Raw genomic sequence first — 46,170 nt, 5'->3', positions numbered from 1 at the left:
GATGGCCCCCGCCCGCCCCACGGCACACTGAGGGCCGCCCCGGCCGAGCCAGGCCACAGCGCCACCGGGCAAAAGGGCCGGCATGGGCAATCGGGCAACCCGGGCAGGCTGTGGCAAAAGGGTGGCTTGATGAAGTAATCACTGACGCAGAAAAACTTTTGGCCCTGATGCCCAATTGGGGGCAAAGCCCCGCCACGGGGGCGAGCACAAAGCAAGGCGGGCCGCACTCGGATAGCTCCAAGTGCGGCCCGCCCTCATGCCGTCACGCCCCCCGTGGATGGCGGGGGACAGCGGCCTGCGGCCCACTGTCAGGCCAGCAGCCTCTTGACGGCCTCGCTGATTGACTTTCCGTCGGCGCGGCCCGCCAGCTGCTTCGAGGCCACTCCCATCACGCGGCCCATGTCCTTGACAGACTGTGCGCCCGTCTGGGCTATGATGTCGCGCACGGCAGCCTCTATCTCTTCGGCCGTGAGAGGCTGCGGCAGGTAGCCCTCGATGACGGCCACCTGCGCCAGCTCGGCGTCGGCCAGGTCCTGGCGGCCCTGCCCGGCGTAGAGCTCGGCAGAGTCGTGGCCCTGCTTGGCCAGCTTCTGCAGTATCTTCATCGCGTCTGCATCCTCGAGGGTGTCGTTGGCTCCCGGGGCGGTCTTGGCCTCGAGAAACACTTTCTTGATGTTGCGCAGGGCCTCGAGGCGCACCTTGTCCTTGGCCTTCATTGCTGCAACGATGTCTTTGCTTACTTGTTCAAATAGTGTCATGATAGTATAGTTTATTTAGCACGGCTTAGGCCACGGGCCCCGGCTCATGCAAACCTAATGGTTCCTTGCACCGGCTCGGCGGGCGTGTCGTCGTCGGGCTTCTGCACGTCGGGCGCCATGTTGCCCGCCTGGTAGTGTATGCTGTCCAGTATCTCGCGCGTGCGCTTGTAGGTAGGCGTCTGCTCTACGGCCGAGATTACGTCGTCGTTGTCAAGGTCTTCCGGCCTGAAGAGGTAAATGTGCGGGCGGCGCTTGTACTTCATGCTGCCGGCCTCGTTGCCATAGTAGCGGTTGCGGCGGTCTTGGCGCTCGGCGGCCTTCTCCTGCTCCTCGGCCATGCGGTTGGCGTCTTCCTGCGTGTGGCGCTTGAGGTGGCCGTTCATTCCCTCCACGTTCTCTATGCCGAATCCCGTGGCCAGTATGGTCACCTTCACCTTCTTGCCCAGCTCGGGGTCGGTGGCCAGCCCCCACTTTATCTCGAAGTCGCCGCCAAACTTGGCCATGAAGTCGTTCACGTCGTTCATTTCCTCCATCATCAGGCCGTCCTTGCCGTCGTTTTCGCCGCAGAACGATATGCTGAGCAGTATTTTCTTCGAGTTGAACACGTCGTTGTCGTTGAGCAGCGGCGAGTTCAGCGCGTCGTCGATGGCCTTCTTCACGCGGCCCTCGCCCTCGCCGTAGCCGGTGCTCATGATAGCCACGCCGCCATCCTTGAGCACGGTCTTCACGTCGTTGAAGTCGAGGTTGATGAGCCCGTGCACTGTGATTATCTCGGCAATGCTGCGCGCCGCCACGCTCAGTGTGTCGTCGGCCTTGCCGAAGGCGTCGAGCACGGTGAGCTCGGGGTATATCTCGCGCAGCCGCTCGTTGTTGATTACGAGCAGCGCGTCGACGTGCTTGGCCATCTCCTCCACGCCGTCGAGGGCCTGGTCAATCTTGCGGGCGCCCTCGAAGCGGAACGGGATGGTGACAATGCCCACGGTGAGTATGCCCATCTCCTTGCTCACGCGGGCTATCACCGGGGCGGCGCCGGTGCCGGTGCCGCCGCCCATGCCGGCGGTGATGAACGCCATCTTGGTGCCGTCGCTGAGCATGGCCTTGATGTCGTCGAGGCTCTCCTCGGCAGCCTGGCGGGCGCGCTCGGGCCTGTTGCCGGCCCCGAGGCCCTCCTTGCCGAGCTGCAGGTGCACCGGCACTGGCGAGTCGTTGAGCGCCTGGTTGTCGGTGTTGCAGAGCACGAAGGTCACGTCGTGTATGCCCTCGCGGTACATGTGGTTGACGGCGTTGCCTCCGCCGCCTCCCACGCCGATGACCTTTATTATGCTGTGCTCCTTCTCGGGAGCTCCGAAGTCAACTATGTTGTTTGGGTAATTGCTGTTGTCTGCCATATCTTTCATTGTTGTTACGGGTTATGGATGGTGGGCGCGGCGCCCCCGGCGGGGCTGCGCCCGGCTCTGGGCCTCACTCTTCGGAGATGATGACGCGGCCTATGTCCTTGATGCGCTTGATGAACTTGTGGAGCGGGCTGTTCTGCTTCTTCTCCTCCTCAAGGCGCCTTTTCTCCTCCTGCTCGCGCTCCTGGGCCAGCCTCTCTTCCTCTTCGCGCTTCAGGCGGGCCTCCTCCTCGGCCTGCCTTTTCTCGGCCTCGGTCTGCACCACGCCCGGCTGTATCTCGTGGGGCTGGCGCGCCTTGGGCGGCTGCTCGCTGGCGCTCTGGGCCGGCTTGGCCGAGGTGAAGATGTCGCCGCCGGGCACCACCTCGCCCCCGGCGCAGTTGATGTCGCCCTTGGCAAGCAGCCCGAGCACGGTGTTCATGGTGCCGTTCTTCACCGTTATGTCGGGGTTGGTGGAGTGTATGGTGTGGGTGACAAACTTGGCCACCCTTATCTTCTCCACGTGGGTGTGGTTCATGAAGGCCCGCTCGATGTTCTTCATGTTCGAGCCGCCTCCGGTGAGGATGATGCCGCCGAGCAGCTTGTCGTAGTATTCCGACGGTATCTGGTACCACACGTTCTCTATTATCTCCTCGAGACGGCCCTCGACAATCTCCACAAACTTGCGGCTCTCTACGCTGCGGTCGGCGTCTATGGGCAGCTTGAGCGAGTTGTCGATGTCGGTGTTGTCGGTGTATGCGCTGCCATACTTCAGCTTCATCTTCTCGGCGTCGGCCTCCTCCATCTGCAGCGAGGCTATGTCCTTGGTGATGTTCGCCGAGCCCAGCGGTATGACGGCCAGGTGCCTGAGTATGTTTTTGCTGAACACGGCCACGGTGGTGGTGTCGGCCCCCATGTCGACCAGCACGCACCCCGAGCGGCGCTCGGCCTCGGTGAGCACGCTGTCGGCCAGCGCGAGCGGCGCGAGGTACATCTCGGCCACGTTGATGCCGGCTGTCTCGAAGCACTTGTTGAGGTTCTTGTAGAACGCCTTGCGCTCGAGGATGTTGAGGAAGTTGCCCTCGAGCCGCGAGCACTGTATGCCCACCGGGTCGAGCTGCAGCTGCGTGTCTACGCGGTACTCCTGCACGGCGGCGTCGAGTATCTCCTGGTCGGGGTATTTCATGTTGCGGTTGGCGTCCATCAGTTCGATAACCATGTCTTGTGTGACCTTGGTGCCTGCCGGCAGGTCGCGGGCTATCACGTTGCGCACGCTGCGTATGGACTGGCCGCCCACGCCCACATACACCTGGGTTATCTCGGTCTTGAGCTGCGCCGTGAGCTTGCTCACTATGTTGGTCAGGCATAGCGCGGTCTTGTCGATGTTGTAGACGACGCCCTTGCGGATGAACGACGAGGAGTCTTCCCTGACCACGGCCAGCACGTTGATGCTGCCGTCAAGGTTCTTCTTCCCGGCTATTCCGGTCATCTTCGAAGAGCCGAGCTCTATTGCCACTATAAAATCCTTTGCTGCCATCATTATTTCTTTTTCTTGTTGTCGGTTTTGGTGTCGTTGTCACTCGGCGGGTGCCTGCACCGGCGCCGGGGCCTGCCGCTTCTTGCAGATAATCTGGTTGTCGAACTCGAGGCTTATGTACGAATACGTGTCCCAGCCCACCCGGCTGAGCCCGTACTTGTAAAACTTGCGCAGCCTGTCGAGTTTACGCTGCACGCCCACGGGCCTTCCGAGGTACACTATGTTGTCGCCCACGCGCGGCACCATCTCTATCGAGCCGTCGGCGAGCACGTTGAGCTGCACCACCTGGCTCTGCCAGAACTTGTCGGAGGCTATGGTGTTGCCTATCCTGGTGAGCACGCGCTTGGCGTATGCGCGGCTTATGGGGCCCGTGGCCACGACGATGTCGCTCACGTAGCGCGTGTTGGCCATGATGCCCCCGTGGTTGTCGACGTAGTAGTCGTCGCCCGACGCCGACTTGACGCGCACCACGGGCGTGCGCTGGCTGAGGTCTATACACACAAAGCCGCCGTCGGTCTTGTACACCTCGGCCCCGGCCACGAACGGGCTGCGGCGCAGCGTCTCCTCGATGAGTCGCGTGTCGACCGCCGCCATGGGCCTGCCCAGCGGGTAGATACCCTTGCCCTGCAGCATGCGCTTTATCTCGTCGGCGTCGAGGAAGCCGTCGACCGAGCTGTCGGCAATGTTGATTTTCACCTGCGTGCACACCGTGGCCTTGCCTTGCGGCTTGTTGAATGCGGTGACGGCCAGCAGCAGGTATGCGGCGAGGGCGGCGCTCAGGGCGCCCAGGGCTGTTTTCTTCCAGTTTAGCTTCATCATCATTGGCATGTCGCCGTAGCCGCCGTGGGGCGGCTCAGTCTTTTGTCCTTTCTTGCAGTATCTTGGTTATCTGGGGCATGTAGCTGTCGATGTCGCCCGCCCCGAGCACCACGAGCACGTCGAAGTCGTGGGACCTGACATAGTCGGGCACCTCGTCCTTGCTTATCATCTCCTTGCCCACGCCCTCGGCCAGGTTGTCGTAGATGAGCTTCGAGGTCACCCCGGGGATGGGTTGCTCGCGCGCCGGGTAGATGTCGCAGAGCACCACGTTGTCCAGCAGGCTCAGGCTGCGGGCGAAGTCGGCGTAGAAGTCGCGTGTGCGCGAGTAGAGGTGGGGCTGGAATATGGCTGTGATGTGCCTGTCGGCGTACAACTCGCGCAGGCTGGCCACGCTCTGCTGTATCTCCTTCGGGTGGTGTGCGTAGTCGCTGAGCAGCACGAGCCTGGGCGTGCGTATCTTGAAGTCGAAGCGGCGGTCGACGCCCCCGTAGGTGGCCATGCCGTAGAGCAGCTCGTCGGCGGTGCACCCGGCCAGCTGTGCCATGGCCATGGCGGCCACCCCGTTGTCGATGTTGATGGGCACGGGCTGGCCCAGCCTAACGCCCGCCACGCGGCCTGCGGGCGACACGAAGTCGAACGTTATCTCGCCGCCCTCGATGCTTATGTTCTCGGCATGGAAGTCGCCGGCGTCGCGCCCGTAGGTGTACAGCTCCACTCCCTGCTGCAGGCGGGGCTGCATCTCGAGCCCTGTGTGCATGATGAGTGCCCCGCCCGGCTGTATGAGCGAGGTGTACTTGCTGAAGCTCTCGAGGTAGGCCTGCTTGGTGCCGTATATGTCGAGGTGGTCGGGGTCGGTGGCCGTGACCACGCTTATCCACGGGCTGAGCCAGTGGAAGGAGCGGTCGTACTCGTCGGCCTCGATGACCACGTAGTCGCTCTTGCTGAGTATGTAGTTGGTGCCGTAGTTCTTGGCTATGCCGCCGAGGAAGGCGTTGCAGTCAAGGTGGCCCTGGTGCATGATGTGGGCGCACATGGCCGACGTGGTGGTTTTGCCGTGCGTGCCTGCCACGCACAGGCCCTTGTGCGAGCGCGTGAGCTCGCCGAGCACCTGCGCTCGCTTCTCTATGCAGAAGCCCCCGTCGCGGAAGAAGCGCAGCTCGGCGTGGTCGGCGGGTATGGCCGGGGTGTACACCACGAGGCAGGCCTTGCTGTTCTTGCACACGTGGGGTATCTCGTCGGTGTTCTCCTCGTAGTGCAGCAGCATCCCCTCGCGCTCGAGCTGCCTTGTGAGCGGCGTGGGCGTCTTGTCGTATCCGGCCACCACCAGCCCGCGGGCCATGAAGTAGCGTGCCAGGGCGCTCATGCCTATGCCGCCGGCGCCTATGAAGTAAACTGCCTTTATGTCTTTCTGTTCCATTTGTGTTAGTTTGTTCTGTTGGTTCGTTGGGCCGCGTCACCTTCCCTGCCGGGCCAGGCGCACCACCTCGCGGGCTATGGTGTCGGCGGCGTCGGGCATTGCCAGCCGCCTGATGTTGGCCGCGAGCAGGGCCATGCGCTCGTTGTCGGCCACGGTCTCCAGCGCCGTCGCGATGACGGTGGCGGGGGCCTGGGCGTCGCTCACGCATATTGCGGCGTCCTTGGCCACGAGGGCCATGGCGTTCTTCGTCTGGTGGTCTTCGGCCACGTTGGGCGACGGCACGAGTATGGCGGGCTTGCCCACGAGGCACAGCTCGGATATGCTGCCCGCCCCGGCGCGGCTGATGACGAGGTCGGCCGCGCGGTATGCCGCGCCCATGTCGGCTATGAAGTCGGTCACGTAGAGGTTGGCGGGCTTGCCGCGCCGGGCCAGCTCGGCCGCTATGTGCTCCGAGTAGTACTTGCCCGTCTGCCAAATGAACTGCACGCCCGACGCCTTTATCTCGCCGAGGTGGCCGAGCACGCTCTCGTTCATCGTGCGGGCGCCGAGGCTGCCGCCCACTATGAGTATGGTCTTGCGGCCGGCGCTGAGGCCGAACGAGGCCAGCGCCTCCTCGCGCGTGGCCTTGACCTGCGTGAGCGACTGGCGCACGGGGTTGCCGGTCTTCAATATCTTGTCGGAGGGGAAGAAGCGGTCCATGCCGTCGTAGGCCACGCAGATGCGCTGGGCCTTGCGGGCCAGCAGCTTGTTGGTGACGCCGGCATACGAGTTTTGCTCCTGCAGCAGGCACGGCACGCCCATCTTGGCGGCCTCGTTGAGCGTGGGCCCGCTGGCGTATCCTCCCACGCCGACGGCCGCCATGGGCCTGAACTCGCGTATGATGCGCCGGGCCATGCGCTGGCTTTTCCATATCTTGAACAGCACCTTGACGTTGTGCAGCATGTTCTTGCGGTCGAAGCCGCATATTGGCAGGCCCTTTATCTCGTAGCCCGCCGCCGGCACGCGCTGCATCTCCATGCGGCCCAGCGCCCCCACGAAGAGTATCTTTGCCCCGGGGTGCTGCGCCTTGATGGCGTTGGCTATTGACACTGCGGGGAAGATGTGGCCCCCGGTGCCGCCGCCGCTTATTATTATCCTCAGTTCATCGTCCATGTCCGAATGAGTGTTGTATTTTCTGCAAAAGTACTAATTTTATCTTGTTTGCGCTAATTTTACCCGCATATTTTTAAGGCTCCGGCGGAAAACGCGGCCCTGCGGCGCAGCGCCTCCGAGCGCGCTGTATCACAGTCAGTTGGCAATACGGGCCGTTTGGCTGTGCCGCGGGGGCCGTTTGGGCATCCCGGACGGGCCGTCCGGCATGGCGGCGGGGGCCGTCTGGGCGCTGGGCCTGGCCCCGGGCGCGGGTCAGGCTGCCTCGGCCTCAGCGCCGGGCTGGCTGTCGCCGCGCCTCGAGCTGCCGGCTTTCTTTGCCGAGCGGCTCACGCTCAGTATGGCGCCGATGTATGCGCAGCTTATGATGGTCGACGTGCCTCCCTTGCTTATCAGCGGCAGGGGCTGGCCCGTGACGGGCACGTAGCCCACCACGACGAGCATGTTGAACGTGGCCTGCACCACGAGCATCAGCGCGAGCCCCATGGCCAGGAATGCCGGGAAGTTGTTTTCGCAGCGGCTGGCTATGCGCGCCGTGCGGAAGAGCAGCACTATGTAGAGGAACACCACGACGATGGCGCCGCCTATGCCGGTCTCCTCGATGATTATGGCGAAGATGAAGTCGGAGAAGGCCTGGGGCAGGAAGTCGCGCTCCACCGAGTTGCCCGGGCCGCGCCCTATGACGTTGCTCGACACGATGGCTATGTTGGCGTGGGCCACCTGGCCGTCGCGGTCGAGGTCGTAGTCGGCGGGCGGTATGTAGGTGTCGTCGAGAAAGTCGTCGATGCGGGCCTTCCACGTGTCGGCACGGTGGAAGAGCTTCTCGACCACCGTCTCGTCTTTCTTCTGCCCCTCGGCGCCGAAGCCGTCGGCCCCGAGCACCTCGGTCTTGGCCAGCCTGGGGTCTTCGCGGCCCTTGTCGTGGCCCACGGCCATGACGAGCGTCAGCGCCAGCACGGCGCCCACGGCCACCACGCCCAGCAGCTTGCCCACCTGCGCCATGGGCACGCGGCCCACTATCATCATGAGCAGCACCACCACGCAGAGCAGCACGGCCGTCGACAGGTTTTCGAGCATGATGAGGAAGGCCAGCGGCAGCGATATGCAGAGTATGTACTTGAACGCCTTCTTGTCGGCCCCGCGCTCGCCCTGCATGGCGCTCAGTATCTGGGCCTCGGCCAGTATCATGGTGCCCTTGGCTATCTCCGACGGCTGGAAGGTGAAGCCCAGTATGGGTATGACGCGCTGCGCGCCGTTGACGGTCTCGCCGGCCATGAGCACCCACACCAGCGTGAGGAACGACACCAGCAGCAGGAACGGGGTCATGAGCTTGAAGTAGCGGCACGGTATGTTGACCGTGAGCACGGCCACGGCCACTCCGGTGAGTATGGTGCCCGAGTGCTTGACTATGGGCATGATGAAGTTGTTGTTCTTGTAGGTGAACCAGCTCGATGCGCTGAACACCTCGACCACACTTATCATGCACAGGAAGAAGAAGACCATCCAGATGACCTTGTCTCCCTTGAATATGTTGGATAGCTTTTTGTTCATTGTCGTTACGGTTGGTTTGCCCGCCGACGCGGCGGCCCGGGCTGCGGGCCGGGCACCCGGGGCGGGCCTTGGGCTATAGCTTCCTTACCATGTCCTTGAACTGCTCGCCGCGGTCTTCCATGTTCTTGAACAGGTCGAAGCTGGCGCAGCAGGGGCTGAGCAGCACCGTCTCGCCGGGTTGGGCCAGCTCGTAGCAGGCGTCGACGCACTCGCGCATGGAGTGGGTGTCGCGCACGGGCAGGCCCAGGGGGTCGAAGAAGGCGTGCAGCTTGGCGTTGTCGGCGCCGAGGTACACCAGCGCCGAGCACTTCTCGGCCACCAGGTCGCGTATGGCGCTGTAGTCGTTGCCCTTGTCCTTGCCGCCGAGTATGAGCACCACCTTGGTCTTCATGCTCTCCAGGGCATACCAGCAGGCGTCGACGTTAGTGGCCTTCGAGTCGTTGACATAGAGCACGCCGCGCACCGTGGCCACCTTCTCGAGGCGATGCTCCACGCCGGGGAAGTCGCTGAGGCTCTTGCGTATCACATCCTTGCGTATGCCGCTGATGTTAGAGGCGATGCCCGCGGCCAGGCTGTTGTATATGTTGTGGCGGCCAGTGAGGCTGAGCGACTCCTGCTCCATGTTGAATGGCGTGGGCCACTCTATCTTGTACTGGCCCTCCTCGATGTAGCCTATGCTGCCGCGCTCCTTGAGCTCGGAGAACGGGCACTGCACGGCCTTGATGTCATACTTGTCGAGCTCGCGACGGATGATGGGGTCGTCGTTCCAGTAGATGAACGCGTCGTCGCCCGTCTGGTTGCGTATGATGCGCATCTTCGCGTCGACATAGTTCTGCATGCAGTTGCCGTAGCGGTCGAGGTGGTCGGGGGTTATGTTGAGCAATATGGCTATGTTGGCCCTGAAGTCGTACATGTTGTCGAGCTGGAACGAGCTCAGCTCGATGATGTAATACTCGTGAGGGTCTTCGGCCACCTGCAGGGCGAGCGAGTGTCCGATGTTGCCGGCCAGCCCGGCGTCGTAGCCCGCCTGCCTGAAGATGTGGTAGATGAGCGACGTGGTGGTGGTCTTGCCGTTGCTGCCGGTGATGCATATCATCTTCGAGCGGGTGTAGCGCCCGGCAAACTCAATCTCGCTGATGATGTGGATGCCGCGCTCCACGGCCTTGAGCACCATCGGGGCGTCCGACGGTATGCCCGGGCTCTTTATTATCTCGTCGGCCCGCAGCACCTTCTCCTCGGTGTGGCGGCCCTCCTCCCAGGCTATGCCGTGGCTGTCGAGCATCTGCTTGTACTTGTCCTTGATGGCCGACATGTCGGACACAAAGACGTCGAAGCCTTCTTTCTTTGCCAGCACGGCGGCACCCGCGCCGCTCTCGCCGGCCCCTAATATCACTATTCTTTTCATCCTTCCGTATCGTTTTTATGAGGAGTTGCAGGAGTGATGGCAATCGGAATGCGGGAGTACCGGAGCACGCCTTTAGGAGACAGGTGTGCAGGAGTGCAGGAGTACAGGCATTTGCATTCGACTATCACCGCTCAGCTCTCTCTTTACTTTTTATTATTAACGTTTAATTCTTTAGCTTGGAGTGCAGACATCAGCCTTTTCCCCCAGCCTTCCGCCCACACCGCGCAGCCCGTTCTTAACTCTTAATCCTTAATTCTTATTCCTTAATTTTTAATTCTTAACCCTCCCCCGCTATCTTACCTTGAGCGTGATTATGGTGAGCGCCGCCAGGATGATGGTCACTATCCAGAAGCGGATGGTAATCTTCGACTCGTGGACCACGCTCTTTGGCCCGCGCCACAGGTAGCGGCAGTCGGCGTCGAGCTGCCTGTCCTCGGTGCGGAAGGTGTCGTGTATGGGGGCGCGCTTGAATATGCGCTGCTTCACCCCGCGCCTCTTCCCCATCTTGTAGTACCACACCTGCATCATCACGCTGAGGCTCTCGACGAAGAAGATGCCGCAGAGTATGGGCAGCATGAGCTCCTTGTGGATGATGATGGCGCCCACGGCGATGATGCCCCCTATGGTCAGCGAGCCCGTGTCGCCCATGAATATCTGGGCCGGGTAGGCGTTGTACCACAGGAAGCCGATGAGCGCGCCCACGAAGGCGCACATGAACACCACCAGCTCCTGGCTGCCGGGGATGTACATTATGTTGAGGTAGGCGGCATATTCGATGTGGCTCGACACATAGGCCAGTATGCCCAGGGCCACGCCGATGATGGCCGAGTTGCCGGCGCACATGCCGTCCATACCGTCGTTGAGGTTGGCCCCGTTGGACACGGCCGTCACCACGAGTATGGTCATCACCACAAAGAGCACCCAGCCGGCGGCCGTCTTGTACTTGCCGCAAAACGACATCAGCCTCGAGTAGTCAAGGTTGTGCCCTTTGACAAAGGGTATGGTGGTCTTGAGCGACTTGGTCTCCTGGCTGCGGTGCTTGACCACCAGCTCCTCGGTCTGCTGCTTCTCTATGGCCACGTTCTCGCGCATCACGGCGTCGGGGCTGAAGTAGAGCACCAGCCCCACTATGAGGCCGAGGCCCACCTGGCCCACAATCTTGAACTTGCCGCGCAGCCCCTCCTTGTTGTGGCGGAATATCTTGATGTAGTCGTCGAGCCCGCCGAGCAGCCCGAGCCACACAGTGGTGACTATCATCAGTATGATGTAGATGTTGCGCATGCGCCCGAGCAGCAGCACGGGCACGAGTATCGCCACAATGATTATCACGCCGCCCATCGACGGCACGCCCACTTTCTGCAGCCCGAAGGGGTCGATGGACGCGTCGCGCTGCGTCTCGGCAATCTGCTTGCGGCGCAGGTACTTGATGAACTTCTCGCCGAACCACGCCGAGATTATCAGCGACAGCACCAGGGCCATGAGCGAGCGGAACGATATGTACGACCACACGTGGGCCCCGGGTATGCCGAACTGGTCGAGGAATCGGAACAGATAGTATAACATGTCTTGCTTTATTACGTTTTCATTACTTTGAGGCGCGGCGCGGAACGTGCCGTCCGGGCCCGCGGAACAGGCCGTTTGGCAATGCGGCGGGGGCCATCCGGCGCGGCCGCGGGGGCCGTCTTGCCATTCCGCGCCAGCCCGGCGCAAACGCCTCCGGCTACCGCTGCCCCCGGCCCCGGCGTCAGGCCAGGCCCATCACCTTCCTCAGTTCTTCCTTGTCGTCGAAGTGGTGCTTCACCCCCCTTATCTCCTGGTAGTCCTCGTGGCCCTTACCTGCCACGAGCACCACGTCGCCCTTGCGGGCCATCATGCAGGCCGTGCGTATGGCCTCGCGGCGGTCGGCTATGCTCACCACCTTCTTCATCTGCCTGGCGTCGAGCCCGGCGAGCATGTCGGCGATGATGTCCTGCGGGTCTTCGAAGCGGGGGTTGTCGCTGGTTATTATCACCGTGTCGCTCTGCCTTACGGCCTCCTGGGCCATCAGCGGGCGCTTGCCCTTGTCGCGGTTGCCGCCCGCGCCGCACACGGTGATCACGCGCCCCTTGCCGCCGAGCACCTCGTGTATGGCCGCGAGCACGTTCTCGAGGGCGTCGGGCGTGTGGGCGTAGTCGACGATGGCCGTGAAGCCTTCGGGCGACCTGATGGGCTCGAGGCGCCCGCTGACGCTGTGCAGCGTGCTCATCACCACGAGCACGTCGTCGGGCTGCTTGCCCAGCATGACCGCCGCGCCGTAAACGGCGAGCAGGTTGCTCACGTTGAACTTGCCTATGAACTGCACGCCGACCTCTCGCCCGTCCACCTCGAGGTACATGCCCTCAAAGTGGCACTCCACGATGCGGGCCCTGAAGTCGGCCATCGAGCGCGTGGAGTAGGTCTTGACCGTGGCCTTGGTGTTCTGCACCATCACCATCCCGTTCCTGTCGTCGGCGTTGGTTATGGCGAAAGCCCCCTTTGGCAGCGAGTCGAAGAAGGCCTTCTTGGCGTTGCGGTAGTTCTCGAACGTCTTGTGGTAGTCAAGGTGGTCGCGCGTCAGGTTGGTGAATATGCCCCCGGCAAAGGCCAGCCCCCCGATGCGCTTCTGCGCTATGGCGTGGCTGGAGCACTCCATGAAGGCATACTCGCAGCCCTCGGCCACCATGCGGGCCAGCAGCGAGTTGAGCTCTATGGGGTCGGGGGTGGTGTGGTCGGCGGGCAGCCTCTCGCCGTCGATGTAGTTGCACACCGTAGATATGAGGCCGCACCTGTGGCCCATCTTGCGGAACATCTCGTAGAGCAGCGTGGCTATGGTGGTCTTGCCGTTGGTGCCAGTGACGCCCACAAGCCTGAGCCTGCGCGACGGGTCGCCGTAGAAGAGCGTGGCCACCGGGCCCACGGCGTCCTCGGTAGACGGCACCACGGCGTAGGCCACGCCCGGCGCCGCCTCGGCGGGCAGCTCCTCGCAGAGCACGGCGGCGGCCCCCTGGGCCACGGCCTTGGGTATGAAGGCGTGGCCGTCGGCCTGCGTGCCGCGCATGGCCACGAACAGGTCGCCGGGCTTCACGCGCCGCGAGTCAATCTGCACTCCCGTTATCTCGGCCCCCGCGTCGCCTACTATGCGCGCCGGGCCGGCATTCTTGAGCAAGTCGCTAAGTGTCATATTGCATTTATGTTTTGGTTCGTATGTATGCCTTTGGCGCCGTCGGCCGGCGCCGCGCGGGCCCGGCGGGCCTATTCCAGATAGAGCACGCACTCCCGCCCGCGGCGCAGCGTGGTGCCCGGCTCGCAGCTCTGGCGCTTCACCCGGCCCCGCCCGTGCAGCCTCACCCTGAGCCCCTGGCTCTCGAGCAGGTAGACGGCGTCGCTCGCGCCCATGCCCCTGACGTCGGGCACGGTGCCCTTGGGCGTGTTCACCCGCGCCAGGTCGACGGCCTTGGGGCCCGTGGTGGCCCTGCCCCACACCGGGGTGCCGGCGCTGCCGGTGCCGCCCCAGTCGCGGTTGGACGCCACGCCGAGGTCGCGCAGCACGTAGTCGGCAGCCACGACGTTGCCCGACTTCACCTCGGGCACCATCGCCGCCGACGGGTCGCGGGCGTCGTCGATGCTCAGCTTTATGTGGCGCGCCATCACGCCCTCGGCTATGTGGTGGAACACCAGGCCGCTCATACCGCCGCCCGATGCGGGCAGCCCCGACTTGCGTATGCACACTATGCAGCTGTAGCGGGGCTCGTCGGCGGGGAAGTAGCCTGCAAAGCTCAGCCAGTAGTCAACGGTGCCGCTGTGGTATCCGGCCGCCCCCTTCGACACCTGGGCCGTGCCCGTCTTGCCGGCCACGCGGAAAAGCCTCGACCCGGCCTTCTTGCCAAGGCCCTGGCTCACCACGTGCTCGAGCACCGTCTGCAGCGTGCGCACCGTCTGCGGCTTGCATATACGCTCCTTCTGCACCACGGGCGGGAACTCCATGATGGTCTCGCCGTTCTTCACCACCTTCTTCACAAACCGCGGCCTCATCATCTTGCCGTCGTTGGCTATGGCGTTGTAGAACGCCACGGTGTTTATCGGGGCCACCTGTGTCTCGTAGCCTATGCTCATCCACGGCAGCGCCGTCTTGCTCCAATTGAGCCATTGGCCGCGCTTGTTCTTCTTGGGCATGCGTATGATTGGCTTGGCGTAGCCCACGAGCGGTATGTGCAGGTCGTCGGCTATGCCCGTGCGGTAGAGCCCCTCGACGTACTTCTCGGGGTGGTCGTAGTAGAAACGGTCTATCACGTAGCTCACCCCGATGTTGCTGCTCACCTCGAGCGCCCTGGCCACGTTGATGTCCTGGTAGCCCCCGCGGCGCCAGTTGTGGTCTTTCATGAAGCGCCCGTGCATGTCCATCACGCCGCTGCCGGTGTGTATGACGTAGCTCGTGTCGACCACGCCGTCGTCGAGCGCCACCATTATCGAGGCCGGCTTGAACACCGAGCCCGGCTCGCACCTGTAGCTGATGGCGTTGTTCATTATCTCGCGGTACTCGCCGTCGGCGCACCGTGTCATGTTGACCATGGCCTTGACGTCGCCCGTCTGCACCTCCATGAGTATGGCCACGCCCATGTCGCCGTTCACCTTGCGCAGCTCGTCGATGAGCGACCGCTCGGCGATGTCCTGCATGGTGACGTCGATGGTGGTGATGATGTCGGCCCCGTTCACGGGCGGCGTCACCGGCACGCTCATGTAGTTCTTGAGCACCTTGCGCCGGTGGGTGATGCCGTCGGTGCCCCTCAGTATGGAGTCATACGACAGCTCGAGGCCGCACCTGGCCGTGTCCTTGGCGCCGAACATGTCGCCCACGGTGCGGCTGGCCAGCGAGCCGAAGGGCCTGCGGCGCGAGTTGAACTCCTCGGTGTGGAAGCCCCCCTTGTTCTTGTCGAGCCTGAAGACGGGCAGTTTCTTCACCTCGGTGTACGTGCCGTAGTCGATGCGCTGCTTCCACACGGGCCAGTGGCGCGCCCCCTTCTCGAATCCCTTGGTGAGGTCGCGCTTGAACTCCTTGGCCGACTTGGCCGGGAAGATGCGGTTGAGGCCCTCGCAGATTAGGTCGACGCTGTCGGTCCACATCGTGTCTATGCGCTGCCCGCCGGGCCTGAAGTCCATGAATATCCTGAACTCGGGTATGCTGCTTGCCATGAGCTGCCCGTCGCAGCTCAGTATGTTGCCGCGCGTAGGCTTCACGCTGAGGCTGTCGCGCACGAGCCTGGCGGCCACTTCGCTCCAGTATTGCTTCTCGGCGGTCATGATGTATCCGGCCTTGCCGATGATGGCAACGCCTATCAGTGTGAACGCCACGGCTATGGCGAAGTAGCGCGGCATGACCTTATCGCTGTTAAACTTGCTCATTCCTCCTCGTCGGGTACGGTTATTATGTAGGGCGGCTGCTCTGCCGGGTGCAGCAGGCTGTCGGCATTGTTCTTCAGTATCTCCAGTATGTGGCTCTCGCGGCACCGCTCTGTGAGCGTGCTCGAGCTCGACAGGGCCTTGTACTTGGCGTCCTTGAGCTCGGCCTCAAGCCTGTTGATGGTCACCAGGTCCTGCTGGCACTGGTACCTGAAGGCCACATATATTATTGTGAAGACGACCACTATCACCACGAGCCATATCTGGCTCCTCACCAGCTGTGCGTTGAGTATGTCGCCTCCGAGTATCTTGCGCAGCGTGAGCGTGGCCGAGGGGCGCGGGTCTTCCTCGCGCGCGCTCTCCCTGATGGCCGCCGCCAACTGTTCGTCGGGGCTCTCCCACTGCTGCCCGGCCCCGGCCTCTGCCTGTGCGGCGCTGCCGCCGGCTGCCTGGCCCTGCTGTTCCTTATCCTTGTCTGCCATTGTCAATAGGACTGTCTTTTGGTTTTCTTTACTGTGTCGGGGGCCCGTAGGCTCCCCTGCCGGCGCCGGCCTCACCGCCGCCCCACCTTCTCGGCCACGCGGAGCTTGGCGCTGCGGCTGCGCGGGTTGGCCTGCTGCTCGGCGTCGGAGGGCACGGTGACCTTGCCCCCGAGCTGCCTCAGCGGCGCCTCGGTGCGCCCGTAGAAGTCGTGCTCCACCCTGCCGGCCACGTTGCCCGAGCGCATCACGTTCTTCACCATGCGGTCTTCGAGCGAGTGGTAGGTGATGACGGCCAGCCGCCCGCCCGGGGCGAGCAGCTCCACGGCGGCCCCGAGCATCTCGGCCAGGGCGTCCATCTCGTGGTTCACCTCTATGCGCAGGGCCTGGAACAGCCGCGCGGCGTCTTTCTTGGCCCGCTGCTGGGGCAGCAGCCCGCCGACGGCGCCCATAAGGTCGGACGTGGTGAGCAGCGGGGCCGACTGCCGCGCCCTCACTATGGCGGCGGCCAGACGGCGCGCGTTTCTCAGCTCGCCGTAGAGGTAGAGCACGTCGGAGAGGCGCTCCTCGCTGTAACTGTTGAGCACGTCGGCTGCCGTGGCCCCGGCGCGCTTGTTCATGCGCATGTCGAGCGGAGCGTCGAAGCGGAACGAGAAGCCGCGCGCGGCGTCGTCGAGGTGGTGGCTCGACACTCCGAGGTCGGCCAGCAGCCCGTCGATGTGGTCTTCGCCGTAGTAGCGCATCCAGTTCTTCAGGTAGCGGAAGTTGCTCCGCACAAAGGTGAAGCCCTCGCCGCCGAAGGCCTGGCGCTCGGCGTCGGCGTCCTGGTCGAACCCGTAAAGGCGCGCCCCGCCGCTGAGCCGGGCCATTATCTCGCGGCTGTGCCCCCCGCCGCCGAAGGTCACGTCGACATAGACGCCGCCGGGCCTTATGCCCAGCCCGTCGACACTCTCGCGGAGCAAAACCGGTATGTGGTAACAATCCATAACTCGTAACGTCGGTAATACATCGGTGCGGCGCGGCGGCCGCAGGCCGGCCGCGCCATGGGCAGCGCCCGTCAGCCGGCATCGGCGGAGCCGCCGCCGGGGCCCATGGCCCGCTGAAGCGCCTCGCCAAAGGCGGCCGGGTCGACAAAGCCTGTGCCGCCGGGGCCCGACGGCCATATCTCGATGGTGTCGCCCATGCCTATGAAGCGCACGTCCTGCCCTATGCCGGCCTGGCGGAGGCACCGCCGCGATATGAGGAAACGCCCGCTGGCATCGAGGGCCACGGGCTCCACCTCGCTCACAAACTGGCGGAAGAGCTGCTGCTCGTCGCGGTCCCAGCGGCTCAGGCGGCGGCGCAGACTGTCCATCTGCTCGCCCCAGACGCTCTCGGGATAGAGCACCAGGCAGGCCTGGAACACGTCTTTGCGCATCACCATGCCCTGCTCGCCTGCGCCCTGCAGCACCTTGCGGAATGCCGCGGGCAGGAACACGCGCCCCTTGGCGTCGAGCTTGGCCTCTATGTTTCCCAGAAATCGCATACTGACGGACATGCTGCTTTCGTTTCGGCAAAGATACACATTTTCCTCCACACAGCCCCACTTTCCCCCACTTTTTTGCGGCTCGCCCCACATTTTCTTGACCTTGCCCAACCGGCGGCATTGCCCTGCCGGCGGGGCCCCGCAGCGGCCGCCCTGCCGCGGGGCGGTAAATTATGTTTACCCCGGCATGCAGCGCCACGCCCCGCCCCGCCCGCGCCTTGCCAAACGGCCCCCGCCGCAACGCCCAACGGCCTCCGCCGCAAGCCCGTATGGCACAGACGGCAAGCCCGCGGGGCACGTTTTGCAAACCCGGCCCGGGCAGGGGCCGGAACGGGGATGGCGGCCATGGGAGGCGGCGGCCGAACAATGTTTACAAACAGGGGGCGGGGCGGCCCTACTGTGCGGCCGGTGATGTTGGCAAATGTTAAATGGCGCGCGGCGGCGGGCGCCCACCGTTGGCCGACAGCAAAAAAATGGCTACCTTTGCACACCGGCCCGCACCATGCCGGCAGGCAGGCCGCCCCACAGCGGGCAGCCGCCGTGCCGGCATGCCGCGACGGCCGCAACCCAACCAAGACCGACAGACATGACAACAGACTGCAGGCGGCTTGCCGCCGAGGCCACCGGGCTGCTGAGGCGGCTCATAGCCACGCCGTCGGTGAGCCGCGACGAGAAGGCGGCAGCCGACATTATCGAACAGTTCATGGAAGACAGGGCCATGCGCCCCCGCCGCGAGGCCAACAACGTGTGGGCCGTGGCCCCGGGCCACGACGACAGCCGCCCCACGCTATTGCTCAACGCCCACATCGACACGGTGAAGCCCGTGGCGTCGTGGACGCGCGACCCCTTCTGCCCCGCCGTTGAGGGCGGCCGGCTCTACGGGCTGGGCAGCAACGACTGCGGCGGCGGGCTGGTGAGCCTGCTCGCCACATACGCCGCCATGGCCCGGGCGCCACGGGCCTACAACCTTGTGTGCCTGGCCTCGGCCGAGGAAGAGGTGTCGGGGGCCGACGGCATCAGCCGCGCCCTGCCGCTGCTGCCGCGCATCGACGTGGCCATAGTGGGCGAGCCCACGGGCATGCAGCCCGCCATCGCCGAGAAGGGGCTCATGGTGGTCGACGCCGTGGCCCGCGGGCGCTCGGGCCACGCTGCCCGCGCCGAGGGGGTGAACGCCATATACAAGGCCATCGACGACATAGCATGGCTGCGCTCCCACCGCTTCGGCAGGGTGAGCCCGCTGCTGGGCCCCACGCTCGCCACGGTGACGGTGATTGGCGCCGGCACCCAGCACAACGTGGTGCCCGACGAGTGCCGATTCACCATCGACGTGCGCTCCAACGAGCTGTACACCAACGCCGAGCTGCTCGACGAGCTGCGCGCGGGCATGGGCAGCGAACTGACGCCACGGTCAACGCGCCTGGGCTCGTCGGCCATCGACCCCGCCCACCCGCTCGTGGAGCGGTGCCGGGCCATGGGCATGGTGCCATTCGGCTCGCCCACGCTCTCGGACCAGGCCCTCATGCCGTTCCCCTCGATGAAGCTCGGGCCCGGCGACTCGGCCCGCTCGCACTCGGCCGACGAATACATCGCCCTCGACGAGATTGCGTCGGCCATCGACACATACACCCGACTGCTCGACGGGCTGAGGCTGTAAGCCACTGTCCGAAATGGGAAACACTTTGGCCCGCCCCGCTTTTTTAACGCAGAGGCGGACTTTTTTCTGAATTATTATACTATCTTTGCAATCGCAATGGTTCACTGCCACAAGTGATTAAAAGGGAACGGGGTGAGAATCCCCGACAGTCCCGCTGCTGTGAGCCGCCCTTACCAGGAACGAACAACAAAGCCACTGGGCATTGCCGGGAAGGCGTTCGTAATCCGGGCGGCAAGTCAGAAGACCTGCCTTGCGACACTGCCTGTCACCCCTCGAGGATAGGGGCGGCGGCACATGCCAACCAAGCGCTATGCAGACAGCGCCACGGGCCAGCGCCCGCGGAACGCGACGCACGCGCGCAACACGCACAATCAACATCAATTTTATAACCAAACAGCGTTTTTATGAAAAAGAAAGTCTACTCTTTTGTGCTGTCACTCGTCGCGGCACTGGCGGCAGTCCCTGCATGGGGACAGGACGCCACCGGCGGCACGGTGACACAGCCGCGGTTCGGCAAGCAGACCGTGACCGTGCAGACGGGGCAGGAACTGACGTTCTACGACCCCAAGGGCACGGCCGGCATCGAGTCGAACGCGGCCAACAACACGCAGTCGCTGACGGTGTTCAAGCCGGCCGAGAAAGGCATGGCCGTGCAGGTCACGTTCGACAAGACCGACGTGACGAGCGACTACGGCGGGTACTACGGCCGGGTGTACGTATACAACGGCGACCCAGACGCCGGCAACACCTTCAAGTGGGCATCGTCGATAACCGAGGTCACCTCGTCGAGCACCATGCCCGAGGGCGATGTCATCGAGGTGCTCGACGGCAAGTACACCGCCAAGACCTACTACTCAACCGCCGCCGACGGCTCCCTGTCGGTGGGCATGCTGTGGCGGTATGCGGCAGCCTGCGAGGGCTGGACGGCCCGGGTGAGCTGCATCAAGCTCGAAGACATGAAGGTGAGCGGGGCCGGCTCGTCGTACGCAGCGGTGACCCCGTCGCCCACGGGCAAGGCCGCCGTGGCCCTGGCCTCGGTGTATGTCACGGCCGAGGGCGTGCTCAACGCCGACAGGCTGACGTCGATAACGTTCACCATGGCCCGCAACGAGGGCATGATAGACCCGCTATCGGTCAAGGTCTACGAGGGCGAGCTGGCCTCGTGCAGCGGGGCCACGCCGATAGAAGCCTCTGTCGAGGCCACGGGCGGCAGCTACCGCATAACGCTCGACAGGCCGCTGCAGAGCGGGCGCAACGCCCTGACGCTGGCCGCCGACATCAGCCCCGAGGCCGAAGTGGGCGCCAAGGTGGAGCTTGACGTCACGGCGGTGGCCACCGCCGCCATGCCCGGCGGGGTGGCGGGATTCGTGCGCGCCACGCCCGTGGCAGTGGCCAACCCCGCCATACTGCTCATGGCCGAGGGGCAGGCCAAGGCCAACGTGGGCGAGACGCCGCTGGCCTTCTACGACGACGGCGGCCCCGAGGGCAAGGTGACGGCCAAGTTCCAGGGCACCATGACGCTATTGCCCACTGTCGAGGGCAAGAAGGTGCAGGTGGACTTCAGCCGGGTGAAACTCTCGGAAGGCACCATCTACTACCAATACCTCAACGTATACAACGGGGCCACGGCCGACCCCGCGCAGCTGATAAGGCGCGTAAAGAGCGGCGAGAAGGCCACCATACACTCCACGTCGGCCGACGGGGCGCTCACCGTCGAGCTGGGCAACAACGGCACGAGCTACACCGCCGACGGCTTCGAGGCCACGGTGAGCCTCTTCACGCCGCAGCCCATGACCGCCGACAACATTGCCGTGAGCCAGGCATCCGGCCAGACGGTGTGCGCCGGCGACACCGGCCAGCCGCTGCTCAGGGTGAACATACACACCAGCAACACAGAGCCGCCGCTGAAGGCCGGCACGTTCGCCTTCAACGCCAACGGCACCCACGCCACCATCAAGGCCGCGGCGCTATACTACACCGGGGCCGACGAGGCTTTCTCGACAAAGAATGAGGTGGGCCGCACCGAGGTGACGGCCGACGCATTCAGCATAAAGCCCGCCGACGGCGTGACCCTCAAGGAGGGCGACAACTACTTCTGGCTGGCATGCGACGTGGCCGACGACGCCACCAACGGGCAGGCGGCCGACGCCGCCCTCGCCACGGTAGAGCTCAACGGACGGGCCGAGGCCGTGGCCGAAGGCAACCCCGAGGGCGACCGCAAGGTTGAGAACATAGTATACTCACACGCCGGGCAGGGCACGGTGACCAAGGCCGTGAACGGCAGCCTGGAGCTGCGCACCAAGCCAAGGAGCGAATACTCCGAGAACTACGAGGCCGGAGCCGACGTGCGCACCAACGTGTTCGTGCCCATGCACGAGGGCAACGTGTGCCAGATAGACTTCTCGGCGTTCGACCTCTACTATGCCTCTGCATCCTACGGGGTGAAGGCCGACTTCCGCGTATACAGCGGACAGGGAACCAAGGGCGAACTGCTCTGGAAGCTCGACAACCCCGACGACAAGCAGAAGGGCCCCGGGAGGGCGCTGCGCTCCACAGCCGCCGACGGCTCGCTCACGGTGGTGTTCTCGCCCACCGACGGCACACTGTACTACACAGCCACCGGCTTCAAGGCCACGGTGAGCGAATACAAGTCGCAACCCATGGACATAGAGAAGGTCGAGGTGACCCACACCACTACCGACATCATGCCGTCGGGGGCAACGGCACAGGCGCTACTCACCATCAACGTGGTGGCCAAGGGCGACCAGCAGGCCAAGGCCCTCGAGGCCGTGACCATCGACACCAAGGGCTGCGGGGCAGCCATTGCCAAGGCAAGCCTATACTATGTGGGCCACGCCGACGCCAACCCCGCCCCCGACGCGGCACCGGCCGGCTCGGCACAGCCCGCCACAGGCAGCGAGACCATGGTGATAAGGCTTGACGAACCGGTGCAGCTGGCCGAAGGCAACAACTTCTTCCGACTCTGCATAGACCTGGGCGACGCGGCCAAGGCCGGCGACAACATCGACGCGGCAGTAACAGCCGTCACCGCCGGGGGCAAGCAGACCGAGGTGGCCGCAGGCGACCCCGACGGCTCGCGCACGGTGAAAGACATGCTGTTGCTGCAGCAGGGCGACAACGGCGAGGTGAAGCTCAAGGCGGCAACAAACCTCATGGTATACGACGACGGCGGCGAAAACGAGCCTGCGTCGATGAAGTTCGACGGCAAGGTGACGTTTGCGCCCGCAGTGCAGGGCGAGTCGGTGAAGCTGAAAGTGAAGGCGGCCGACCTCAACTGCACCGACACCCTCTATGTGTATGCCGGCTCCACCACCGACAAAGACAGCCTGATGCTCGCCATGCAGTGCTACGACAAGCTGCCGGCCGACATCGTGTCGACATCGCCAAGCGGCAAGCTCACTGTGCGCTACGTGGTGCGCAGCGGCTACTCGGCCCCCGACGGCTTTGCCATCGAGGCGGTGTCTTACATGAGGAAGGCGCTCGGGGTTGCATCGGTCAACACCGCCATCATTGCCCCCGAGGCCGTCACGAGAGGCCAGGACGACGTTCTGATGATGCGCGTCGACGTTGACGTCGAGGGCGACTACGGACAGGTGGACATCAACTCGATGGCGCTCGGTGCCACCGGGGCCGAGGCACTGTCGCAGGTGACGGTATACACCACCGACACCATAGGCAACTTCGCGCCGTTCACAGTGTTCGGAAGGGCGCAGGCCGCACCGTACAACGTGACGGGCAACTACACCATAACCGCCGCGGGCACCTACCGCTTCTGGGTGGCAGCGGCCATCGCGACCGAAGCCGCCACGGGCACGCCCGTCAGCATGACGCTCGACAACGTGGCAACAAGCCTCGGCCAGAACAGGCCCGCAACCGGGCTCACGGCGACAACGGCCGTGCGCGACGGGGCCAGCGGCACGCTCACCGTGGGCCAGGGCAAGCAGTATCCCACCATACAGGCTGCCGTCGACGCCATTGCCGGCGGCATAGAGGGCCCGGTCAACATAAGCATTGCCCGAGGCATATACAACGAGGTGGTCAGAGTGCCCTACATACCGGGCACGTCGGAGCGCAACACGGTGACAATACAGAGCGAAACGGGCAACTACAACGACGTCAAGCTATACCACAACCAGTATTCCGACCCGGGATACAGCGACGACAAGATGAACCGCGAGTACGGCGTGCTCACCATCGACGGGGCCGACTACGTGACGGTGAGGGGCATCGAAATGACCACAACCGACCTCACCTACCCCGGCATCGCCTTCGTCAAGGGCGCAAGCCGCCACGTCACCATCGACAGCTGCTACATCCACGCCGAGACGACAACCACCTACAGCCAGAACATCAACCTGGTATACACCTACGCCAGGGACGAGGCCAACTGCAACAACGACTACCTCACCGTGGCCAACTGCCTGCTCGAGGGCGGATACATAGGCGTGCGCATGGGCGGAACGTCGACAGTGAGGCTGCCAAAGGAAAGGGGCGGCGTGATAGAGGGCAACACCCTGCGCAACCAGGGCTCAAAGGCCATCTACGCGATGGACGAGCTCGGGGCCAAGATACGCCGCAACCGCATTGAGAACACGGTGTCGACGGCAAGCGGCTTCCAGGGCTTCGACGGGCAGCTGCGCGACGCACACCCCGAGAGCATGGTCATCGAGGGCAACATCTTCGACCTGGCAACGCCCGGAGGAGCAATAGCCATCAACCCGCGCAAGCTCACCGGAACGCCCGAGGCGCCCGTAATCATAGCCAACAACGAAATCAAGGTGAAGGGCAACAACGCATCGAGCGCCGGAATAAAGCTGGGCTCGGCCGGCGAGCACGTCATCGTGGCACACAACACCGTGCTGGCCACCGGCACCAACGTGGGCGCAGCGCTGTGGATAAACGCCACCATGACGGCCGACGTGACCGTGGCCAACAACATACTGCAGAACCACACCAAGGGATACGCATACAGGCTGTACAACGCCGACGCCGCCAAGAACATAGCATTCAGGAGCAACGCCGCCTTCACCTCGGGCAAGGTGTTTGCCTACAACAGGGCCGACATAGCCACACCCGACGGATGGCAGGAGCTTAGCGGCGAGACAGGGGGAGTGGCCGACAGCGTGGCATTCCTCTCCGACGTGATTCTCGAACCGGCCGCCGGCGGCAACCTGCTCACCGCCGTGCCGCTGCAGGCCGTGACCACCGACATCAACGGCAAGCCAAGGGCACAGCAACCCACCATCGGGGCCTACGAGTACAACGCGCAGGATGCCGCACCGGCCATGGCCGAAGGCTACCCCGCAGTGGCAGCCACGACCGACACGAGCGCCATCATCGCCGTGAAGACCGACATCGCCGCCACCGTATACATCACCGTAAGGCCCGAATCGGCACCGGCACCCACGCCCGCCGAGATGACCGCCGACGGATGCACGGAGCTCACGCTCTACGCAGGGCGCGAGGCAGCGGCCTCAACCGACACACTGACCACCGGCTCGCGCTACGTGGCCTACGCCATGGCCGTGAGCCTGAGGGGCACGGCAGGCAACGTGGTGGCCGGCAAGCCGTTTGTGGCTACGGGCGAAGCCATTGTCGAAGCGCCCAACACCGGCGTGGTGGCCGAGGGATGCACGGTAGAGGCCGGCACCGAGGCCACGCTCACGGCCTACGTCACCGACGGCACAGCACCGTTCACACTGACATGGACCAACGGCCGGCACGAGCAGATAGCAACCACGACGCTCGACGAGATTGACGTGGCAACGGTGGGCTACACGCCATCGGAGTGCGACCTGTACTACGTCACCGTGACCGACGCCAACGGCAAGCAGGCCAGCGACACCTGCCGCGTCATCGTGACGGGCAAGGCCGTGGCCGCAACAATGGACAACCTGTGGCTGGCCGCCGAGAGCGCATGGGCCGGCCCCGACACCAAGGGCGAAGAGGTGACGGGCACATACTTCGACAGGCAGATGGCTGGCTCGTTCGTCAGCGGGTCGTATGCCTTCAGCAACAACTACAGCCTCGACTACGGCTCATGGTCGGGATTCGCCTACTCCAACCGCACGTCGACAAGCTTCAAGACGCTCGACGACCAGTACAACTCGGCCGTGGGCAGCGGCCACGACGGCTCGGCCAACTACGCCGTGGCCTACGGCAACGGCACGATAAGCGTGCTCAACAACGCCGAGGGCGACACCATCAGGGGCATGTACATCACAAACAACGCCTACGCAGTGAGCTCGATAGTAAACGGCGACAGCTATGCCAAGCCCTTCGCCGACGGCTCTTACCTCAAGGTGCTGTTCACAGGCACGCACGCCGACGGCTCGGTGGTAACGGTAGAGCACTACCTGGCCGACTACACCCAGGCATCGGAAGCCGACCACTACTACCTCGACACGTGGCAGTGGGTTGACCTGCGCAGTCTCGGGCGCGTGGTGAAGGTCGACTTCACCATCGACGGCAGCGACAAGAGCGGAGGCTACCTCAACACTCCGGCATACTTCTGCCTCGACGACCTCAACGGCGAGCGCAAGGTGACACGCGCCGCCACGCAGGCCGAACGGAGCGTCGACGCGTCGCCCTTCTTCTCGTTCAGCGCCAACGAGGGCACCATTGCCTACGCCCTGCCCGACGCGCCATACGACAGCAAGTACGACGGCGTGACGCTGACGGCCGACGGCCGCCTCTCGCTGCCCGACGGGGCCGAGGGCCGCACCGAGATAGTGGTCAGCGCAACGCAGCGCGGCAAGACCGAGTTTGTTAGCATACCGTTCGACATAGCCTCGGCCATCGGAGGCCCGGCAGCACCGGCCACCACCACCGAGAGCCGCCACGACCTCGGCGGCCGGCGCACGGGCAAGGCCACAAAGGGCATCGTCATCATACGCACCACCGACGGACAGGTGCGCAAGGAGGTTGCCAGGTAAACACATGGCAGGCGCAAGGACAACAGCACGGCTTTCCCCACGCGCCACGCAACACACCAAAGGCGGCGACAGCACTGAGGCTGTCGCCGCCTTTTTCCATATTCACAACTGCCCCGCGCCCACGCCGGAAAGCTCCCGCAAGGGCCGTATTGCGGTGCCACACGGGCCGTACGGCACTGCAATACGGCAGGGGCTGCAAGGCCATGGCATGAAAGCCAAGGGGGCATGTTTGGCGCAAGCGCAAGAAACATTGCCCTTGCGGCCGGCTTGCACGTCACGGCGGCAAGGGCAGGAACGTCGACGGCTGAATAAAACGACATGAGGGATTTTTCGGACTTCGTGACATTTTACAACAGCAAATGGCGGAGGATGGTTCTGCCGGCTACGCTGCCGTACGATTACTGGCACGGCCTGGCGCGCTCTGCCTATGGCCGGGAGAAGCCATAACGGAGGCCTGGCGAATACATTCAGGCCACGCCCTAACGGAGGGCCTACCGCAGAAGGCTTGCCGCTATATTTAAATCAATTTGCCCGACAAGATATTACATTTATCAGTGGCCGCCATAAACATCCCTCATGGCCGGTTTAGGAACCGGCGATGGGGCTATCGTCTGTTGCACACACGTTCTGGCTATGTTGTGCTTTTGAACAAAGAGAGAAAAACACAATCGCAAATAAATAAAACTTTTTCATACTCGTTGTTTTTATTTGATGAATATCTTGTCTGCCGACTTCAATTTGTTGCCGCTGTAGGTGGATATCATATACATTCCTCTTGGGAGGGCAAGAGTCAAGCGGTTGCCGTCCAACGGGCCAACGTAGTGGCATTTCCCGTCAATGCCCGTGACCGACAACCTGTCCAGCCTGTACCCGGCAATTATTTCACATTGCCCTTTGCCCACAACAACTTGGATGCCACTGCCGGTTGCTTCTTCTATTCCGGATATCCCAACCGAATCGATGACAAGCCATTCACTTCACGCCCCCCATAGTCGTTACAAGAGTGGAACTGCAAAGAGTCACCTATACAACCATACTCATATATAAAATTTGTTTTGTCAACAACACTGCCAACATCTATGTAATAAACATTAATCGAATATTTACTGTAGACCTGTATAACGCCATACATACATCCCGGGGCTGTTATTTCGATTCCCGCATCAACCCATTGAAAGTCTGGGTCCTCCGGCTCATCAACCCGACTTAAACTTGTAAGAGCCATTCTCGGCGTGGATGGCAATACATCCATTGTGACCCTTCTGCTGTAACGGGTTGTGTGTGTCCTGCCACTTTTTTCAAAGGATAGCTCACATATTATGTCAATATCTGTGGCAGCCTCACTCCTTGTGCCCAGAAGTATATTATTGACAAACTGCAGCCCCCACAATGAAGGCTTTACCACAAAGTCCAGACGTCCTTTATCTTTGCCTTAATCTATCTCTTTTTCTTTTCCATAGAGATTAGGACTAAAATAAGACTTGACAATCCACCTGCATGAAACTGCATCAAGGTCTGGCATCCCGGCTTCCTTGCCATCGGGCAACACCAATCGAAACGAGCAGGAATCTTTGTCGTGGACAGTTACGTCGCCTTCCACCTCTTCAGTGTTAACCATGACAGCCATGCGAATTTTCGGGGTGTTGCGAACAAGCAATTCCCCCGACGCATTGGATACATGCGTTGACAACAAGAGCAATGCCTGCACAATTATTATTTCATTATATATTTTTTGCATGGTCTCCTTTTATTGTTTTGGTCAATAATAACATAACCCTCTTTCGGCAATGTACCCTTAGTGCTTTTGTTTCCCATTCTGTAACCTGCTAATGAATATATGCCATCATTTGCGTGGACTGTTTGCCTGCCATTGCAACTTACCGTCTTAATTATCAAGGCCTTTGCGATATATTTAGCATCAAAAGAAAAGCTGTCTTTGTTGGCAATATGCTTGAGCATACGCGTTGATACTATCTATGTAAACAACTTTTCCGATTTCTTCCGCTTGAACATCGCCCCATGGAGCACACATTGCCAACAGCAATGCCATCATCTGTTTTTTGAATATCATAATCTTTTCCTCCTTGTTGTTATATTTTAGCTAAAATATACAAAATATATCGATATGTTACCCTGATACATAGTTTAATTTCGTTAGTTTAACGCGTTGTCTCATAAATTAAGCACAATTCACGTTTATATTCCGGTTATCATTGCGCATGGCGGAGCATTGCCCGCCGCCCATGCATCGCAGTTGCCAGCCAAGCCACTGGCAAAGACGACACGGGACACCCGATAAACATAGGGGGCTTTTTAGGAGTTCAGGAGTACAGGAGTGCAGGAGTACAGACAATAGTTCTTGTGCACAATGGAGTTAGAGGGAGGTAGAAGGAGTTACAAGGAGTTAGAGGACAATAGTTCCTGTGTACAATGGAGTTAGAGGGAGGTAAAAGGAGTTGCAAGGAGTTAGAGGACAATAGTTCTTGTGCACAATGGAGTTAGAGGGAGGTAGAAGGAGTTACAAGGAGTTAGAGGACAATAGTTTTTGTGTACAATGGAGTTAGAGGGAGGTAGAAGGAGTTACAAGGAGTTAGAGGACAATGGCATTGACTATCTCTTCCTGCAACGCGTTCCCCATGCCCCCAGGGGGCCGTGTTCCCAAAACTATTGTCTGTACTCCTGTACTCCTGAACTCCTAAAAAGAATAACTCCTGAAAAGCCCCTGGATTTATCCGATGAGCCAAGAACGGTTTCATGGTAAAAAATGGTTTTTACAAAACGATGCGCCCCGCGAAACAAATGCTTCGCGGGGCGCAACTGCATTGCCTGCCGGGCCGTCGGCCGGAGCCACCAAGCCAGCGATGGGGTTGGCCGGCGGCGGGGCCATGGCCCAGAGGGCGTCAGTAGACGTATATGCGGTAGTCTTTCAGGCCGGCGGGCGCGCCCTGCTCGGCGCGGGGCAGGTATTCCACGGCGGTGACGGTCTGCTCGGAGCCGAGGTCGATGACTACGACGTGGGGGTAGGACGCTTTGCGGTCGGTCTGCCAGTAGGTAGACTCCTGCAGGTCGAACACCTTGTCGGCCATGTAGTTGCCCCCGGCTACGTCTTCGCTGTCGGCATACCTTATGGTCCATGGCTCGCGGCTGAGGCGCTTGCCCTGGGCGTCGAGCACATAGAGCTCGGCTATGGCTGCCAGCTGCTTGCCGTCGTGGGCGTTGAGCCCCTCTATGGCCACGTAGCGCCCTTTGGCGGGGGCGCTGAGCCTCACTGTCTGCCATCCGTTGCCGGGGGCGAACGAACCTTGCGCGGCCAGTGGCAGCGCCTTGGTGTCGAGCGTCTCGCCGGGCTTGCGGTGGGTGGCGGGGCGGGTGATGTTGAGCTTGTCGAGCTCAGGCTCGGCGCGGCCGGAGCACACGGCCTTGCCCGCGGGGCCGATGACGTCGAGCACTATCACCTCGTTGCGGCCCTTCTTGAGCCAGCAGCCCGGCACGTAGAGCGTCTGCTGCGGGCCGATGTTCCAGTAGCGGCCTATGGCGTGGCCGTTGACGTAGACAAGGCCCTTGCCGAAGGCCTGCATGTCGAGGAAGGTGTCGCCGGTCTTTCCGAGCGTGAAGTAGCCCCGGTAGTATCCGCGGCGGCCCTTGGGGTGGGCCATCACCTCGACGTCCTTGTGTATGCGGTTGTCAACGGCGCGCAGGGCGTTGGCGTAGGTGTCGGGTATGCGCTCGCAGACCCAGTCGCGCAGGGTCCACTGCACCTCGTCGCCGCCAATCTCGGCCCGCAGCGCTACGGGGCCGGTGATGCCCTTGGGGTCGTTGATGGCGCGGCCGAAGTTGATGCGGCCCATGCCCTCTACGAGTATGGCCAGCGTCTGCCCTTTCTTCACGGGGGGCAGTGTGAGCGAGCGCTGGCGCTGCACGCGGTCGATGGTGCCTATGTACTCGCGGTCGACGAACACCTGTACGTAGTCGTGTGCCTCGTCGATGGTGAGCACGCTCCTCACGGGTATCTCGGGCAGCTCGGTGCTGTAGTTCATCGTGCCCCATCCCATGTCCATCTGCTCGAAGGTGAGCGGCTCGCGGCTCTGGGCCAGGCTGTCGGCCCCGGTCATTAGCGGCTCGAAGTCGGCCAGTTCAAACTCGGGTATGCTTATCAGCCGGGTGGCGGGCTTGGGCACTGCCGGCAGCGGCTTGTCACTATGCTTCTGCATCACCTCGCGCAGCTCGTAGTACTTGGGCGTGGGCATGCCGTATTCGTTGATTGGCGCGTCGTAGTCGTAGGACGTCACGTCGGGCTGGAAGCCGGGCGAGTTGGCCCCGGCCCAGTGGCCGAACGACGTGCCGCCGTGGGTCATGTAGAGCGAGAACGATATTCCCTTTGAAAGCATCTCGTCGATGCCGGCCACCATCTTGTCGGCCGGTCGCGTCTCGTGGCGCGCGCCCCACTTGTCGAACCACCCGCTCCAGTATTCGGAGCACATCAGCGGCGACGAGGGGCGCAGCTGCCGCAGCCGGCGGAACTGGTCGTCGATGTTGGCCCCGGTGCCGAAGTTCATCGTCCAGACAAGGTCGTCGAGCCCGTTCTTGGTGAAGTTGCTGGACCAGTCGCACTGGAACAGCGCCACGTCGGCAAAGCCCGCGGCGCGCACGGTGTCGCGTATGGCGGCCACATAGGGCTTGTCTTCGCCGTAAGAGCCATACTCATTCTCTACCTGCACCATGATGATGGGGCCTCCGCGCTGTATGGTTAGCGGCGCGAGCTGCTCGCCCACCTTGCGCATGAAGAGTCCCACGCGCTGCATGAAGTAGGGGTCTTGCTCGCGCAGGCGTATGCCCGGCTTCTTGAGCAGCCACCATGGCAGCCCGCCCATCTCCCACTCGGCGCACACGTATGGGCCGGGGCGCACGATGACGTACATGCCGTTTTTCTGTGCCAGCCGGCAGAACTCTGCAATGTCGTTCTGCCCCGTGAAGTCGAATTGTCCCTCGCGCTGCTCGTGTATGTTCCAGAACACGTAGAGGCAGATGGTGTTCATGCCCAGCGCCCGGCACATGCGTATGCGGTGCTCCCAGTAGGGTCGCGGTATGCGTGGGTAGTGCAGCTCGGCGGCCTTGACCACGAAAGGCTTGCCATTGAGCACGAAAGTCTTGTCGCCGGCGGCAAACGTACCGCCCCGGGCCGCGCCGGCGGTGGCCGGGACGGCAGCCAGCAGCGCGGCCAGGGCCGCGGCTGCCAGGTGTTTACGTAAATTCATCACTATTTAGTTATTGTTTCTGTTGTCGGTGCATAGTGGGCGCTGGCCGCCCGGGGGTATAGCCCGCGCCCAGGCGGCCTGCCGCCTGGGCAACGCAAGCGAGTGCTGTGCAAGCTGGCTTGCTATTTCCCGAGTGCGGCTTACCTTATGCAAAGGTAAGAAAATTATTCGGTTGGCAAAAGGGAATGGCGCAAAAACGGCTCACCAGATAAATCCAGGGGCTTTTTAGGAGTTCAGGAGTTCAGGAGTACAGGAGTACAGACAATAGTTTAGTATATATTTTGGTGTTAAGGAGTTAGAAAGTTAAGGGGGTAAGGTAATAGTTTTGGTAGCACGGGAACCCTGGGGCATGCGGAAAGTGTTGCAGGAAGAGATAGTCAATGCCATTGTCCTCTAACTCCTTGTAACTCCTTCTACCTCCCTCTAACTCCATTGTACACAAAAACTATTGTCTGTACTCCTGTACTCCTGAACTCCTGAACTCCTAAAAATCCCCTATCTTTATCGAGTGTCCCGCAAAAACAACGCTCGCCAGCCCCTGCAGATGTAAGGACGAAAAAAGCGGAGAGCCCGTGCGCCCTACCGGCGCGGCTCTCCGCTGGTCATGCCATGATTGAATCCCAATAGTACATCAGGCCGCCTGATGGCCGGCTCGGCCTTTGTATCATGCCTCCACATGGTTGCATTCGCTTGCGGGCGTCACGGCTGCCGCGCTGCCTCGGCGCATCACGCCGCGCCTTGGCAACGGCGGCAGCCCATCTGCTCAACAATAGAATGAATCCGTCGGTGCCCTATCGACCGATTGGATTTGAAAAAGGATTTGGAACAACTTACTGCCTCAGAGGCTCAATTGTGGGCCACGACGGCCTTGTGGGCAGGCTTGAGCTCATACTCAATCGGGGCAAAGTCGGTGAGCGTGTCGCCGTCGAATATCACGGTGGCAGCCTCTACCTTCATTGTCAGGGTGCTGTCGGCGCCGGAGTATTCGCCGGAGGCCGGCTGGGTGAAGCCCACCTTCACCGTGTGCTCCTGGCCATCGGCTGTGGTGTTGAAGAGCAGCGAGTCGGCCGAGACGGTCATGGCCACCTTGTTGCCAACGACGCTGCCCTTGTAAGAGGCTGAGAAAGGCACGCTGCCCACCGAAGCCAGGGCCTCTGAGAGCTGCTCGGCAGGCACCACGGCGGCCACAATGCCGTCGACGGGGAAATCGGCTATGCTCACCGAGTCGGCGCCAACGGTCACGGTCACGGTGGTGTCGGCCTCGCCGGCTGTCATGACGGCGTCGGGATATTCGCCCACCACGGCGCCGGCCGTGAGCACGTCGCCACCGCCGGTGTTGTTGTCGTCATCGTCACAAGCCACGAACATTGAGCCGCAGAGGCATAAAGACATAGCGAAAATCGCACTGTATACTTTCTTTCTATTCATTTTGAAGTCTATTTTTATTCTGTTTGTAAGTTAAGTTTGTTTGTGAGTACTCAACCATAATAACAAACAGAAGAAGAATACTTGCACGGAAAGAAAGGCATTTAACTTATTTTTAGGCTTTCGGAGGCTAAATGCTGAAGCAGCACCGGGAGTGAAACACTTTTTAACCCAACAGGCCGCCATGGGCCAAAGCGCCCACGCCCCGGTGCCGTAAGGGCTGCCGCACATGTCGCTGTGGGCGCCACGGGCCTGCGCCCCGCCCCAAGGCCGACACAAGGCCGCCGCTACGGCGCCGCGGCGGCCGGGCCCGCAATGCCGTGCGGCGGGTCATTGCCGTGCGGCGGGCTGCTGCCGCGTGACGCAATGCAGCATGCCGCCATGCTTGTATAGCTTGGTGACGTCGATGGGCACCACCCTCCGGCCGGGATATAGCTCGGTGAGCATGCGCACGGCCACGCTGTCGTTGGCATCGCCATAGGCCGGCTTTAGCACCACAGTGTTGCCCACGTAGAAGTTGAGGTAAGAGCCCTTGTAGCCCAGCCCCCTGACGTTTTTGCGCGTGAGCGGCATCTGCACCACGCGGTAAGGCTCGCCGCCCGACAGCGCCGCGGCCATGGCCACCCATACGGGCTCTATCGAGTCGCGGTAGGCGGTGCCGTAGGTGTGGCGGTGGGGCCAGGCCAGCCATGTGCCCTCGTGTGGGGCGTCTTCGCTCACTATGGTGTATTTGTACATGCTTTCTGTCTCCTTTTGTCGGCCGTCGGCGCTGCCGGCGCACGACATGGCCGGTAGCGCCGCAATCAGCAGGTTGGCAATGAGTGTGGCTTTGTTCATATCTCGGTCGTTGTGGTAGCTGTTGTATGTCGGTGCGCGCCCCGGGCTGTTGCCGCGGGCGGGCCGTCCGTTGGCAAAGTTACGGAAAAATCTGCTGAACAACAGCCGTATTCCGGCAGATTAGCGCAACGGGAGATTGTGAATCAGAGAGTTAGGATAAACTTGTGGAAGTTTAGCAGGGGGCCGGAAACCTTTTCCAATCGGATTGACGCAGGATGGCGGTTGCCGAATCGTTGCCCGCTGGAAGGGCAGACTCAACTGCCACCGCTCCGTTTGCCGCGCCCTGCTTGGGTTTGCCTGCCAGGCGCAACGCGTCGACTTATCGTTTTGCAAACCAAAATGGACGAGCATGGCAATGGGGCGATTATCTTTTGGGAAACGGGAAGCTGAAAACCGGAAGGGAGGAATTGCAGCTACGCATATCCCCCCTTGAAATCCGGAACGAAGAATTGGCACGGCATATCAAAACAATTAAACACAAAGGAACATAAGCACAATGACAAACGTAATAAAGTTCAGCGATTATCGAAAATCCATTTCAAAAGCAAACAAAAACTCTATCGAAACCAGGCGACTGTCACAAAAAACCACTATCTTTGCAATTGGATTGAGGCAACTCTCACCGACACATACAAGAAAGAAGAAGAAGCGGTATGCTTATCTTGCAAGTCGGACACGTAGGAAATTTCAGACTTGGCACAAGAGACAGCATAGTGGTTCTCACGCTATAGCGTGGGCTGCCGTTATCATATATGCGCCAAAGGTTTCCTTCGACCTCCAACTTAGACGTGGTAGCATTGCAGTTCCACGCTTTGGCATTTTGAAACCGCCTGCAAAGGGACTGGCAGGCATTGAACAAGACAACGTATATGGAACAACAATTTTGTCAAAGTTGCGGCATGCCCCTTACAGACGACAACAGAGGTACCAATGCCGATGGTGGCCGTAGCGAGGATTATTGCATGTATTGCTACAAGGACGGTGCGTTTACCCAGGATTTCACGATGGGGCAGATGATAGAGTTCTGCCTGCAATTCTTAGGCCAATGGAATGTTCAGGCCGGGTGTAAGTTGACTCCCATACAAGCGAAAGAACAAATGCTACAACACTTTCCGCAATTGAAACGGTGGAAAGTGAAAGATGAACGGCCGCTGTCGGAAAAGGCAACCCATTTGCTTTCGCAATGCGACAACGTGACCGTAGCTTCCATTGATGCCAACGGCTATCCCCGCCCTGTGCAGATGTCAAAGATTGGCGCGAAGGGTTTCCATGAGGTTTGGATGGCGACAAGTGCAGACTCCGTAAAGGCAACCGACTTCAAGGCAAACAACAAGGCCGGGCTTTGTTACGACCATTACGGGGATGGCGTTGCCCTGCGCGGCACGGTAGAAGTAGTAACGGACGACGCCATCCGCAAGGACATGTGGCAGGAGTGGTTCATCCATCATTTCACCGGCGGGCCGGACGACCCCAACTACGTGCTTCTGCATTTCGTTGGCACGGAAGCCACCTTTTGGATAAATGGCGAATTTGCACATTCCAACATCTGATGCACATGAAAACCATCGCACCTGACACCAAGAACATAGCCGCTTGCGGTCTTTATTGCGGAGCCTGCCGAAAATTCTTGGCGGAGAAATGCCCGGGATGCAAACAAAATGAAAAGGCGGCTTGGTGCAAGATACGCTCATGCTGCCAAGAAAACAAGTTGAACACTTGCGCTGAATGCCACCATGACGTCAGGGGATGCGGCCGCCCCCCGTGGCTGCCGCCATCACGCAAAGCGGGCCCGCAGTGCCGTCTGCACTGCGGGCCCGCCTCAACGGTGAACGCCGTAACGGCCCTGCCCTGCCGGGCCTGGGCCTTTTCAGGCCGCACATGGGGCTGGCTACGGCCGCCTACGCAGGGCCCGGCGGCCGCTGTGGCTCACTTGGCGCGGTATTTCTCGGCTTGCGAGCGTATGAGCTCGGCGTCGTCGAAATAGTTGATGCGCATGGCCCGGCGCACCTCGTCCATGGTCTGGGCTGCGGTCTCGCGGGCGCGCTCGGTGCCCTGGCGCAGCATGTCGTAGATGGCGGGTATGTCCTGCTCGAACCCGTGGCGGCGCTCACGCATGGGCGCGAGCGTCTTCTCGAGCACCGAGTATAGGAACTTCTTGCACTTCATGTCGCCCAGCCCCCCGCGGCGGTAGTGGTCCTTGAGCTCGTCGAGGCAGGCGTATTCGGGCCAGAACTCGGCGAAGTCGGCATCGGTGCAGAAGGCGTCGAGGTAGGTGAACACGGCGTTGCCCTCCACCGTGCCCGGGTCGCTCACGTTGAGGTGGTTGGGGTCGGTGTACATCGAGCGCACCTTCTGCCACACCTCGTCGGCCGAGTCGCTCAGGTAGATGCAGTTGCCAAGGCTCTTGCTCATCTTCTCCTTGCCGTCGGTGCCGGGCAGGCGGCGCGCCGTGGCGTTCTCGGGCAGCATTATCTCGGGCTCCACGAGCACCTCGCCGTAGGTCTGGTTGAACCTCCTGACGAGCTCGCGCGTCACCTCGAGCATGGGCTCCTGGTCTTCGCCGGCCGGCACGGTGGTGGCCTTGAAGAGCGTTATGTCGGCAGCCTGGCTCACCGGGTAGCAGAAGAAGCCGAGCGGTATGTTGGCCTCGAAGTTGCGCATCTTGATCTCTGTCTTCACCGTGGGGTTGCGCTGCACGCGCGACACGGTGATGAGGTTCATCAGATAGGTGGTGAGCTCGGCCAGCTCGGCCACCTGGCTCTGCACGAAGAGCGTGCACTTGGCGGGGTCGAGCCCGGCGGCAAGGTAGTCGAGGGCCACCTCTATGATGTTCTGGCGTATTTTCTCGGGGTTGTCGGCGTTGTCGGTTAGGGCCTGCACGTCGGCCATGAAGACAAACATCTTGTCGTAGTTGCCCTCATCTTGCAGTTGTACGCGGCGTCTGAGCGAGCCCACGTAGTGGCCCAGGTGCAGCTTGCCGGTGGGGCGGTCGCCCGTAAGGATTACTTTTCCCATTGTTGTAATATCATTTTGTGTTGTTACTTATGCAAAGCCGTCGCAAACTGGCTCAATGCAAATACATTGCAAATTGCCGGGTGCAGCCTTGTCTTATGCAAAGACATCGCAAACGGGCTCAATGCAATCACATTGCAAATTGCCGAGTGCAGCTTTGTCTTATGCAAAGGTAGCACAAAAAAACCGAACGGGCAAATATGCCGCCACTTTATTGCGCGGCCCGCGCCGGGTGGCTCAGAAGTTGAACACCAGTTCCTTGGCAATCGACTCGCTCAGGCTGGCGGCCACGGGGCATGCCTTGGCGGCGCCCATTATCACCTTGCGGTCGGCCTCCGAGAGGTTGGTGCCGTCAACGTCGAACACCACCCTCACTGCCGTCACGCGGTGGGTGGCGGGGTCGGTGTCGTAGGTCATCGTCGCCGTGGGCCGGCCAATGTCGATGCCCTTGCGGGCGGCCGTGGCCCCCATCATCGAGAGCATGCAGGCCCCGAGCGAGTTTACCAGCATGTCTACGGGTGTGAACGTGGTGCCGGCAGTGCGGCTCTCGGGCGAGTTGTCGGTGGCGGTCGTTATCTGCGAACCGCCCTTGGCGGCCGTGGTCTTGATGTTGCCGCTGTAGGTCACTTTGATTTCTTCCATTGCTTTGCTTTTGTTTTAAGTTAGACAAATGTTAGCTGCCGGCCGCGCCCTGCCAGCACGGGGCACATGCCCCGGCGGGACCTGCTGTGGACGTGCGGCCCGGCTTGCGCTGCCGTGGCCTGTTGCGCCACGGCTGTGGGCGGCGGCCCATTCATTTGCAAATATAATGTTTTTCCCTCAAAAAACCGTCATGCGGGCATGATTCTTTCAACATGTCGGGCCGCCCTCTGACTTTTGCCATAGAAAATCGGACGTAGGCAACAACTTGCCCTCTGCCGCACCCTGCCTGTCAGCCCCGCCGGCCATTGCCGGGGGCCGCCCTTGCCTGCGCCCTGCGGGCGGGCGCAAGCACAAGCAATCCGGCATCAGGCGCTCACGCCTACCGGCCTGACAGCCCAAGCGTTGCCGACATAGCCACCCGCCGCAGGCTGCACCACAGGGCGCCGGGCAAGCGCAACCGGGCTACGCCAGATTATACCAACCGGCGGCAAAGCTGCACGGAAACTCTTGTCTGCCAAAATTCGGGGCTTCAACATCCATTACCTTCGACATTAATCGCTAAATTTAAGCCGGAAACTTTTAATCTCAAAAAAGCATGGAACAATATCATTTATTCATCGGGTGCGCCATCGCCCTCTTGCTGCAAAGTTGCTACAAGGCTCACCCCGTTCCCGTAGACAAAAAAGAATACGTCAGTAAAAAGGCCGAAGTGTTTCTTGAGGGAAACCAAGACGAAATCTATCCGTGGCTTTCATTTTCGGCCCATACCGACAACGGCAAACCAATTTATTTGGAAAATGGCAACGACAAGATGGCTTTCGCCGACGGGCAATGCCTACTGAACTGGGGAGAATTGCCCAAGTCGGGCCACCTTGTGCTACGCGCCGAGGGCACGGCGCCTGTCACCATGCATGTCGGGGTTACATACAGGAAAAGGAAAGAGACGGAGCCCCCGGCCGAATCGGAGCTGTTGACGGTAAGGATAAAGGGCTAAGCAGACGATGTGCAGGTGCTTGACACTACACGCCTGATGCGCTCATTCTATGCAAAAGAGCTCATAATGCCCGACAACTATATGTTCCATGTAAGTTTTTGACCCAGGCGGCCTTTGCCGCCTGAAGCCACCCTGAGGCAGCCTTTCCCCACGCCAAGGCCGCCAGCCCGGTTGTGCTGCCGCGCAAACCTGCTGCCACATTGCCTGAGGCGGGCTGGCCGCGCCGAGACATGGCTCCCGGCTGCATGCGGGCAACAGGGCGGAAGCACTGGTGAAGCCGGCTGACGCAGCCAGGGCCATCCCCCGCGGCCCGACGGCCGTAGGGCCTTTGCGACATGGCCAAGAAACCTACGCCAACCCTTTCCTGGCATGGCCAGCGGGCCGCATCGTGCAGCTATGCCCCGGGCAAGCGCTCCTGCCGGGCGCCATTTGGGGAAAAGGGCCGACGAAGGGCCGGGGCAAAAAGCGGCCAGTTGCGTTGGCCCACAATGGCGCAAATGGCAACAACAAACAACGACCGGCAGGCCAACAGCCATTCGACGGGCCCGGACGGCACGTCTGGCCCTGCAAAACGGGCCGGGCCGAGCCGCCAAACGGCATACTGGGGTGGCAGTGGTGCATGCCGCATCGCCCTGGGGCCCCGGCCGCCAAACAAGCAAGGCGCAGCAGGCCGCCCGCGGGTGGCGGGATGCCTGCTGCGCCTTGCGCATTGCTTCCTACGGTGCAGGGCCGGACTCAGCGCGCCTGCGCCCCCTCGGCGCCCTCGGCTGGGCCGGCGGCCGGCTTGGGCTCGAGCAGCGAGCGGTATTTCCGGCTGTCGGCTAGTATGCGCTCGGCCTCCACGAGCTGCTTGTCGTGGGCCAGAGCCTGCTGCATGGCCCCGCCCTGATAGTAGTAGGCGGCCACAATGTCTTGCTCGATGAGCTGGCGTATGTCGTCCTTGTGGCGCTCCAGGTCGCGCTCCACGTTGTGGTTGAGCTTGGCGCGCAGGCTGTCGAACTCGGCGCGGGCATCGTCGTAGTAGCCCTCGAAGCGCGCCAGCTTCTCGAGCTCGTCGAGCTTCTTGCTGCTCATGGGGTCGTAGGTGAAGCCGCTCTCCACCACCCGCCGCTTGAAGTCGGCAAAGTCGGCGTCGGACAGCCTGAACTCGCCCGCCGGGGCTATCGACGGGTGGGCGGCAATGTAGTCGACCACATAGTCGAGCATCACCTCCGACGAGTCGGCCCTATCGAGGTAGAACACGATGTTGGGCAGCGTGTCGGGCTTCACCTCCACGTCGGGCATGATGCCCCCGCCGTCGCGCACCTCGCGTCCGCTGAGCGTGTGGAACACGTGGGTCAGACTGTCGGCAATGTGCTCGGTGTAGCCCCCGCCGCTGTGCTTGTAGTTCACGGCCTGTATGCACCGCCCGCTGGGTATGTAGTACTTGCTGGTGGTGAGCTTGAGCGTGCCGTTGTATGGCAGGTCCATCGGCACCTGCACCAGGCCCTTGCCATAGGTGCGCGTGCCGAGCACCACTCCGCGGTCGAGGTCTTGCAGCGAACCGGCCGTGATCTCGCTGGCGCTGGCCGTCTCGCCGTTGACCAGCACCACTATTGGCATCACCGTGTCAACGGGCTCGAGCCGCGTCTTGTACTCGCGGTTGGCCTGGCGCAGCTTGCCCCGCGTCTCCACCAGCACCCGGCCCTTGGGCACCCACATGTTTATTATCTCAACGGCCTCGGCCAGCGAGCCGCCGCCGTTGCCCCTGAGGTCGAGCACAAGGCCCTTGGCCCCCTTCCCCTTCAGGTCGACGAAGGCGCGGCGCATGTCCTTTGCGCATCCCTCGGTGAAGCTGTTCAGGCAGATGTAGCCCACACCGCCGGGGCGCATGCCGTAGTATGGTATCTCGGGCAGCTTGATGTTGCGGCGCGTCACCCTGAACGTCAGCTCCTTGCCCGTGGTGGGGCGCCTCACCTTCAAAGCGAAGGTGGTGCCGGGCTCGCCGCGCAGCCGCTCGCTGACGTAGCTCACCGTCTTGCCCACCATCGACGAGTCGTCTATCGACAGTATCTCGTCGCCCTTGCGCAGGCCCACCTCGGCAGCGGGCATGCCCTCGTAGGGCTCGTCGATGACCACGCTCTGTATCTTGAGGTTCTGGCGTATCACGGCGCCTATGCCGGCATACTTGCCCGTGAGCATCATCTCGAGTTCCTTGTTCTTGTCTTCGGGGTAGTACTCGGTGTAGGGGTCGAGGCTGCGCAGCATGGCCTTGATGCCGTTGCCTATCACCTCCGACGGGTTGAGCGTGTCGACATACATCAGGTCGAGGTTCTTGTAGATGGTGTTGAATATGTCGAGGTTCTTGCCCACCTCGAAGTTGTGGCCCCTCGACTTCTGCGCCTGCAGGCCCGCCGCCGCCATGAATGCGGCCAGCAAGATAACGATGCGTCTTCTCATTTTTATATCTCTGTGGTTTCTTCTTTGAGCTTGCCGCCCTGCCGCACCGGGCCCGCCGTCCGGCCGTCGGCGGGTGGCCATTGCCGCCAAGGGCAGGCTAACATGACTGCAAAATTAACTGATTATACTCTAAATCCGGCCACGCAGGGCGTTTTTTTGAGAAAATTTTATGTTTACCGCTATTTTTTCGCCGAAAAATTTGCACGTCTCGCAAAAAGGCATTACCTTTGCATCGCAATTCAGAAATGAAGCGCGCAACACTGCTTCAATAGCTCAGTTGGTTAGAGCACCTGACTGTTAATCAGGGGGTCGTTGGTTCAAGCCCATCTTGAAGCGCTGTTTCAATTGGAGTGTCAACCGCAGCAATGTGGTTGGCACTTTTCTTTTTTGCCCGCAACCAAGCTGCGGCGCCCCGGGGGGCACAGGCGGTTTGAGATCCGTTGCATTCGTTGTTTGGCAAAAATCCCCCAAAACAGCAGGAATCCGCACGGTTGCCAGCGGCCCCGCCTGCCAGATGCCACACTGAAAGCATATTCAACTATTAGTTTTATAAAACCGCTGAACGCCCAACCGACAATGCCGCCGATGATGCCAAGCTGCGCCCCTCATTGTGCCAAGGCAATGCCGGCGCGGACTGATATCGCCGTGCACATACCTCATGCATCTACGAACACGCCCCAACCTCAGCCCCACCCCGTCACAGCGAATAGGCCACCCGCAGGAAGGCGCCGCCCTGGTTTTTCCGCTCGGGGTAGAAAGGGCCGAAGCTCGTGCCCTTGTATGCCATGCCGCGCCTCATGGCGTATACGTCGAGGTCGGACCAGGCGTAGCCCAGCGACAGGGTGACGGGGTCGAACGCCGCGTAAACGCCTATGCGCACACTGAACGCATACCACCGGCCACGGTTGCCGCTCACACGGTCATACCCTGTGGGCAAGCCCCTTTTGTCTTTCATTTCAATGGTAACACTGCTGTAAGGCACGTTCATCATGAAGCCCGGCTCGGCCATGAGGCCGATGCCTACGCTTTCCGTCCTGATGAGCGCGGGCGTTCGCAGCAGCAGCGACGGCATGAGAAACGCGCTCATCATGCAACGGCTGTCATCGTCGGTGCGCCACTCGTTTGTTGCGGGCACACCGCCATACGAATACTGCTCCCACATGCCCAGGGAGACGCCTATGCCCGCATACCTCACGGGAAACCAGTGGTAAGAGGCTTCCAGCTGCCATGTGTCGCTTGATGTAAGCTCGCCGGTAAGCCCCAGGCAGTGGCGCCAGGCAGCGTCGTCTTCCCCATTGTCGGATGCGCCCGCCACAACCGCCACCATCAATGCCAAGGCGAGCGCCATGATACGATAACCATTAATATGCTTAACCATTTCTATATCCCAGTTACTTTATACCTGATTTCTTTATACCTAATTTCTTTATACCTGATTTCTTTATCCCAGATGCAGCAACAGGCCGCGTAATGTTTATGTCAATGTGGATGCCGTCAAGTTGCAAATAGCAATGGTGAGCTATATGAGTGATAGTAAGTTAGCAGACAACAGCTTTGGTGGGTAATGTCTTCTGACTCCTTCTAACTTCACATTACTCCCAGAGTTCCCAGACCTCCCAGACCTCCCAGACCTCCCAGAGCTCCCAGCTCTCCCATTACTCCCAGCTCTCCCAGCTCTCCCAGACCTCCCCTATCCTTTCCCCTTTCCTTTTCGCCCCGGTACCACAGCTGCACCTGGCCCGCCGCCATTGCCAAGCCCCGGGCCTACCACATTGTCTACTGCAAGCAATCGCTGTAGTTGCCCGCCAAACCAGCCCGTAGTCATTGCCGCCGGAGAGCCGGCAGGTTCTTTTCCACTTCCCACATGTTCCTCATGCAAATATAGTCAATGGCGGCCGCCTTATGAAGCCTTGATGCAAAAATTTCACAGTCTGGTACTGTTGCGAACAATCATAAGGCAATGTCAACCAACGGCCCCGCTTCCCCACCGCCCCAGGCAAGCGAAAAGGCCCGTACACAAAAACCACCGTCCGCCCCAGCCGCAAAAGCCCGGCCAAAACCGGCGACAGCCAAGGCCGGGACAGCTTCCCGGCAAGCGCCGAATCATGAGATGCCATGGCTTAGGGGCACAACGGCCGTTGCTTACGCATAAAGGCATGGCGCACGACCGGCCTGCGCCACAGCCATGAGGGCCATGCCCGGCCGTGGCGCACGTGGCGTTCAATAGGCTTCTATCCAGTTGCCATGTTTCAGCGGGTTCATCTCGTCTTCCTCATGGGGCATGCCGGAAAGGGGCAGCATGGTCACTATGGCGGGTTTCATCTGCAGTGTCTTGAAATCAATGTTCCTTTCCTCCACCCTCACCATGCCTGAAGGCAGGCTGGTGTAATGCCTTGTGCACAGTATCGTCCCCCATTCGCTTCTGAGCACTTCCTCCCGCAGTAGCCCGCCTTTCCAGATGCGCGCCAATGTGTCACGGCTGCTTCCATACACCTTGGTGTAAATGTTGGCCCCGTCCACAGCTGTGAGCGTCACCGTCTCCTTGACATCGCCCGGACATCTCGGGTTGGGGTGGCACACAGACTTGAACAGCCGCCAGCCAGCATAATGCATTTCCGTTGTGGGCATGAAGTCGACGAATCGCTTTATGAAATACGTGCCACCTCCGGCGGATATGGGCACGATGTCGGCCTTAAGCAGGTAACGGCCGCCGTCCAGGTCGCTCGACCAGAACCCCACGCATTGGTCCACCTTCACCTCAATCCTGTACCCCTCGGGGGCCGCCAGGCATTTGCCAGTAGGCGTCTCCCTGATCTCGCTCACCCACCCGCCGTCGCCATAAACCATTTCGGTCAAGGTGTGCCGCGTGGTGTCGGGATTGTGGAAATTGACACTGTCTATGGCCATCCTGAAGCCCAGGTATGCACTGTCTGTGTTCTCTTCCCAAAGCTGCGGCTCGCCCAGCTCGTCGAAACGCAGCAGATAGCGCAGCCTGCCTTTGTCGTCGTATCCATACACCAGGCGCTGCGCGTAGGTTTCCGAAGGCGCCGAGACGGTTGCCATCAGCCGGCCGCCGCTGTCAACATATCGCGTGAGCATGTTTTGCGGTGCATTCCTCAGCACCATCACGGCATACGAATTGTCGGAAAACACAATGGAGTCGTATTCCAGGCATCCTTTATCAGCAACAAGGCCTTCATCGTCCAACTGGCTGTAACGGACGCTGCTTGAAATCTCCAGCGGCTTGTCGTGACTGCACGCAGCCACCGTCAACGACAACAAAAGCGCAACGGCGGCGGGCGCATGACGGTTGTTCAGTTTGTTATTCATGTCAGTCATTGTTTGATCGTCATGATAAAAAACGTAACAACGGCATGCAATATTGCAGGCCCTGCATTGATTATGAGCATTTGGTATAAAACCAAAGCACACGGTCGAAATCCAAACCTTGACTTAACCGCCAAATCCCCAATTGATGGTCGTTTCTGCTTGTAGCAATCCACATGGCTTTGATGCGCCGTCCTGGGCAAACAAGCCAGCGCTCTACCAAACACACCATGGCATATAAGGGACTTATTCAGGGTCAACGCGATAAAATGGCCAAACACCTTCAAAACAATGAAGGCGTTTGTCTGTTGGGCAGATGGCCCAGGTTCATGACAATGGCATTGCCCATTTGTTGCCATACTGAAATCCTACGGGCTATATGCAAAAGATGAAAATACGCTCTTAAGTAGCTGTTCAAAATTAATCGATACAATATACCTTGCTGGTGTCCTCTATATCTTTGCCACCATCTTGTGTGCTCTTTCGGGCCGCATACCAAAGTCTCATCGGTCGCGTAGCCCGCTACGCTCCCTCTCCGGACTTTGGCATGCTTATCCAAAATAGCGCACAATTTGATGGCAATTAATTTTGAACACCTACTTACTTTCCCAAAGATTTGAACATCCTACTGATGCAGCGTTTCTTTTGTTCCATATTGGGATGGACGTAAAGGTCGAGAGTGGTCGAGATGTTCGAGTGGCCTAACAGCACACTTACTGTTTTGTAATCACACCCAGCCTCAATACAACGTGTGGCAAAGCTATGTCGCAAGCCGTGATATTTCAGTTTGGGAATGTCGAGCTTCGCCATTAAGCCTTTGTAGTAATTGCGGTATGTGCGTGGTTCGGTAGGATGTTCATCGTTTGTCAGCACATAGAAATCATCATTGACAACCTTTTTCAATGGCTTAATCATGGCAAGCAACTCTTTGTTCATGGGTATTTCACGGCAGGAGTTCTTGGTTTTGGGCGTGTTGACAACGACCTGCGTATGTTTTCTGTCACCTTCAATGATGTAGATACGCTCGATTGTGCGGCTTACTGTTACAGTTCCATCCGTCACGTTGATGTCGCTCCATTTTAAGGCACAAACCTCGCCAATGCGTAAGCCTGTAGTAAGGCTGATATAGATGCCAAGTCCGGTAAAGGAAAAGTGCGTTTGGATATAGTCTAAAATTTTTCTGTGATTATTGACCGAAAGCACTTCCAACTCATTGCTCGATGAACTCGTAGGATATTTGATGTCCCACTCACAATAGCTCATCCATTCATTTTTAACACCGAACTTCATCACCATCTTAAGCACTATCAGTATGTCCTTGACGGTTTTGACGCTCAATCCGCTTTCCAATTTCTGCAAGACAAAGGCCTGCACAACCTGTTCATGGAGAGAATCATTATCCCCGAAATACGGGAGAACGTGGTTCTCCAAGATTAACGCATACGCAGCCATCGTGGACTGCTTCACGTAAGGACGCTTGTATTCTTTCCAAGCTCCTGCAATTTCTCTAACTGTCTTATGAATCATAATTTCTAAATAATTGGTTCTTATAATTAGAGAAATATAGTATGTGATGTCCCGGCTTTGAGAGAGCAGAACGATGCTTGCATCAGTTCTGCCGAACGGGAGGAACAAGTCACGAAGGCGCAGCCGAAGGGAAATGTGCCGGCTTTGAGATTCCCGGAGTTTACGGATGAGTGGAAGAAATCAAGGTTGAGTGATTTTGCTACAAAGATTACGAAGAAGAACAAAGGTAATGTTGTTAAGAATGTACTATGTAACTCAGCAAACCTTGGTCTTGTTCCACAAGATAACTATTTTGACAGAGAAATTGCAAATACAGAAAATACCAATAGTTACTATGTTATAAAAAATGGCGATTTTGTTTATAATCCGAGAAAATCGACAGCTGCACCTTTTGGGCCAGTCAATATTTATGAAGGAGAGAAGATTGGGATAATATCACCCTTGTATCTATGCTTTTCTGTGCATAACATCTATCCCAAATTTCTGTATTACCGCTTTAAGAGTTCGGTATGGCATCCATATGTATATGCTCATGGAGATTCTGGGGTTAGATTTGACCGTGTGAGTATAAAAGATGATGTATTTTTTAATATGCCAATATGTGAACCGACACAAGAAGAACAGATAAAAATTGCCGCTTTATTACAACTAATAGATGAGCGTATTTCTACCCA

General features: G+C 60.5%; 31 protein-coding genes, 1 tRNA gene, 1 pseudogene and 1 riboswitch. Of the genes and pseudogenes, 8 read left to right on the top strand and 25 right to left on the bottom strand.

The window, feature by feature from the left end; translation table 11 throughout:
- Window positions 1-308 precede the first annotated feature (308 nt).
- The 14 genes from H6B30_RS13760 to H6B30_RS13695 form a co-directional block, all read right to left on the bottom strand.
- Window positions 309-758, bottom strand: coding sequence for a GatB/YqeY domain-containing protein (locus H6B30_RS13760; RefSeq protein WP_205111555.1), 450 nt, complete (start codon window positions 756-758; stop codon window positions 309-311).
- Window positions 759-802: 44 nt separating this feature from the next.
- Complete coding sequence (ftsZ, locus tag H6B30_RS13755) at window positions 803-2,146, bottom strand: cell division protein FtsZ (RefSeq protein ID WP_205111563.1); 1,344 nt, start codon at window positions 2,144-2,146, stop codon at window positions 803-805.
- 73 nt (window positions 2,147-2,219) lie between these two features.
- Window positions 2,220-3,668, bottom strand: a complete 1,449-nt coding sequence (gene ftsA, locus H6B30_RS13750; RefSeq protein ID WP_205111561.1) for a cell division protein FtsA — start codon at window positions 3,666-3,668, stop codon at window positions 2,220-2,222.
- 39 nt (window positions 3,669-3,707) lie between these two features.
- Window positions 3,708-4,490, bottom strand: coding sequence for a cell division protein FtsQ/DivIB (locus H6B30_RS13745; protein WP_338089005.1), 783 nt, complete (start codon window positions 4,488-4,490; stop codon window positions 3,708-3,710).
- A 31-nt stretch (window positions 4,491-4,521) separates the two neighbouring features.
- Window positions 4,522-5,904 carry a UDP-N-acetylmuramate--L-alanine ligase gene (gene murC / locus H6B30_RS13740; RefSeq protein WP_205111553.1) on the bottom strand — a complete coding sequence of 461 codons (1,383 nt, stop codon included), beginning with the start codon at window positions 5,902-5,904 and terminating at the stop codon, window positions 4,522-4,524.
- Between the two features lie 36 nt (window positions 5,905-5,940).
- Window positions 5,941-7,056, bottom strand: a complete 1,116-nt coding sequence (gene murG / locus H6B30_RS13735; protein ID WP_205111551.1) for an undecaprenyldiphospho-muramoylpentapeptide beta-N-acetylglucosaminyltransferase — start codon at window positions 7,054-7,056, stop codon at window positions 5,941-5,943.
- A 252-nt stretch (window positions 7,057-7,308) separates the two neighbouring features.
- Window positions 7,309-8,604, bottom strand: coding sequence for an FtsW/RodA/SpoVE family cell cycle protein (locus H6B30_RS13730; RefSeq protein WP_205111549.1), 1,296 nt, complete (start codon window positions 8,602-8,604; stop codon window positions 7,309-7,311).
- A gap of 73 nt (window positions 8,605-8,677) precedes the next feature.
- The gene (murD, locus tag H6B30_RS13725; RefSeq protein WP_205111547.1) at window positions 8,678-10,009 is read right to left on the bottom strand and encodes a UDP-N-acetylmuramoyl-L-alanine--D-glutamate ligase; all 1,332 of its coding nucleotides are present in this window, start codon (window positions 10,007-10,009) and stop codon (window positions 8,678-8,680) included.
- Window positions 10,010-10,300: 291 nt separating this feature from the next.
- The gene (locus H6B30_RS13720; RefSeq protein WP_205111545.1) at window positions 10,301-11,572 is read right to left on the bottom strand and encodes a phospho-N-acetylmuramoyl-pentapeptide-transferase; all 1,272 of its coding nucleotides are present in this window, start codon (window positions 11,570-11,572) and stop codon (window positions 10,301-10,303) included.
- A 181-nt stretch (window positions 11,573-11,753) separates the two neighbouring features.
- A complete protein-coding gene (locus H6B30_RS13715; protein ID WP_205111543.1) occupies window positions 11,754-13,208 on the bottom strand; it encodes a UDP-N-acetylmuramoyl-L-alanyl-D-glutamate--2,6-diaminopimelate ligase in 1,455 nt (484 codons plus the stop codon).
- Window positions 13,209-13,279: 71 nt separating this feature from the next.
- Window positions 13,280-15,427, bottom strand: coding sequence for a PASTA domain-containing penicillin-binding protein (locus H6B30_RS13710; RefSeq protein WP_205111541.1), 2,148 nt, complete (start codon window positions 15,425-15,427; stop codon window positions 13,280-13,282).
- Window positions 15,424-15,906: an FtsL-like putative cell division protein gene (locus H6B30_RS13705; RefSeq protein ID WP_239484054.1), complete on the bottom strand. Its 483-nt coding sequence runs from the start codon at window positions 15,904-15,906 to the stop codon at window positions 15,424-15,426. Before H6B30_RS13705 ends, H6B30_RS13710 begins: the two co-directional genes overlap by 4 nt.
- Window positions 15,907-15,977: 71 nt before the next feature.
- Window positions 15,978-16,889: a 16S rRNA (cytosine(1402)-N(4))-methyltransferase RsmH gene (rsmH, locus tag H6B30_RS13700; protein ID WP_205111539.1), complete on the bottom strand. Its 912-nt coding sequence runs from the start codon at window positions 16,887-16,889 to the stop codon at window positions 15,978-15,980.
- 71 nt (window positions 16,890-16,960) lie between these two features.
- Entirely contained in the window at window positions 16,961-17,428 is a 468-nt protein-coding gene (locus H6B30_RS13695) for a division/cell wall cluster transcriptional repressor MraZ (RefSeq protein ID WP_205111537.1), read from the bottom strand.
- Window positions 17,429-18,014: 586 nt separating this feature from the next.
- Between H6B30_RS13695 and H6B30_RS13690 the strand changes: the two genes are divergently transcribed.
- The 3 genes from H6B30_RS13690 to H6B30_RS13680 all read left to right on the top strand — a co-directional run bounded on the left by H6B30_RS13690 (window position 18,015) and on the right by H6B30_RS13680 (window position 27,030).
- A complete protein-coding gene (locus H6B30_RS13690; protein WP_205111535.1) occupies window positions 18,015-19,082 on the top strand; it encodes a M20 family metallo-hydrolase in 1,068 nt (355 codons plus the stop codon).
- 79 nt (window positions 19,083-19,161) lie between these two features.
- A riboswitch (cobalamin riboswitch) is annotated at window positions 19,162-19,349 on the top strand.
- A 137-nt stretch (window positions 19,350-19,486) separates the two neighbouring features.
- Window positions 19,487-26,038 carry a DUF4465 domain-containing protein gene (locus tag H6B30_RS13685; protein ID WP_205111533.1) on the top strand — a complete coding sequence of 2,184 codons (6,552 nt, stop codon included), beginning with the start codon at window positions 19,487-19,489 and terminating at the stop codon, window positions 26,036-26,038.
- 527 nt (window positions 26,039-26,565) lie between these two features.
- Complete coding sequence (locus H6B30_RS13680) at window positions 26,566-27,030, top strand: hypothetical protein (RefSeq protein WP_205111531.1); 465 nt, start codon at window positions 26,566-26,568, stop codon at window positions 27,028-27,030.
- Between the two features lie 440 nt (window positions 27,031-27,470).
- On the opposite strand, the gene H6B30_RS13675 is transcribed toward H6B30_RS13680, so the two are convergent.
- From H6B30_RS13675 to H6B30_RS13655, 5 genes are all read right to left on the bottom strand, one after another.
- Entirely contained in the window at window positions 27,471-27,776 is a 306-nt protein-coding gene (locus tag H6B30_RS13675) for a hypothetical protein (RefSeq protein WP_205111529.1), read from the bottom strand.
- 180 nt (window positions 27,777-27,956) lie between these two features.
- Window positions 27,957-28,109 carry a hypothetical protein gene (locus H6B30_RS13670; protein WP_205111527.1) on the bottom strand — a complete coding sequence of 51 codons (153 nt, stop codon included), beginning with the start codon at window positions 28,107-28,109 and terminating at the stop codon, window positions 27,957-27,959.
- A gap of 829 nt (window positions 28,110-28,938) precedes the next feature.
- A complete protein-coding gene (locus tag H6B30_RS13665) occupies window positions 28,939-31,293 on the bottom strand; it encodes a beta-galactosidase (protein WP_205111525.1) in 2,355 nt (784 codons plus the stop codon).
- Window positions 31,294-32,139: 846 nt separating this feature from the next.
- Window positions 32,140-32,721 (bottom strand): DUF4840 domain-containing protein, encoded by a 582-nt coding sequence (locus tag H6B30_RS13660; protein ID WP_205111523.1) that lies wholly within the window; start codon window positions 32,719-32,721, stop codon window positions 32,140-32,142.
- A 327-nt stretch (window positions 32,722-33,048) separates the two neighbouring features.
- Complete coding sequence (locus H6B30_RS13655; protein WP_205111521.1) at window positions 33,049-33,555, bottom strand: agmatine deiminase family protein; 507 nt, start codon at window positions 33,553-33,555, stop codon at window positions 33,049-33,051.
- An 869-nt stretch (window positions 33,556-34,424) separates the two neighbouring features.
- Between H6B30_RS13655 and H6B30_RS13650 the strand changes: the two genes are divergently transcribed.
- Together H6B30_RS13650 and H6B30_RS16420 are read left to right on the top strand one after the other, a co-directional pair.
- The gene (locus H6B30_RS13650) at window positions 34,425-35,105 is read left to right on the top strand and encodes a zinc ribbon domain-containing protein (RefSeq protein WP_205111519.1); all 681 of its coding nucleotides are present in this window, start codon (window positions 34,425-34,427) and stop codon (window positions 35,103-35,105) included.
- Between the two features lie 5 nt (window positions 35,106-35,110).
- Window positions 35,111-35,305: pseudogene (locus tag H6B30_RS16420) on the top strand (DUF3795 domain-containing protein); the annotation flags it as partial.
- Between the two features lie 176 nt (window positions 35,306-35,481).
- Here the strand turns inward: H6B30_RS16420 and trpS are convergent.
- Both trpS and H6B30_RS13640 read right to left on the bottom strand, forming a co-directional pair.
- Complete coding sequence (gene trpS / locus H6B30_RS13645; RefSeq protein ID WP_205111517.1) at window positions 35,482-36,570, bottom strand: tryptophan--tRNA ligase; 1,089 nt, start codon at window positions 36,568-36,570, stop codon at window positions 35,482-35,484.
- A 234-nt stretch (window positions 36,571-36,804) separates the two neighbouring features.
- The gene (locus H6B30_RS13640; protein WP_205111515.1) at window positions 36,805-37,209 is read right to left on the bottom strand and encodes an OsmC family protein; all 405 of its coding nucleotides are present in this window, start codon (window positions 37,207-37,209) and stop codon (window positions 36,805-36,807) included.
- Window positions 37,210-37,804: 595 nt separating this feature from the next.
- Between H6B30_RS13640 and H6B30_RS13635 the strand changes: the two genes are divergently transcribed.
- The gene (locus tag H6B30_RS13635) at window positions 37,805-38,203 is read left to right on the top strand and encodes a hypothetical protein (protein WP_205111513.1); all 399 of its coding nucleotides are present in this window, start codon (window positions 37,805-37,807) and stop codon (window positions 38,201-38,203) included.
- Window positions 38,204-38,938: 735 nt separating this feature from the next.
- Here H6B30_RS13635 and H6B30_RS13630 read toward each other — a convergent pair.
- Window positions 38,939-40,642, bottom strand: a complete 1,704-nt coding sequence (locus tag H6B30_RS13630; RefSeq protein ID WP_205111511.1) for a S41 family peptidase — start codon at window positions 40,640-40,642, stop codon at window positions 38,939-38,941.
- A gap of 262 nt (window positions 40,643-40,904) precedes the next feature.
- Between H6B30_RS13630 and H6B30_RS13625 the strand changes: the two genes are divergently transcribed.
- Window positions 40,905-40,978, top strand: a tRNA-Asn gene (locus tag H6B30_RS13625).
- A 361-nt stretch (window positions 40,979-41,339) separates the two neighbouring features.
- Here the strand turns inward: H6B30_RS13625 and H6B30_RS13620 are convergent.
- The 3 genes from H6B30_RS13620 to H6B30_RS13610 form a co-directional block, all read right to left on the bottom strand.
- Window positions 41,340-42,020, bottom strand: coding sequence for a hypothetical protein (locus H6B30_RS13620; RefSeq protein ID WP_205111509.1), 681 nt, complete (start codon window positions 42,018-42,020; stop codon window positions 41,340-41,342).
- Between the two features lie 842 nt (window positions 42,021-42,862).
- Window positions 42,863-43,972, bottom strand: coding sequence for a hypothetical protein (locus H6B30_RS13615; RefSeq protein WP_205111507.1), 1,110 nt, complete (start codon window positions 43,970-43,972; stop codon window positions 42,863-42,865).
- Window positions 43,973-44,569: 597 nt separating this feature from the next.
- Window positions 44,570-45,496 carry a tyrosine-type recombinase/integrase gene (locus H6B30_RS13610; RefSeq protein WP_205111505.1) on the bottom strand — a complete coding sequence of 309 codons (927 nt, stop codon included), beginning with the start codon at window positions 45,494-45,496 and terminating at the stop codon, window positions 44,570-44,572.
- A 144-nt stretch (window positions 45,497-45,640) separates the two neighbouring features.
- Here H6B30_RS13610 and H6B30_RS13605 point away from each other — a divergent pair.
- Window positions 45,641-46,170: restriction endonuclease subunit S domain-containing protein (locus H6B30_RS13605; protein WP_205111503.1), on the top strand; the 530-nt coding region annotated here is incomplete at its 3' end.

It is taken from the genome of Marseilla massiliensis, assembly GCF_016899955.1.
Taxonomy (GTDB): domain Bacteria; phylum Bacteroidota; class Bacteroidia; order Bacteroidales; family Bacteroidaceae; genus Prevotella; species Prevotella intestinigallinarum.
This window is presented reverse-complemented; position numbering and strand designations above follow the sequence as displayed.

Bases quoted from the DNA above. Each gene is read 5' to 3' on its own strand.
- H6B30_RS13655 (WP_205111521.1), bottom strand. From the start codon at position 33,555: ATGAACAAAGCCACACTCATTGCCAACCTGCTGATTGCGGCGCTACCG.
- H6B30_RS13665 (WP_205111525.1), bottom strand. From the start codon at position 31,293: ATGAATTTACGTAAACACCTGGCAGCCGCGGCCCTGGCCGCGCTGCTG.
- H6B30_RS13710 (WP_205111541.1), bottom strand. From the start codon at position 15,427: ATGAGCAAGTTTAACAGCGATAAGGTCATGCCGCGCTACTTCGCCATA.
- H6B30_RS13690 (WP_205111535.1), top strand. From the start codon at position 18,015: ATGACAACAGACTGCAGGCGGCTTGCCGCCGAGGCCACCGGGCTGCTG.
- H6B30_RS13640 (WP_205111515.1), bottom strand. From the start codon at position 37,209: ATGGAAGAAATCAAAGTGACCTACAGCGGCAACATCAAGACCACGGCC.
- H6B30_RS13630 (WP_205111511.1), bottom strand. From the start codon at position 40,642: ATGAGAAGACGCATCGTTATCTTGCTGGCCGCATTCATGGCGGCGGCG.
- H6B30_RS13670 (WP_205111527.1), bottom strand. From the start codon at position 28,109: ATGATATTCAAAAAACAGATGATGGCATTGCTGTTGGCAATGTGTGCT.
- H6B30_RS13610 (WP_205111505.1), bottom strand. From the start codon at position 45,496: ATGATTCATAAGACAGTTAGAGAAATTGCAGGAGCTTGGAAAGAATAC.
- H6B30_RS13745 (WP_338089005.1), bottom strand. From the start codon at position 4,490: ATGATGATGAAGCTAAACTGGAAGAAAACAGCCCTGGGCGCCCTGAGC.
- H6B30_RS13650 (WP_205111519.1), top strand. From the start codon at position 34,425: ATGGAACAACAATTTTGTCAAAGTTGCGGCATGCCCCTTACAGACGAC.
- H6B30_RS13760 (WP_205111555.1), bottom strand. From the start codon at position 758: ATGACACTATTTGAACAAGTAAGCAAAGACATCGTTGCAGCAATGAAG.
- H6B30_RS13695 (WP_205111537.1), bottom strand. From the start codon at position 17,428: ATGCGATTTCTGGGAAACATAGAGGCCAAGCTCGACGCCAAGGGGCGC.
- murD (WP_205111547.1), bottom strand. From the start codon at position 10,009: ATGAAAAGAATAGTGATATTAGGGGCCGGCGAGAGCGGCGCGGGTGCC.
- ftsA (WP_205111561.1), bottom strand. From the start codon at position 3,668: ATGGCAGCAAAGGATTTTATAGTGGCAATAGAGCTCGGCTCTTCGAAG.
- H6B30_RS13615 (WP_205111507.1), bottom strand. From the start codon at position 43,972: ATGAATAACAAACTGAACAACCGTCATGCGCCCGCCGCCGTTGCGCTT.
- H6B30_RS13715 (WP_205111543.1), bottom strand. From the start codon at position 13,208: ATGACACTTAGCGACTTGCTCAAGAATGCCGGCCCGGCGCGCATAGTA.
- murG (WP_205111551.1), bottom strand. From the start codon at position 7,056: ATGGACGATGAACTGAGGATAATAATAAGCGGCGGCGGCACCGGGGGC.
- H6B30_RS13705 (WP_239484054.1), bottom strand. From the start codon at position 15,906: ATGGCAGACAAGGATAAGGAACAGCAGGGCCAGGCAGCCGGCGGCAGC.
- H6B30_RS13730 (WP_205111549.1), bottom strand. From the start codon at position 8,604: ATGAACAAAAAGCTATCCAACATATTCAAGGGAGACAAGGTCATCTGG.
- H6B30_RS13660 (WP_205111523.1), bottom strand. From the start codon at position 32,721: ATGAATAGAAAGAAAGTATACAGTGCGATTTTCGCTATGTCTTTATGC.
- rsmH (WP_205111539.1), bottom strand. From the start codon at position 16,889: ATGGATTGTTACCACATACCGGTTTTGCTCCGCGAGAGTGTCGACGGG.
- ftsZ (WP_205111563.1), bottom strand. From the start codon at position 2,146: ATGGCAGACAACAGCAATTACCCAAACAACATAGTTGACTTCGGAGCT.
- H6B30_RS13675 (WP_205111529.1), bottom strand. From the start codon at position 27,776: ATGCAAAAAATATATAATGAAATAATAATTGTGCAGGCATTGCTCTTG.
- H6B30_RS13620 (WP_205111509.1), bottom strand. From the start codon at position 42,020: ATGGTTAAGCATATTAATGGTTATCGTATCATGGCGCTCGCCTTGGCA.
- murC (WP_205111553.1), bottom strand. From the start codon at position 5,904: ATGGAACAGAAAGACATAAAGGCAGTTTACTTCATAGGCGCCGGCGGC.
- H6B30_RS13635 (WP_205111513.1), top strand. From the start codon at position 37,805: ATGGAACAATATCATTTATTCATCGGGTGCGCCATCGCCCTCTTGCTG.
- H6B30_RS13685 (WP_205111533.1), top strand. From the start codon at position 19,487: ATGAAAAAGAAAGTCTACTCTTTTGTGCTGTCACTCGTCGCGGCACTG.
- trpS (WP_205111517.1), bottom strand. From the start codon at position 36,570: ATGGGAAAAGTAATCCTTACGGGCGACCGCCCCACCGGCAAGCTGCAC.
- H6B30_RS13720 (WP_205111545.1), bottom strand. From the start codon at position 11,572: ATGTTATACTATCTGTTCCGATTCCTCGACCAGTTCGGCATACCCGGG.